We start from the raw sequence: 50,957 nt of genomic DNA on the forward strand, positions 1-50,957 counted from the left end.
TACGATACCGGGGTTTTCGCTTTTTTTCTATGTTCGATTTAAAATCCGATGGATTTTATGTGTCAACCACACCTTATGGTGATGAGCCAAAAACTTACCTACAAAATCCTCAAGTTCAAATATGCAAGTTCAAGCATTCATGGCTAAGGGAGATGACTCTAATTCGATGAAGCTTGCATCCCTTAATAATATTGAAGAAAATAGTGGAACATTAGAGGGGGTCTGCATTTCCAAACGGAATGACTGAAAGTCAATTTTTAGGTCAGCTATCGTTAAAGGAAAGAACAAGTATCATAAAAGAAGCTAAAGAAACGGCTGAAGAAATTTTAGATGACCCAGCTTACGATTCTGAATTAGAAAATCTCGGAATAAAAGATTAATAGCTACCTTTGAAGTAAAAGAGGGACTATCTAGGTAATCTCTTCTCAGAATTTAGATAAACCCTTATTGTGTGATTGAAATTGGTGTTTGTTAGAGATGTAGTCTACTAAAAGGAAAAGATTGTATACGTTTCGATGTCGAAATGCATACAATCTTTTTTTTATTTTCTGATTTATTATCGAACAATCTATTCATTCTTCACGATAAAATGAGAGATTTTTTATTGATCAGCGATTCACTTTACATTCGATTTAAGTATTGTAAGTGGATTTGGTAAACATGATGGGAGTTAGTCGACCTACTATCGTCAAACTGGAACAGGATTCTTCGAAGTTAAATATTGCTCTGGCTTATGCACTATTTGGATCTGTCGCTTACGACATATATAAAAGAATTCAAGAAACAGAAACTCTCGATCCAAATCAGTACAAGGAAACAGGACAAATGGTAGGTTATTTAGAAAAAATCGGGCAATTTTCACGATTAAATGTTAGTAGTTTAAAGCGCTTAACTTCAAATGCTTTTATTGCTCTATCTAAAAAAGTTCCTACAATTAGCATTTCTTCAGTTAGTTTAATTTGGAATGCCTTCAATAGAAGAAAAGTAAAAAAAGAGTCAGTAAGTTCTGCTGAAGAAGTTGGGAAAGAAATGAACTGGAGTTTGGAAGCAGCAAAAACTATGAAAGAAGTGACACTAAATAAGCTGTACAATGATCACGAAACTCTGCTATCGATCTCTAACTTAAAAGAATTTAGTATCATCGCTTTCAACGAAGAGATTGAGAAAGGTGAAGATCCCGATTACGATTTGATGTGATTTTAGAAGAACTTTAAATACAGAAAACCTGCATTGTAACGCCAATGTAGGTTTTCTAATATTATGGGCTGACCTGGTTAAAGTTCTTAGAATGTGACGACTGATGTATTCTTCACAAACTTTCGTTATACTACGTGATTTTATTGCTTCATCCATTTCGCACTTCGACCAAGACCGGATGGGGAAATGATTCCCTCGTCACGTAAGTCGCGCAATACGCGATTGATGGTCGCCTCACTGATGTTGGGACAAGCCTTCCTTACGTCTGCTTTCGTGAACGGTGTAATCCGCCCCTCGACGAAGCGACGAATCCGATTGTTCTTGTTTTGGCTACCCGTCGTCACCAATCCGACGCGATCTTCCAGTTCTTTGTAAGCAGCAAGAATCGTGCTCAGCAGGTAGTTGATCCAAGGGAACGGATCCTGTTGGTTCTGGTGCCATCGCACGGAGGAGAGGCGAAGCGACTCATAATAATCTTCCTTCCGCGATTCGACGATCTTCTCGAGACTAATGTAACGTCCGACTTCGAAGTCATATTGATAGAGTAGCAAGAGCGTCAACAGTCGTGCCATCCGGCCATTCCCGTCGTTAAACGGATGGATCGACAGGAAATCGAGGACGAACAGGCTCGTCAGGATGAGCGGATCGACATCCTCTTGCTGCCGACGTTCACGTAGGCTATCGCATAACGCTTGCATCGCTGCCGGTGTCTCAAATGCAGGGACGGGGGTGAAGCGCGTCCGGCGAGTGCCATCCGGGAACGTCTCACTGATCTCATTGTCGACGTTCTTCCATCGCCCACCTTCGACGGGAACGAACTTATAAAGCTCCTTGTGTAGCTGCAACAAAATGTTGGCATTGACCGGGATGTCTTGAGCTGAAGCGTGGATTAGGTTGAGGACATCGCGGTAACCGGCAATCTCTGCCTCCGAACGATCAGCAGGGTCGGCAGACTTTGACATGATGGTTTGCAGTCGACTCTCTGTGACAATGATTCCTTCGATCGCATTCGAAGCTTTCGTCGACTGGATGACGGCGACATCACGCAGCGTATTAAGGATTTGCGGCGCTTGCTGTTTATAGAGGTCCTGTTTCCCTTTGTACTCGTTGATCCGTCCGATCAATCGGACGGTCTCCATCGGTAGGGCAAAGTCTTTTAGATAGGTATATGTATAGTCGCGCATTCATCGCACTCCTTTCACGAAATAGATCAGGTTAAACTAAACATACTCATTTCCATGTTCGATGACTATGTTTATCCTCATTATAACGTATTTAAAAGCGTTCAAATATAGATAAACATAATCAAATTATAATAGTTTGACTATATTTATCTATTTACTCACTATGATTACTTTTCTTGAATTAGATAGTCGAACACTTAATATTTGCTTGAAAGGGACAATCTCGACGTCGAGATTTCGTTTGACGAGGTGGACCTCCTCCTACACATAGTCGAGTTTTTCGACGAAGGCATCGAATCGATACGTTAACGGACCCTTCATCGCCGTCACCGTGATGATGTCTCCGCTGAAGATGGCGTCGTTCAAAGCGTTCTCAATCGTCCCATCGAGCGGTCCCTCCGCATCCTCGAACCTGAGATGATGCACTTCCTGGTAATAGAGTTTCAGCAATCCTTTGTGTTCAGGCATCAGGAACGGGATCCATTTCTTGTTGCCACGGTCTTCATAACTCATCTAAAGCACTCCTTCTTATAATAAGAACATTCGTTCTTATTATGTTCCGCGAAACTATGTTCTTCAATCAATTTCTTGGAACAATACATCAATAATGTTTGTTAGTTGAAAAAATAGGAGCTTTAAGTTTTCAAAGCAAAAAACGCCCAACAATCGAATGAGTGATTGTTAGACGTTGAGATAAATGACGTATAGCTTAATTCTTAAAGACAGAACGATCGTTTTTCATCGCAATAACTTTGAAAATAGGAGCAAATTCTTGTTCTGTTACACCAAATGCTGTCATAAATTTATTAAACATAGCTTGTTCTTCTCGCTCTGCTTCTCCATCAGATAGGGAAGAGTCTACTAAATTGGCAAGAATACAGAGTTTTTGCTCATGATTCAGTACTGGTGCAGCCTCTGCCAAGAATGTATCGATAGAGTTACGATCAAAATACTTAAATACTTTTTCCATTAAATCATCATTATTGTCTCCAATACGAATCGTACCTTTTTTGTTCTTACCACCTAATACAGCTAGTAGTTGACCAATTTCTTCATTATCAAACTCTCCATCTGAAGCCATCATGTAGACAAGCGATGTTGCGAATGCAAAATGAGGATGCATGCCTTGTTTATTTTTTGTGCTGTCTCCTTTAAACATATCAAATAATCCCATTTTAAATTGCCTCCTTAGTTATTTTGATTCGCTGCATATCTCAACTGTTCTACAAGTGAATCGAGTCGACTAACAGTAACGTCACGAATCGTAAGTTTTTTACTTCCAAATCCTTTTTTATGTGTCAGATAAATAATTCCTTCGTTTACACCAAACGGATTAATTGGAATTGGAATGATATCGAAGTCTACTTCTTTAATTTTAGCAAACGGAATCTTTTCAATTGTCGCACTTGGCATGATTGAACCTTTATGGATAGAGAGAACGACATCTGTTTCCGTCATCAGAAGAAAGCCATACTTAGTCAGAGAAGGTTGAACACCTTCTAACGCATAAAAAAGTTGATCGGACTTAAATTCTTTTTTCAATGCCTTTAATGTGATTTCGATATAAGACCTTTCGATTTTTGGTAATTTCATCTTTAAGTCTTCTAGCGTACTCAAACTAATTGGAAAAGCACTATTTTCTAACTGATTGTTAATTGCATCTAATTTACCCATCTTAATTCTCCTTAGCATGATTATATTGTAAATTTTATCATGTATTTTGAAGGTAAAATAGATAAAAACTGAATTATTATATAAATAAGTAATACAAAAAGACAAATGAAACATGCACTTGTCCCAAGGATCAATTACTCATTCTCCGACCATGCCGTCATGGTCGTTGTCCCGCATATACTTGTATAGCCAGTGCTTCTCCGTGATTGGCATCGCGAATCCAGCATCTTTCGCCTCCTGTATCGTCACCTGACCATTGCCGTCAGTATCGACGCGTGAGACATCCTCAGTCTTTGCAGTATCGGAAGTCGACGTCGCCGACGGTTCTGTTTTCTTCTCCTTCTTCTTCGTCAAACCGAGTGCAGCATTCGTCTCGTCCGGATTGCCGTTCTTGAACCGGTCGACGACAGTGTTTCCACGGACCGTATAGGTATACTGATACGCGGATGGAATCATCGTCGATGTATCCGGATAGGTAATCTGCGCTTCGAAGTTTGTCGCGCCACCTGCCTTGCGGATGACGTCCTCCATGTATGCCTGGTCGCCATGTCGGTTCAATGTACTGTCCTGCGGTGTGATGTTATAAGCATTCGAAACACCACCGAGCGAATCGGCGATGATATGTCCTTCATCGAGATCCGCGCGTTCGACGCCTGGCACCTTCGCCTCGTCAGAGTAGTAGCGTCCGTCACGTGTGACTTCTTCCGTCGCATCATCCTGGAGGACGATCTTCTTTGCGATGACGCGAACCAACTGTCCGTGCTCATTCGTGAACGCCCAGTATTTCCGGTCACCGAATCCGATGTCGACGACGACGTTCGCCTGCCGACTACCGGACAGGTCTCCGCCATCGACCATGATCTTCTTATATCCTGTGAAAGAATCCTGCGGAGTCGTCGTTTTTGATTCCGTTGATGGATTCGTCTCCTTTGATTGCGTGACTGTACTCGTATCAGCTGTATTTTCTGATTGTTGATCGGTGGAGTTCTCTTTCGTATCGGTCTTTTGTGTAGTCGCGTCGTCCTGCTGCGCTACTTGCTCTGTTTGATCTGATGGAGATGAGCTCGTCTCCATATCTGTACATCCTGCCATCAATAGGACGGCAAGGGGAATCGTTATGTAAGAAATCTTCATAGGTATACTCCTTTTCGTTCAGTCTGTCATTGCGTCCTTCATTATAACGCTACTTAGCCGTTCTTGCTGTCTTAATTGAAATCGGTGGTGCGGTAAATGATCTTTTCAAAGGCATGGAACAGAGCGATCCCGCTCTGTCTGATGGAAAGGGACCGCAAGCCGTCCTGTTTCCGTACTCTAGCTCGCTCCTCGTCGGCGCAAGGGCCATCAAAAAAAGCCGCTGCCGTTCCTCGTCTTCCTCCGCGTTTTGGCTCAAAGCACGCTTTTCGCTCGCGGGCTCCGGAAGCCTTCGTCCCGGTGCGCTGTCCGCTTTTTTTGATCTTTCCCTGCGGTCACCCTTGCCCCGTCTCGCGACGCTCGCTGCGTTCCCGTCAACAGGACGGCACCGTGTCGGACTGCATCCCACTCGCGAAAGGAGCTTTTCCATGAAACTGACTACACTCGTTGAAATCACTCGTATCCGCCAAGAGGTCCGAGAACCGGACCTCGCGCTCGAGACGACGCACATCACGTCACCCGAGGACGCGTTCTGTGTCGCGAAACGCTTCATCCAGGACGATGACCGGGAAGTGTTTCTCGTCATCCTGCTCAACACGAAGAACAGGGTCATCGCCGTCCACCGTGCACACGTCGGAAGCATCAACTCGAGCGTCGTCCATCCCCGAGAAATCTTCAAGTCCGCTATACTCAACAATGCGACGTCGCTCATCGTCAGTCATCAGCACCCGAGCGGTGACCCGCATCCGTCAAGGGAGGACATCGAGGTGACAGAACGGCTCGTCGAGGTCGGACGTATCGTCGGCATTCAGCTTCTCGACCACATCATCGTCGGTGCGGGAGAAGAATACGTCAGTTTGAAAGCGCAAGGTGTCTTGTAAAGGAATGGTATAGCGTAGACGGACGGGACACCCCCCTCCTGTCCGCGCGAGGGCATGGACGAAAAACGGCGTCGTTTTTCTTTGAAGAAAGCACGATCGAATATGGAATGGATTTGTCCCAAATCCAAAGGCAGTGAGATGCCCGCAGTGGATCCGTCCACCGCGGGCAAGAGTCTGTGCATCGTCTTTTCTATAGGGAGGAGCGACATTCGTGAGGTGGTGGTAAGTCTATAGTAGTTATCGAATGGATGAAGGTCTATAGACGGATAGCTGATTTAGATTGATTGATGATGACGTAGATGTTTCTGTCTAGTCTTTTTGTAGTCATGTAGAAAACAAAAGAGCTTTCGGGCTCATGCGTGAGGCATCTCTACGTTCCTGTTCCTTGCGACGGAGGACACGGAGCGTTCTATAGAATGCTAAAAAGAAAAATAAAAGGTTAGGATTTAGTGGAAGGAATGTCATACTAAAGGAAAGAGTCTTGTCCACGTGTTAGATCGTCGTTAGCGCTTCAGTAGTAAATGATGTATCTCGTGCGAGGATGTCTAAAGGAGGAGAAACTACATATGAACTTTGATGGGTCGACCGATGTATTCGGTGCAGCACTTACGAATGTCAATCTACTCTACCTCGTACCGATTGCATTCGGACTTTTCCTATTGATTGATTTCTTATTTACGAAAGAAAAGAAAAGAAAAGCTTTTTAAGCTGGACCGGTAAGGTATTATTGGTGCCGCTCATTCTGATCGTAGGTGTACTTATTTATCTCTATTGATTCGATATGCAAGAGGATCATGTACATTTTTATGTTGGAAACGATGCTAGAAAAGGTTGTTTCTTTTTTTGTCCTTACGTGGAAAATCAATTGTATGTCACTTTGTAACCACTCGGTTATCTCTTATAACATCTTGCTTATTTGATTTAAGGTAATTCGTAAGTATGATCGATTCGTCCTATGCTGTAATCAAGAAAACAGTGAGGAGTGGAGTAGATGAGCGTGCTAGAGATGTTTGATATGCTTGATCAAAATAAAGGGCATAGAGAGGCGGAGCTCTGTAAGGTGACATTAATTGATGCTCAGCTTCGATTCGTGCGAGAAGTGGATGGATCGATTGAGCACGTAACATGGTTCATCGACGTGGATCGATTAACCAACTTCATGCAGGAACACTTTACTAAGCAGACCCGTTGAGGTCTGTTTTTTGTATATCGATTTACATATCGGCTAACCTATCAATAAAAATGGACAGGCGGGAAATATATCCAACCATCTCCTGGAATTCACTGTATACTGAAGATAAATTACAAATCAGGAATGGAGCGATGAAAGATGAAACGAAAATGGATGGGTGCTAGCTTAGCATTCGCAAGTGTTGGGTTACTCGTTGGACCACTACAGGGCGCAGAAGCAGCGACACCGAAAATTAAGGTCCATTATATCGATGTCGGTCAGGGAGACGCGATCTACATCAAGATGCCGAGCGGGGAAGACATCGTCATCGATGGTGGTAACAAGGGAAAAGGCGATGAACTCGTCGCCTATCTGAAGAAACAGAAGGTCGGCGACATCGAGGTGTTAATCTCGACGCATCCGGATGCCGATCATATCGGTGGTCTTGATGAGGTCCTCGACTCGTTCAAGGTCAAGAGCGTCTATGCACCAAAGGTGAAGCATACGACGCAAGCCTACAAGGATTTTTTGTTGGCGGTCAAACGCGAGAAGCTGACGATTAAGATGGCAAAGGCTGGCGTCTCGCTTCCTGTCAAAGGAGGCGTCAAGGCGCAATTCGTCGGACCGGTCAAAGAGTATGCGAAGAGTGACTTGAATAACTGGAGCGCGGTCTTACACGTCGCCTATAAGAAGAATACGTTCTTGTTCACGGGAGACGCGGAACTTAAATCGGAACAGGACATGATCGCGAAGAAGAAGACACTGCGTGCGGATGTTCTCAAGGTCGGACATCATGGAGCGAAGACATCGACGAGCGCGACGTTCCTCAAATACGTCAAACCGAAGTACGCCGTTATCAGTGTTGGGAAGAATGCTTACGGACATCCGACGAAGGAAGTCGTGACAAACCTAAAACGTGCGAAGGCGACGATGTTACGGACGGATAAGAGCGGCACGATCGTCTTCGAAGGGAACGGATCGTCCTACACGATCAAGAAGTCGAAATGACAAAGCGAAAAGGAATCATCGACCGAATTGAAGGGAAGTGGGTCGTCGTCGAGTTCGACGACGGGATGCGCGACATTCTGATTTCTCGCTTCCCGATGACGGTGGAGTCGGGCGATGTCATCTGGATGGACGAGTATGGTCATATCGAGAAGGATGACCAAGAACGGCAGCGACTCTCCGGTGAAATTGATAAGTTGATGGAAGAACTATGGGAAGACTAAAAAAGAAATGAGCTGAAGCAGATGAATAAGTTAGGAAAAGCGGTCGTCATCGTCGGGTTAGGATTATCACTCGTCGGATGCGGCACACAAGAAACGGTTGAAGATCCACCTAAAAAAGCAGCGAATCCGACTGAAAAGGTCGATGTAGCGGAAACGAAAAAAGAAGATGTCTATTTCAAGGATGACACGTTAAAAATTGAAATGGCGACCGTCAAGATTCTTTCGACAGAAGTGCTTGAGCCAAGTAAAGAGTATTTCCGTGAGAAACCGCAACTCGTCTTCACGTACGAGACAACGAATGATAGCACGAAACCACTTAACGGGATGAATGTCTGGATTGCCTGCTTTGAAGCGACACAGGAAGGAACGGATACGATCAATAAGTTAGAGGTAGGCATGACGCCACAAGAAGAGAAGTATGCCTCTTATTTAGAGCATCAACTCGATGATATCAAACCGGGTGGTACGGCGAAGGGTGTCATGGCTTACGATATCGAGGATCCGAAGGCGGTCGTCACCTTGAAAGCGACCCAAGGATTAGCAGGGAAAGAACTAGGTGAAAAGAAAATTGAATTGAAATAAATCACTATTTTTAGTGATGAGAGAGAAGCAACGTGAAGTTGTTTCTTTTTGTTTTTTTTGTATTTTTGTTGCAAATGCAATAAAAAATACTTAAAGTAAAGGTAATTACTTAATGACGCATATAGAAGCGAGGTTCTTTATGAAAGAGATTCTAAGAGAAATCGGAATGATAGCAAGAGCCCTAGATTCAATCAGTAATCTGGAATTTAAAGAACTCAACCTATCCAAAGGTCAGTACGTATACATCGTGCGTATCTGTGAGAATCCTGGCATTATTCAAGAACAATTGATTGATTTGATTAAAGTGGATCGTTCCACAGCAACAAGAGTATTACAAAAGTTAGAAGCTGGCGGTTTCATCGAAAAAAGACCGGATGCCCTGAATAAAAAAATCAAAAAAATCTTTCCGACAGCTAAAGGGAAATCAATTTATCCATCGATCATCAGGGAGCATGAACACTCGAATGACGTTGCATTGACAGGTTTTTCTGAATCTGAAAAAGATGAAGTCTTCGAATATCTTCATCGTATACGAAAGAACATTGAAAAGGACTGGGAGTACGTGAAAAAAGGAAACAAACGAGACTATTAAGAAAAGAGGATGCGACATGATTAGACCTTGTACTGAACATGATGTGAATACGTTACGAGAGATCAGTATTCAGACCTTTTCAGAGACGTTCGAGCATGATAATGAAGAGGAGCATCTCCAAGCCTATTTAAAAAAAGCATATAACAGCGAAAAATTACGCAAAGAATTATCGAATCCAAATTCATTTTTTTACTTCATTGAGCATCAAGAGAAGGTTGCTGGTTATTTGAAGGTAAACGTAAAGGACGCACAAACGGAGGCAATGGGAAAGAATGCCTTAGAGATTGAACGAATTTACATTCGAAAAGAGTTTCAGAAGCTAGGACTTGGTAAAGAGCTGTTAAGTCATGCGGTTGGCGTTGCACATGAGCATCAGGTGAGCACGATTTGGTTAGGCGTATGGGAAGAAAATAAAAATGCGCTAGCCTTTTATAAAAAGAGTGGTTTCGTCAAACGTGGTCAACATTCCTTTTTCATGGGAGAAGATGAACAAATCGATTGGATTATGGAAAAGCAGCTCTCGAAATAAATCATAAGGAGAACAGGTAGATGTATATTCCTAAATATTTCAAAGTGAATGACTATGAAGAAGTCTTAGCGTTTATGAAAGAGCACGTGTTCATTACATTAGTGACGATTCAAGACGGTACGCCAATCGCTTCACACATTCCAGTTCATTTATCGGAACAGAACGATACCATCATGATTACAGGTCACTTAGCCTACGGAAATCCCCAATGGAAAACACTGGATCAAGAAACGAACGTATTGATGATATTCCAAGGTCCTCACGCTTATATTTCTTCTTCTTGGTATCAAGAAGAGAATGTTCCGACATGGAACTATCAATCTGTACATGTTTACGGAAATACCAAGCTATTGAATGAAGATGAGTTACGACAGGACTTAAGTTCCATGATGTTGCGATACGAAACAGGACGAGAGAATGAATCTGTATCCGAAGAAACAATGAAGATGTTGATTGAAAAAGAATTGCCCGGTGTTAAGGGATTTCAGTTTGAGGTGACGGACATCCAAGCTAAATACAAATTGAGTCAGAACCGCAAAGCAGAAGATTATATGAATATCATCGAACAATTGCCTAAAGAAAAAAAGACCCATTCGATAGAAATAGCGCATCAAATGAGTCGACTTAAGCAAGGCGATACCAAGTGACATGATACTACTTAAAAGGACGTATCTAGAAATCAGATGTGTCCTTTCTGGTTATCCTCTTAAAAGGGTTTCGGCTTTTTTCTCTGCCGTTTTCTCATCTGTCCAGTCCATCTCGGATAACATACTTGCTTGAACCTTTTCAATCTGTTCACGCGTATAGCCAAGTTGCTCCATTGCGATGGCAGCATAAGCAGTTGCTTGGTTGTTAGTCATGGTCAATCCTCCGTCTTGTTTGTATTGTCAGTCTTATCCTACTTTTTATAGTACTTGATTTTAAAAGAGGAGCGAACATATTTTTAACGACTACGGAAATCTTGTTCGGGTACATTGAAGTGACGCGTTATGATTTGCCGTACCTTTTCCAAATCACGGTCTTCCGTCGAAATCATCTCATCGTACCATGCCTTTTCGAGGACTTGTTCGGTCTCTTTACTGACGACTTCTGTGTTCAGGATATGATGAAGCGGTCCTGAAGCGTCATCGAGGATACGGAAGTGTTGGCTGATTGGTTCTTCTCCTGGAATGACCAACGTATAAGCAACTGTCTCGTGTTCGTCGAAGTCACGGTCGTTGGCTTTCGCGAACGGTTCGAAGAAGTCTGTTGCACCATGAACGAGCATCATCGGTTCGTTGAACGATGATAGATCTTGTTGCGTATCCTGTTTAGCGATACTCGTGAGGTAAGCACCGACGTCCTCTGGTGAATGTTGCATGATCCGTTCCAGCCGTTCGGCTAACGGTAACTCGGGGTTAGTGATCTGCGCATGCTGTTCGATATACTCAATCATCTTAAGCGGCGATGCTTCGCGTTCCAGGACTTGTTCCTGCTCGAGCAAAGTATGGATCTCACGGATGAAGTGACCGGATGTCTGATGGACTTCATGCAACAGATCTTCTTTGTCGCATAAGTCCCTGCCTTGCGTCCAGTTAGCGAGATACGACAATGAAAACTCATCCGTCGGAAAACCAAAGTGCGCTGCGACCGTATAGGCGACCATCTCTGCTTGGAATTCTTTCTCATATGGATTCAACTCGATTCCACGTTCTTCGTTCCGGTCCATATTATGCAGATTGGCATGGGCGAGTTCATGGATCAGGACAGTGATGTTTTCAATATCCGAGTTCCGCGGGTTCAAGGCGATCGCGTTCAGTTCTGGATAAAAACATCCTTTCGCGGTACCGAGTTCGTTCAACGGTTGATCGAGTAACGTCACGTCTTGTTCCTCAGCAATCCCGTTCAACGCGCGGCGAAATGATTCCGCCTCACGGATTGATCCGTTCCGGTGGTAGGAGGCGAACAATTCTGAGACCTCGAATCCCTTCTCCCGGGCATCGGTCTGCGTGTACTCGAAGACATGACCAATCTTATAATACATCGCTTTACGGGTCGGAAGCGCACCTTCCATGGCACGCTTTTGCTCCGTTTTTGTCGCGTCCTTCCATGCGACCCAATCCGCCTCTCGTTTGATGAACGTAACAGGGGAGGGAACAAAAATCTTGATGCCTTTTTCTCCTTTTTGCACCTGTATGCCTTGCTTCTCCCAGTACGCATAGGAACCGACGGCACGTGCACCTTGGAACTGCTCTTCGATCAATAGCATGTTCCGAGTTGAGTAGCGATGGAACCGGCTCATGAAGTCGAGATGTTCTTTGATACTCTCCTGACTGACGAAGTGAGAAGCGAGCTGTGTCTCCATCTTGTCGGTCAAGGCTTGTACTTCCTTCTGATAATCCTCACGTGTTTTCTTCTTGTATGCCATGTATCTCACGCTCCTTCAGACGAGAAAGACGAATCGGCAGCACCTTTGAAATCTTCTAGTTCCTGCAGAACAATCGGGTCGGTAGCGAGTCGGTTCAGTAGTAGATGACGACGATCACGTGATACCGGTAGCAACAACAAAGGTTCTTCCTGTAAGAGCTGAAGGAACGCTCGTTCATCCTGAGAAACCGGAATATCATAATGCGCTTGATGAATCATGACGGTGACGTGGGTCGGATGTAATTCGAGAAATGTCACGAGTGTGAAGGCTTCTGGTCGTCTCATTTGTGAATCATCCTTTCTTCATCCGAGTGCTTATATTGCTTTCGCTGGTCGATTCGTTTTTTGACAGCCGTTTCTGCCGTCTCAAGAAACGAAGGACGATATTCGGTCGTCGGGATGATGTCCTCGATGCTTTCCGTCTGCATCAAGGCTTGTACGAGTTCGATCAACACCTGTGTTTGAAGGTCAGTTTGTTGAATGCTTAATCGTAACGGAGAGAGACTTTTGGTGATCTGTTCTTCCCAGAAGGGTGTTAACTCTTGCTCGATCTGTTTCGAGACAGAACGACTGACATAGTTCAAATCCCATTGCTTTTTGATCATCTCTTGATAATCGCGGACGATGTGATCGATTGCCGGACCGATACCGGATAACCGTTCTCTCTCCCGGTATTCCTCTAAAAATTCAGCAGTTACAGTACTCATCCGAATCCGAACTTGTTTGGTTTCCTCCATTTGTATGCTCCTTTCATTTACTAATCAACTCGTTCAATAGTTAAATACTTCCTGATTAAATAAACCATGAATGATACAATGAACATCTAAAAAAGATTGAGTGAGGTAATATCCATGTCAACATTACACATTTATAAAAAAGTAAAAGTCATTGATGCACCTATCGATAAAGTATTTGATTATATTTCTAAAATGGAACATATGCGTAGTTGGAGCAGTACAATTGAAAACTATACATTTGCTGAAGGAGATCCGGCTGAATATAATTACGCTGGTCAAACGTTTCATGTCATACAAAAACTAAAAGATAAAACATTTTCTGCTGATGCTTGGGTGGAAGAGATTCGTCCACCTTATTTTATTGATGTCCGAAATAAAGATGAGTTAGGTATATCGATTGGTCAATATGAATTGCATGCGAGACAAAATCAAACAGAGATGCGAATCACTGTATCAGCAGAAATATTCCACTGGTATCATTCATTCCTTTATAGACTCGCTAAACCAGGTTTGAAAAGGCTCTACAATAAAGAGTTTCGTCAATTAAATGACTACGCTATTAAAATGAGTCATCGATAACACTAGACATTGTCCGTCATCCTGATGTTGAGAGGGTGACTTTTCCTTTTATCGATCGTGATCGATTTCTTGCTGAAGAAGTTCAAACGCTTTTTGATTTTGTATGTGTTCCCATTCATCGTTCATGTGTCGTCCGATTCGATAAAGCATCTCTTGCATAATCCGTTCGCGTCGAAACGCTGATCGGATTTTTTGTTTAGGTGAGGATGTAGCGTTCTTCGCACGCTTCGGGGATGACTTATCCGACTCACGCATCTCGGACAGGATGGCGTTTCCCATTCGTGTATAGAGATCCTGTTCTTTCGTCTTCCGATAAGTCGATGCTTGCGATGCCGATCCGTAACTTCGCTCGTAGAATGCGACCTCGTTATCCAGTCGTTGCTTGAACGAGGCGTGTTCTTTCTCGAAGTGCGTCGCAAGGTATGTGTCAGTGAGTTGATTGAGTGAAGGACGCAGTTCTTGCATGCCGTTCATGTTGTAGTACCATTGCCGTTTATCGTCCGGTAGTTGTTTTTGAATCGCTTTATACTGTCGTACGAGTTCAGGATGCAAGATTCGATTTGAAAGAGATTCTGTTGAATGATTTCGTTTGTGCGCTAGGACTTCATCACGGATGAAGTCATTTAGTTTCTCTTGTTCACGTGTCCGGACGGCAAGCATATGGACGACTTGTGCCTTCATCTTCTCAATCGTTTTCGGTTTGCGTTTGCCACGCTCGCGTGGATGAATTGTCTCGACCGTCGCAATATGAACATGGATATTGTCCGTGTTGTAGTGGATTGCAGCAGTCCATGTCGCGTGTAGCATCTGTTCCTTTTCGATCATCAGCGCGATCGCGTTCCGTGTCGCCTGCATCAATCGTTGTTCATCGATGTAACGATTTTCTTTGACACCGACTTCCTGTAACCATGCTTCATCGAACGAGATGACGTCTTGCCAAAGGATGCTACCGTTCTCTTGTGCCCGACGGAAGATATCGCGTAACTGCTCTCGTTCAGTCGCATTCAATCGGTCTTGTGTCTCTGTGAACAGACCGCTTGATTTCAGTTCATCTTCCATATAGTCGTGGTAGTTCTCGAATTGATGCGACCGCGCTTTCGTCTCCGGACGATCGATGTAGCTGAGGTAGGTCGTATAAAGACGCGCACGTCGAGTTGCTTGTGGCAACTTGAACTTCGACTTGATGATGACGCCGGGAATGTTACTCATCCTGCATCACCTCACGAAAGAGTGTAATCAATAGTTCGAGTTCGGTTGCGCTCCGCTTGAGATGCAAGGTGTTCGCTTCGAGCTGTCGTTCAAGACGCGCAATTTGTGTAGACTGGACACCGTCTGCACACCAGGTGATCACCAATCCTTTCAGTAATTCTTGACGGGAACACGACTGTTTCTCCGCTTGTTCGTCAAGTTGTTTGATGAGGATTGGATCGATATCACGAATTAAGAGATCCATCTGCTTTCCTCCTTCCATTACGAAAGTGAGTCTCAATGTTCTAAAAAAATAAAAAGTTTTCCGAACAATTCTTTTGTTCCTCCTGTCATTAAAAGTGAGAAAGCTAATATCAATCAGATAGGAAAAGGAGGGAACAACATGCAGTCAGTGATTGAACAGAGTTACGCGCTTGGAGAAACTGTGAGCGTCTCTTTGATCGTCGAACTTTTAAAGTGCATGTATGCACACGTGAATCTGTCTCACTAGATATGAGCGACGCTTCTCGTTCAAAGAAAGATTCGATTAAAGTGAATTAAGAATTTTTTCCATTTGTTGAAACCTCACTCTTTATAATGCTGTATAAGGATGAGAGGAGGGATGGAAAATGTCAGTTTGGGTGCTCACGTTGTTCGGATTAGCTTTTAGTTTTGGTTCGTTTTATGTCATGTTAAAAGTATTTGAGTCGTTAAAAAGATAATCTGAGAACACATTCAACGAGCCGCGATGCTCGTTTTTTTATTGGACTAGATAAAAGAACAATCAAGTTCTTCAGATAAAAATCAGAAGCAGTAAAAAGCAAATTGGATCTAAAATCGTGAAAAAGAGCATAAGGGGAAACTGCTATCACTCACCGTGCTAGCCTAGGCGGAGCCTAGTGTTTCCCTGATATCATCAAAATCGCCAAAAGGTCACACCGCGTGCCACTAAAAACGACATTTTGGCACGGCGTTTGCCACCTTACCATTTCAGTTCACGTGCTTTAATGCGCAGCTGATCCTGCTTTTTTTCTTCTTGTGTGAGTTGTTTTTTCAATTCCGTTTGTCGTAACAGTGCGTCTTCTTTATCTTGCTTCAGATTGAAAATCTCGTCCTCGCGTTCGACTTGTTCATCGAGTGTCAGGTCAGGTAGGGTGGCTTGTTTCGTCTCGACATCCTGTTCAATTTGCTGGACGAGAGAAGCGTGTGCTAGCTGTTCGCGTTTCATTTTCTTGATCCGTTTTTGACTTTGTACGTGCTCGTCAGAGAGAAAAAGTTGCGCATAGTCGTCTGCTTGTTGAATAGAAAGTGATGTCCTTAAGACGCGTCGCTGATCCATATAGAGTGATTCGACGAGTGCCTCTTCTCGATTCGTAGTCGTCAGCTTCTCGAGTGATTGTTGAGGTTTAATGACATACAAGCGAAGGGCTAGCTGATCAAAGTCACGCGGTACATCTTCGATTTCGAAGACATAGTGCTCGTCCTGGTGATAGACGACGCGGACGCGCAACTCATCCGTCGGTCGTTCCTTATAAGCGATGCGCGTGACAAGTTTCGTCGCGTAGTCTTGGGGTTGGTCGAATTGGAGGCGGACACGCATCTGTTTCCGCTCTTCATCATGAGACCAGTCAAGAAGCATGACGGTCTGTCCATTCGTCAACCGTTGTTCTTCACCGATCGGTGTCGCATTGATGGGTTGTTCCTCAGCAAAGAAGAGGGAGGAGAAACCGAAAAACAGAAAGCCGATTAAGAAAAACATCCCTGTTCCGAGATACAAGCGCGACCAGTCACGGGTCAACGTTTTTCGTTTTCCTGTCTGCATTTAAACACCCCCTGATGACTTGAGACTTTTCATTTGGTCGACGATGAAGCGACCGTCTTGATGTGTAAACGTCAGTTCGACCAGCTCATCGGATGTCTCTTCATAGCCGTTTGAATCAATTGTCAACGTGCGTTTGAAGCGGACGAGACAATGTTCTGGATCGTCGTGACGCGGAAAGACTTCGATGTCAGCGACGGAGGCGGTAAACTTGTCATCACTTCCGCTACTTGCGAACAACGTCCGTTTGAGGGACTCCGACATATACTGATCAGCTTGTCGTTTGCGCGTCGGATAGGTGCCGTCCTCCCATGTGAAAGCGAACGTGATGAAGCGTTCCGCGGTCTTAGAAATGGTCGAGTGCTGTTCTTGCTCTTGTTCGTCAGTCGAGATGGGCGGATTCGACACCGTCGTTTTGGGTAACGAATTCTTCTCGGCTTTCTCTGTGATTCGATGTGGTTCATCTGATGCGATTGAGCGATATTGATAGACATTGGCACTGATTGATAGCACCAGACAGAACAACACGAGCCACAGGAGATGACGGCTCGTCAATGCCATAGTGCATCCCTCCTTATAGCGAAAACAACGGTGCCGGATCGATGTGTCCGGACCAGTCACTGGTCTTAAATTCGATGTGCAGATGATTACCCGTCGACCGTCCGGTCGACCCACACATCCCGATAGATTGCCCGGCTTCAATCTTTTGTCCCGTCTTAACCTGGCGTGCAGAAAGATGTGCGTAGGCGGTAATCCACTCGCCCTGTTTGATCTGAATCAACTGCCCATACGGTCCGCGTAAGCCACTATAGGTGACGGTACCGGAGCGGACGGCGTGGACGGTATCCGAGTTGTGGCAACTGAAATCGATGCCCGTATGCACGTCCGTCTTTCCAAAAACGATCCGTGATCCGAATCCTGAAGTCATTTGAAGCGGGATGTCGAGTGGGGCATGGAGTTTCCCTTTGATCGGTCCTGTCTTGCCTTCCGCTAGCACTGTCGGTGTCAGATAACGGAGGACGGCATCAACATATTCGATGTCGCCATAACAGGCTTGATGCTCGATCGCGCTCGGTCGATGACACTGATAGATGCCAGTCTTCTTGACGCGTTGGTACATCATCTGTGAAAAGGAGATCGCAAGTTGTTTCGTATAGCGTCCCCCATTTTCTTGGACGTAATCGATGAAGCCTCCGCCGAAGTTGTAACTCTGGAGCGTCAGCTTGACGTCCTTGTTCGCTTGCCGGAAGACAGATGCGAAGTGCTTCACACCGTAACGAATGCTCTCGTCAGGCGAGGTGATGCAACCAATCCTTCCACACTTCGATTCACTCGCTTGCATCGGATCGTTCCCGCGTCCGCCGCTCTCCTGCATCATCAAGGCGAGGACGACGTTCGTCTGTCCCTCGAGTTGTTCCTTTTTCAATTCACGCGCGATCGCTTCCCGATATTGTAGAACGTCATCACTGACTTGCAGACTCGCGTCCGAGTAAGCGATGGGTGTCTCAGTCGCCTGTTCGTTCTCGATCCCGGTCAACGTATCGATAATACCCGCGACGATAATGATCAGAAGCAATAGTAGTAGCGCGATACCGAGGGCGATCAGACGATACTTTAAGGTCAGGAGTCGCCATTTCATCCGGACGGCGACACGTGCCGACTGCCGGACCGTACTCCACATCAGGCACCACCTCCGAACAAGGTCAGCTCTTCGGGTGAGACGTCAACATCGAAGATCAGCGTCTTCACACCGGAGATGCTGAGGACAATGCGTCCCGTCTCGAGTGATGGAATCAACCGCGTCTCACTTTCGGTCAACTGACCATCGAAGACAGTCTGGATCGTCGGGATGCTCTCGGCATCCTGTTCGCCGATAAACTTATACTGCGTCAGCTGGAACAACGTCTTGACGTTCTCTGCGTTCTCCGACTTCGAACCGGTCGGTACAAAGTCCGTGATCAGGTGGGAAGCGAAGAAAATACCGCCGAAGTATTTCCGCGCTTCGCGCATGAACTGTTGCAGGTATAGAATCGCGGGTTGGGCGATATCGCGCGTATTGATCAGGTGATGCGCCTCATCAATGACAATCAAGTACTTGAAGGCATCCTCGATCAATAGTTCGCCCTGGTTGTAGCTGCGGAGTTGTCCGGCACCGTTGAGGATCATCCCATCCCACAGCATGTTCATCAAATTGAAAACCTGTGCCTGAAAGATCTCGTCTTTCAAATTCGTCAGGTTGCGGAGTGGGAAGGAGACGATCGCTTCCTCATCGAACCGCTCAATCGAAGAGTGTCCATCGAAGATGTTGCCGTAGTTATGGACGAGGTTCGTGATCGCGAGCTCGATGTTCTCGAGCCGTCTGACACGGTTCATACTGATCGTCTCGCGGATTGTCGTACGCGCAGCATCGACATACAATTCAGAACGGACCAGCGCTAAGAAGTCGGAGAAGACAGGGTAGGCGTTCGCAGGATGCGTCGTGATCGGCGCATCACCGTCCTCATTCCAGAGTCCTTTTTCAAGGTAGAGCTGTCGCAATAGAATCTCGAACTCGTTTGCCTCTTCTTGCGTCGCAGCCGGATTAATGTAGTGATAAAAGACAGCAATCTTTGACAGGTGTTGCATAAACGAGAGTGCTTCATCCGCCGAGCCATCAGCGTGCGTCACCGTCTTATAGACATGCAGCGGATTGATTCGCCCGGCGGAACCGTCGAGTGCGATCTCTTTCCCACCAAGCTGTCGGACGAGGTCGGAGAACTCGCCTGTTACGTCCAAGATGCGGACGTGATTGCCTTTGATAGCTTGATCGAGGACCGTTTTCTTGAGCAGTGTCGATTTCCCCGAGCCCATCTTCCCAATCATCAACGCGTTATAGAACTTCCGTTGCTTGTCCTTGTGGAACAGGTCAAAGATGACACTCCCGTTCGTGTCGGTCGTTCCGTAATAGGTACCGGTTGGATCCTGCAACGACGTGAAGTGGAACGGATAACCACCGGCGATTGAGAGCGATGGAATCTCTTTCCCACGACGCCGGTTCGGTAGCTTTTGCTGTTGCTCGTAGCTGAGGAAGAGACTCTGCCACTCCCATTCCTGTTCATTCAGGAAGACGGTTGCACGAAAGTTCCGTGCTTCGAGTTCTTCCATCACGTCCTGTACCTGGCGTTCGAGTACGTCGAGTGTCTTCGCTTTGACGTAGAGTCGGAGATGCAAGTACTTCATCGTCTCGCCCTGTGTAATCTGTTCGTAGAGCTCATTCAGTTCTTTGTACGTCTCCCGTGCATCGATCCGGTCGACATTATCCTTTGCATTCTCGAAGCGCGTATTCTGCTCGGCCATCGATTTGTTGATGGTCCGGATCATCTCCCGTTTGTCCGCCGTCCCGATGTCGAGCGTCGTCAGGACACCCGGGAGATTGAGGATCGGTTCGAGCCAGAAGTCGTAGACGGTCGATTGATACTTATAGACGTGGAGGCAAGCGAGATAACCGTCACCGGTCCGGACATAGTTCGGCTCGAAGCGGAGTCCGCCTTGCGGTTGGATGACTTGGACGAATGTCGGATTGTAGCCGTCCTGTTGTTTGACCGTCTCAGGGTCCTGCTTCCGTAAAAAACGCGTACGCCACATGCCATCATCACTCCTTTCCATCCTGTGTCGGTTTCGTATTCGGATTGTGCAGTTGGAACAGGATGTGGATTTTCTGTTCGAGCGTCAGTTCGACCATCGGATTGCTGCGTCGGAGCAGTTTCGTCAATTGATGCTTCCGTTCTCGAAGCATTGCTTCGTCCGGAGCATAAAAAAAGAGGAGATAATCGCGATTCGTGCGATGCTCCTCGAGGTAGACCAATTCCTGTTTCTTCTTTTGAAGGAAGGGACGGTAGGCAGCGTTTTGATTCTGCCGTAACTGTCGTTCAATCCGTTGTTTCTGTTTCTCCAGATTGAGCGGTGTATTAAGCGGGATCACCTTCAACGGATGGATGTACGCCTGCAAAAGGTAGGCGAGGGAGAAGATGTCATGATCCTTCTCCGTCTCAGATAGTCCGTAAATATCCTTTGAAGTCAGCTGGATGATGTCGCAAAACGTTCCATCCTGCATTTCGAACATGTCGAATGCTGTCGAATCAACGATCGGTAGAAGCGAGGCGACGGATGGCGGGATCCGGACGCGTTTCTCCTTGCTTGCTTTCGGTGTCGTCAACTGTACCTCGTCGAGCCAAGTGATATCGGTCGTAGCACTCGTTTTTAATCGTGTGTCTTCTGATAAACTCATCTGATCACGCTCCTTTCGAAGATTCATTCCGGTCGGTCAACGCGATATAGGTGTCCTTCTTCTTGATCAGCGCGTAATAGAGCACGTGGACCATCCGCTTTTCCGGATTCGTCGTCGGTCGGATGACAAGGAAAAGTCCAAACCCGACGAGGAAACACGTGAACGGTAGATGCAAGACGTCCGGGATGAACGGTAGGGCAATCAAACGGACGATGATCAAGGCGACGAGAAATAGTAAATCATAGAGGTAGAGCATCTTGTTGATCTTGAGTTCGGTCGTGACTTCGTTCGGAATCCGGTATTGGCGCTGTTGCATATTCTCACTCCTTTTTCGGGTCTAGACGCGGAACATCCGTCGAGTACATGCGAGACGATTCTGACGTCACGCGTGTCTGCGTTTGTTCGACATGCTTGAGTTCTTTTTGTGTCGTAGTCTCGAGTGTCTGATAGATCGACTTTCGTTGCCGCTGTGTTCCGGATGATGTCTCCTGCGACTCAGTGATAGAAGGCGAAGAACTGCTCGCTCCTGAAGAGGAGACGGTAGGTGGTGCCTCTTCAGATGTCACGTCAGATGTTGAGCCTGAGTGAACAGAAGTTGGACGAGGTGCACGTGATCCAATGGGTTGCTCCGACGATGAAGTAGGCTGTGATGCGATAGTTGTTTCAGAAGTATTGAACGCATCAGGTGAAGTAGCTTGTTGTTCCTTCATCGATCCATCGTGCACTTTCGATTGCGCAACAGGTGTTTGCGATGATGGCGAAGTAGTCGCAGATGTTGATGGTGAGACGGAGTCCGGACGACGTGACGTGGACTCCTCTGATGTTGTTGCAGTCGAACTCTCCGGATTCGCGTCATGCGTTGATAGATCAGCTGATTCGATACGTTGGTTCTCTTGTCCGGTTAATCGTGAAGTGCGCTCTTGTGCTTGTGAACGAACTGGCACACTATCAGACGAACGATCCGAACGATTCGTCGGTGTGCCACCACCTGATGGCGGATTCGGTGGTAACTTCGTACTGGCAGCTTCTGAGGCAGATGGAGTAGTTGGTCGTGATGTGTTCTTCATCGTCTGCCCGGCGACACGAGCCCCAACTTTCGCAGTACCTTTCCCAACAGCATACGCCCCGAGTGCGACACCCCACCCGCGTTTCAGACCCGCATCAATCCCGAAGAGACGTTCGACCATGTTTGGTCCGTCAATCAAGGCAGCGGAGAAAGCAATCAACGCGATCAAATAGGCGAGACCGTCGAGTGTATCAGCAAGATAAGCTGTCCCGATCGTATATAGCTTGATTGAGACAAAAATCAAGATGATGACGAGGAACGTATTCAGGATGCTTTGAATGACTTTCTTCGTCTTTTGTCCGCTATGCAGGTCGGCGGGAGCGACTAAAATCGCCAAGACATAATTAAAAGCCAATTCGAACGAAAGTCGAGCCAACTTGTAGGTGATCGAGAAAAGGGTGAAACCCATCACACCAAGTGTGACGAGAATCGTCAGCCAGTTCGGATGATAACGATAGTAGTACTGGTTATTCCAATCAAGCCCGCTTTGATCGAGTTCACCTAGTATTTCTTCGCTACCGTCCCAAAGGATAAATGATTTTGAAAGTTTTGATCCAGTAGTGGAGACGTCTAATTTATTGCTATCGAATACCTCATTAATCTGTAATCCTTTGATCAATTTAGTGGGAACATTATTTTTTACGTCATTTTCTGTATAGTTTTCAAAGCCATTTTTATCGTATGCTACTAAATCATTTAAATTTTCTTTGAGTATTGTTTCAGATATAGTTTCCTTTTCGGAACCAAATATACTACCACTCTTAACTTGATTGACTGCCTGATCTGTGAACTCATTTAGTTGTTTCATCGTAGGTGAGAGTAGTCCTAAAATCATCAGTGATATGAAGATATTGATAAGAAGCCCTTCTCGATCGAATTTCTTTTGAAAAATAATGAGATAGCCTGTAAAAACAAAGCTTGCGGCTAATAGTACATACAAAAAAGGTTGAATCGTCTGAACGAATTCAACCACTTGAGGATTATTAAAGAATGTTTTGATCAGCAAAATATCATCTGTAAGACTTTCGAGTGAATCAATCAACAAAGAAAGTCCTCTGACGAAAATCCACCCTACAGTTCGTAAAGCGTCGTTGACTAGATTACTTAAATTGAAAAGACGTTCGAATTCGGTAAGTTTCTGGATAACCTGAGCATCAGACATATCTATCCAGACCTCCGTTTCATCCTATTTATTATTAGTTACAAACTCATTGACTGTATCAGTAAAAGTCTCATCAGTCAGGCGATTAATATTTAGTTTGTCTTGAATCTTTCCTTTCGACACATAATATAAACGCTCACCTTGTAGAGTAGATGTGTATTCAAAGTTTGCTCGATCCACTATTTTTTTAGCATCAGGTTGAAAAGTATTATAGATGTTGATAGGGACTTCATTTTTTTTCGCTATGGAATCAAGTCTGCTTTGATATGAATCAATATCCCCATCTTCTGCTTTTAAGATCAGTAGAAATCCTTCCTGTTTTCCATCCATTAGATTTTCAACTTTGGATAGCTTTATTTGTTTCGCATGACTAGAGTCTTCCGTTTCACTACAACCGACTAAAAGTAACGCAGAGGAAATCAATAGTCCGGAGAGTGCTCGTTTCGCTTGCATGCCTCCACCCCTTTTCCTATGATGACACCTGTTCCGGATCCGTTAAATCGCCATTACTGACGTGGACCCGAAAATCGAATGTGTCTATAAGCGTAACAGTTTTTCGGTCGCCTGAGTCTGGGTCTTCTTCCTCAAATACGACGAGGAAGCCGTCCTGGGTCTGGATATTCAATACTTCACCGCGACGGAGACGCTTTTTGTTCTCCTTGATGATGGTCGCGATGACGCGGAGTTCACGCTGGATGCGTTCCGTTCGTGTCAGTTCTGTCATATGATGCCCTCCTTAGACGCCATGAAGGAGTTTTTCGAGTCGTTTACTGATAATTGTCTTCAAAAAGTGACGCTGGTTGTCCGTTACAGGGATTATCCTATCTTCGATGCCTTGTTCGAACACCGTGATGGGTAACGTATCGTATTCCGTCGTTTCAAATATGGATCGCAGAATTTTCGGTTGTAGGACATCACAAACGCGCCATCCTGTTGCGTCAAGCGTCTCCTCATCCGTCTCAACTGTCTTCGACGCAACTGAGGCGCCGAGATGGAAGGGGACACGAAGCGTATTCAGGTCGAGATGTGCATGTGCGCAGGGAATGACGAGGTCGTTGACGGAACGGTCCGTGTTGAAGTCATCCGCCAAGTATTCATAGCGGTATTTCATTGCCGTCCGTCCGGTCAAGAAGAGGGGATAGGACTGGATCCGGTTCTTTTGCTTGTCTTGGCGCTTGATCACACGGATGATCAACATCTCACCTTCCTTTAGCCCCATCACCTCGGTTGCCGTCAACAAGCGACGACCATCGACACTCTCCGTCTTCGACTTCGAAAGCGAGAAGGTCTGTCCGGAACGTGACTTCGTGACGATCGTCTGCTCGCCGAGCTTCTTCGAAATCAGTTCTGCCGTCGATTCGTCCGCCGTCAATAAATAGTGCGTGTTCCCGCAGTTGCCGTCGATGGTCTTCCAATCGTCTCCGTAAAGGTTCTCGAGTTGCGCGTAGGATTGGATGACGAGATTGAAACGAATGTTTCGACCGAGACATACAGTGATGATGTTCGCCATCCCTTCGATTGCTGGCATGTTTCCGAATTCGTCGAGCAGGAAGATGACTTGTCGCTCACAACGTCCGCTCGTCGCTTGTGAGGCGACACGAGCGAGTGAAGTGTAGACTTGTTTGACGTACAGTGAGGCGATGACATTCAATGTCGGATCGTAGTCCGGGACGATCAGGAAGACGGCAACGGGACGCGGGTGCTGGCGAACCTCCCGGATGTCGATCGGGGCATCCGTCGTCCAGTGGAAGATCCCGTCTGCCTCGTCCGTCCAACCCGTAAGTGTCACGGTGTAACGTTGTCGCTCAATCTCTACGATGATATCGGTATCCACTTCGAGGATCTCTTCGTGATGGAGTACGAAACTCCCATCATCGTCCGTCGTCAAGGCGAGCTGCTTCCCACTTGGAAAGTAGAACGTCAACCGGGACAAGGGAAGGGCACGTCCTCGGATCCAGCGGTTGAAGCCAATCAGTTTCATATCAAGGGAGTTCTGTGCCGTCAAACGTGCCGTCGCATCAAGCGTAAAGATCCCGAGCTTGGCATTCGTATTGGCGAGGATACTCGCGCGCGTCTGCCCCCCGGAGAAATGAAGCGTCGCATATTGCATACGTGCTGGATGATTCTCCGGGAACGACGCGAAAAAGGCATCGAGTGCCGATTGTTCCTGTCCCATGTCATCGGTGACCGTGCGTGAGCCGAGATCGGATAACATCAAAGCGACGTTATACATCGTGATCTTCTCTGGTTCATGTTTGGCTTGTTCGCATAACCCGAGAATCAAGGCGGTGCAGAGGTCTGTCGAAGAGTTACTCCAGAACGGATCCTTCGCCTTCGGGTCATGATAGAGCATGTAGGCGACCGAACGGGCATATTGCTGGGCGAGGGAGTAATTCTCGTCCAGATACGCGTCGATCGTCAGTTGTAGCAGGTTATAGGACATCGATTGCGACGGGTTCATCAGGTTCAGGACCTCGACCTGATACCCGCGTGCTTCGAGTGTTTCTTTGGAAGCGGCGAACAGTTCACCTTTTGGATCATTGATAATCAAGCTCGCTTGACGTTCCGCACGACTGTAGAGGTCGATTGTCGAGAAGACGAACGTCTCGCCTTTCCCGGAACGAGTCGTCCCGATGACCAGATTATTGACAGCACTGTCATCGATGTAGAGGCGGTTACGGTAGCGACCGACCGGGACACCACCAGATCCGCTGTAGGTCTCCTTACGATCCGGCACATCACGATACTGTTGCTTCAGCTCTTGGAACGTCGTGAAGCGGGCGCTTCCTTTTTGAGCTGCTTTAAGATCGCGGAAGTTGAGCCAATACTTCAATAAGAGAACACCACCAAGCAGGAAGCAGACACCAAATATCATGAAAGCGAGAGAAGATGACCAAGCGAGCGTCGTCCACCAACTCGACTCGTACTGTAGCGGAGATCCAGTGGTCAACTTCCCGTCCTGAAAGAGATTTTGGACTGTCTGCTGCAGGAACTGAAACACGACATTGAGTACTAAGAACAAGAGAAGTGGTAAAGCGATCAAAAAGGTAAGACATCGCCACAGCCAAGCGGATGTAACGAGGGAACGAAGTGAGAAATTCATCATTATTTCAGTCACCACACTTTCATTAAAGAAGTGAAGACGCTTGTCGTTGCTTCGCTTCGAGCAACTCGTTCAGCTTTTCGAGTTCCTCCTTATCTTTCTTCTCCGATAACAGTCGCTTTTGATTCTCGAGTGCTTGAATCTCGTCATCCAGCTGGACGAGTGTTGCTACTTGCTCCTTCAATTCTTCGTTGGGAACCGTCTTGACGCTTTCTTGTGCTTTCGTCACATCTTTCAATGCGATGTAGGCGCGTGTCTTCGCTTCCTGACGTGCTGTCGTCATCTCGACGTCCTGAAGCGAGACGGCGCGTTTATAGTCTTTCTGTAATATAGCAAGATCGAATGTCCCTTCGTCCGTCGGGTGAACCGCTTGGAAGGCTTGTAACGTCTCCTGACGATTTTTTGCGAACGACTTTGACTGCACGATGATCGTCTCGACATCGATTGGATCATTCGTTACGGCGACGGCTTGATCATAGTCCTGTTTTTCGACGTACTGTGTAATCAAGAATTGCTGTTGTTCGTCGTTTAACGACTTTCGCTTTTCCAGTCGTTCGACGAGTGGATACGGCTCTCCCGTCAACGCTGCTTCATATAGCGGTTGCCACTCTGACGTTGCTGCTTGGACACCGCTCGGTGGATCCGGCTGCACGAGTTGCACAACGGATAACGCACCGAGGAGCAACAGACTCACACCACTGACACCGTAAATGATGCGCCGTTGTCCGCGACGTAAGCGGGAGACGTGTGTCGTATCCGGCTGTTGCTGAATCGCTGACGTCGTCATTGTCTTATAGGATTCTGGTGTCAGACGTTCCAAGTTCTCGAGTAACAGGATTTTCTTCGTCGCATCCTCCTTTCGGATCCGGATACGCGGAATCCGATCCTTCAGCTGCAGATAAAGATTCGGATAGGTCGGATCACCAAACTGGAATGTTCCTTTGTAGACGAGCTGATCGACATCATCAAAGATTCGGAACTCGCCCGCAAACCGTTCGTTCACTTGCTGGGCTTCCTGATGGACTTGAGTCGATAATAAAAGCGCCTCCTCATATGGGAGACGCTCATAGTTCGGAAAAGCATCTTTCGGTACATCCGTGAAACGGACGAAGAGCATACATTTTCCTCCTTTGAAACGAGACATCGTAACACAAGCAATAAAAAAAGCCATCCATTTTGGAATGACAGTCTGTGCGATCACTATATAATTAGAATTTGATTTTTTCGTTAACGATTTCAGAGAGCGCGAAGGCACCCGTGATGATGATCAGACCGACGGCACCACCGACGAGCCAACTTACTGCTTTCGAGCGCCCTCGGTCTCCCCCAAAGATAAAATAGAAGCCAGCAATTGCGAAGGCGATTGCTGCCGAAACGACGGCGAGCCCTTGGAAGAACTCGAGTAAGCTAAGTCCTGTCTCATTCAATCCCATCTGTTTTCCTCCTCTCAATCCCGAGACGCGAATGTAGACGATGTAAAGTTCAGTTTCGAGTCGAGCGCTTCTAAGATCAGTTCCTGGTTCTCCTGAATGACGAGTTGATGTTGGGCATCGAGCCACTCCTCATAGTCTTTCCCTTGGATCCGGAGCAACTTCTCGGCAAAGGTCTTGTTCTGCTTCTGTTCACGTGTCGGCATAACGTACACTCCTTCCTTGAGGTCGATGCGCAGCAGCACATCCTTAAGGACAGTCGAAGTGAAGCAAGGCGGTGGGATTAGAGCACGTTCCCCCACAAACTCTGATGTTCGGTACCGAACATCTGTCTAGGGTTTTTCGATGACCCTCAACGAATACGTGACCTGTGGGCGAGTTTTAGGCGACTCTCGCCGAACCATTTTCTGCGTATATCCCGCTCATTCGGTCACACATGAGGGACACGCCGGTATGTGATTGGAAGGACTGTCCTTAGCGATATGCTGCTACGGTCCTCATTTCCTCGATGATTGTTCATTTTACTTCATAAGTAGATACATATTCATTCGTCGTCAGTAGTGAATCAATCTGCGACGCGAGACGTGGATCAACTCGTCATCCGGATGCTTCCGTTTAGCGATGACTTGGTTCTCACCGACGACTGTACGAATCCGGTAATAGAGTTGTGCGATTTCTTGAGTATCCTTGCTTCCTTGTTCGATCGCGATTCGCCCATGCAGTTGGTATGTCTTGCCATCGAACGTGCGGACAGAATCCGCGAGCGGGAGTTCTGCTAAATCGAAACGTTCCTGCTTCATGTGCGACCAATTTCGTTTCTTTACCATCCTCAAGTCGAATTCATCCCAAGGGATGGATCCAAGTGTCTGTTCACAGGCTGTAGCAAGAATCTGGACATCAAGTATGGAAGGAAGTGAACGATTCCGCTCGTAGGCACTAATCGCAGCCTGCGAGATTTCTCCGTACGTTTTCTCTGCTAACTCTACCTGACTCCAACCATGTTCCAGACGTTCACGTCGTAACCACTCTCCGAATCGGTACATAAACATGCTCCTTTCCTTTGAGAACTACTTTATGACAATGTCTTCCTGGTGATAGTTAGAATATAGCAGATTATTCTGTCAATTCAATTACTATTTCGATGTGTCAAACATGTTACGGATGTCGAATTTTGACGATACTGGCGATAGCAACAGCTTCGTGCGTGTAGTGTATCGATGAAAAGGGATTGTGTCTTCAAACTGTAAACTATCTCTTTCAGAAGGTCTTGAAAGGATTTGGATTCAAGATAAGCCATATAATTGATTTTTTGCATGCCATGAAATCCATATGTTAAATTTTATATATTAACATAATTAACTTTCGATATAAGTCTGTCTGTATGCGCTATGACTGATAGACTATTCAACCTTTTTCATCAAGGAGGAATTCCCATGCAAACATTTAAATATTACGCGGTCATCACCCCCGACTTGGAGGATGGTGGATATTTGGTTCAATTTCCTGATTTAGAGAATGTTTACACTGAAGGAGAGACACTATTAGAAGCTATCAAACATGCCGAGGAAGTACTCGAGAGCATGCTGGAGGTGATGATTGACTACAATGACAAGTTTAATCCACCTAGCCTTGTCTCCGACATTAAGATTGAAGAAGGTGAGAGTCTGGTTGCTGTCGAGGTACATGTTACACCTCAGGGTACGGACGGTGATTTTAAGCAGGATCTCATCGATGATATTCTATGCCGATGAGGATTAAGTACCGTTACTTTCTGATCGAATATATCGATAGATTCTAGAGGATACAAATCAATAAAAATCAAGGAAGGAGAAGGATATATAAAATGAATAAATTATATCTATGCTCAGTTTGTGGGTTTGAAGGATTGGAAGAAGCTATATTTGTAAATGGAGAGTATTTAAACACATTCGAAATATGTTCTTGTTGTGGATTTGAATTTGGTTTTAGCGAAGATAATGAAGTAGACCATGGTTTTATAACAATACCTGAAGATTTTTTAGAAGTTGCTTTTCATTTGTATAGAAAAAAATGGATAGAAGATGGGATAAAAATCTTCGCTCCAGAATCAATTCCTGAGAATAAAAGAAATAAAGAATTTTTAAAATTTGATATTTTGGTAAAACAACTAAAAGATTTAAAATTAGATTTATCCAATTTTGCCATTAAAGGTTTTGAAGATTTTTAATGGATACGAAAGAATGGGGTGCATATCAGAACACATGCACCCCATTCTTGACTTCAACACATAAGTGTCTAAATAGAATTTTAACTAACGGAATCAATTAGCTCGTTGTTGAACAGTTCTTATGTTCGAGTAACATTCGAATGCATATAGAGTCGAAGTACTTCATTTTTTAATAGAGAATCAAAACTTTCATAATCCATGAAATACTCTAATTGCCACTTCTGCGTTGCTATAGCTTGTTTACTTGTTGGATTATCCCAGCTCGGGTAGACACGCATTGCCATCTTTCCTTTAATCGTTCCTGTCTTAAAAATGTTATGTTGCTTTAGGACTATCTTCGGAAAAACAAATTGCCCAAATCGATTCGAATCAGTAAACGTATTAACGACTAACAGATCTGTCGCTGTGTCTTCTGAAAATGGTTGATTTTGATTCTGTTCATCCTTTTCCCAAATCACTACGAATTGACCTAGTTTGGTGGGAGTCACTTTAGCAACTCGAAAGCGAATGGATGTTTCTCCAAAACAAAATCGACCTGCTCCATAAGTAGCATTTTGAACCTCTTCGTAAATAGCATGTGGCGTTAATTGACACGGCATATAGAGTTGTTCATTGATGTATGTGAAGGCTGTCCAAAAATCATTCATGCTTCTCTACCATCCTTTATCCTCTTAATTAATGAACGCCCTATATCAAGTCTCGAACAGTTGTTAGTAACAAACTTATCGATGAGAGCTCAATGGCGTTGACGGAATTCATTCTTGAAATGGAGAACCTTCATTTGTTTCAAGCGATGACATCAGTTGAAAAAAGTAGGTAGCATCGTATGTTTTATTCAACTGGTACCAAGCTTCAAGCGTATCCGCGTGAAAGACATCCATTGCGCCGATGGTTTCTTTCGCAAACTCGAGCGGAGCCATACCGGAAGCTGTGATCAATCGACCGTCCCTGACGACAGGACCATTTTGATGGAAAGGACTTCCCTTATACGCTGGGCAAATCATTTCAAGGTAAGACTGATCATTACTCGTATGACGAAGGTGATCCAAATAACCACTATTCGCAAGACCCTGGACTGCACCACAAATCGCTGCGATGAATGCTCCTCGTTCGAAGACACCTCCAACTTTTTCAAGTATAGGCTCGTGTATTGGCTGCCCCCAGCTTTCTCCACCGGGAAGTACTAAGAGGTCCCGTCCACCCACATTCATTTCTGCAACAGTAATATCAGGCTTGACGCGAAGCCCGCCCATCGTCGTTATCGTTGCTCGACTTACACCGACAGTGATGACGGATAGCGAGGACTCATTCGTTTTAAAATATCGACCGGTCTTCAATTCAGCCATTAAGTAACCATATTCCCAATCCGAAACCGAATCGAATACATAAAGATATACTTGTCTTGTCATTTTGTCACTCTCCTAAGTATGTCATAGGCTTATTTTAGAGTGGTCTCCCTGACAACTACTGTCAGTAAAAATCAAATTTAGGAATGAAATGCTGCTAGTTCTAACAGACGCTCGACAATCAGTTGTTTAGCATCCGGAGGGGAGATAACTTGTACTGCTGTTCCATACGTAATGAGTAAACCAGGTATGTATGTCTCTAAGACGGAGGAGTCAATGAGAAAGCCAATCTCTCGCCAATCTTGTTGCTTGATGCAGTTCTTCAAGTACCAGTGCCGGCTCAGCTCTTCAATGGCCGTTTCACTCCCTCTGATGACAAGATCCATTTTCTTCGATTCCTTCGTTTCACTGCTAGGTAAGAGTTCGGTCAAAAAGAGGTCTGATTCTCTGAATGATTCGGGTAGGAGGAAGGGATCGTCAGTCACAGTTAGTTGTTCAATTCGGTTTACTCGAAAGTTACGTATGGCGTTTCTTAGATGACAATGTCCTGTCACATACCAGGCACTTTTCCAATACACAATCTTGTAAGGATCTACCCTGCGCTTCTCAGCTTTTTCAGCGTTAGGGCGTCTATAGGTAATCTCGATAATGAAACGCTTTAAAATCGCACTCTCGATGCGGGAGAGGTTACGTGCTGCCAAAGCAGTTAGCGGCACGTGTTCATGCGCCACTTCAAGTGCATTAATCGGAAGCTGCAATACATCCGTCTCCTTTACTTTTGAATGCCGATTAATTTTTAAAATGGCATTCTGTAAGCTTGTACTTCCGTAATATCCTGCTTTTTCAGCAAAGACCGCTGCATGGTATAGCGCACTCTGTTCCTGCTGATCAAAGTACAGAGGAGCGTCAACAAAATGGTTCAAGAGGGTGTATCCGCCATTCACACCGGTCTCAGCCACGATAGGTACTCCACTCATAGAGAGCGTCTCCATGTAGCGATAGACGGTCCGCACATTCATTTCAAGCTGTTCAGCGATTTGCTTCGCCGTAATTTTATTCCCTTCTCGTAGTAACCACAAGATAGCTAGTAAATTATCACTTTTCGCCAAAATCCTCACTTCTCTTCCATTGTGTTATTTTTGCCTACATTTGTATTTTATTACGTCGGGTAGGTTATATTTTTTATCAATCCCGTAAACATGTAATTTTGAATTACGTTCCTGTTTATTAGATCCTACTTTAATCGATTTACCTCGACTATTTTTTCACTAAAAAAGGTTTTCATGATTTAATTTAGAAGTACTTTAGAACTAGGCGTAAAAAAGAAATAGATGGGTATTTATTACTTAATATAAATCATTTTCGAAAATTGATGACAGGAATAGGGAGGTTTTAGGGAGAGGGGAGACTTTATTATGATCCATCTGCTAAACGATTTAGTGGTTAATTTATCCCTTATTACATTGTTTGTACTTATCTCTCTTTTTAGCTATAAACGTCTTACGATTGAGTCTCCTTCTACCAGTATCGTAAAGAAATACTTATTCGTAACGATCTTAGCTTTGATTGCCTGTTATTGGGTAACCATTAACGATATATCGTTTCGTGGTTTCACATTCGATTTCTCGATTGTTCTACTGATTATTGCTATTTACTATGGTGGTACAAGTTACGGCATTATCACTTGGTTCATCTTATTGATGTGGCAAGTGATTACATTAACCAATGATGAGTTTTTCCTCTTCCCCTGGATCTTAATTACTTATACGTTCATTTTAAGTATCGTCTTACTGCTGAAGCACTTATTGAGAGACGAGTTCAAGACACTTCCCCTCATCATCACCTGCTGTTTACTCATCCATCTGCCACTTGTCTATATTAGTGAAAATGACATGAAGTCTTTCATGGAAAATGCGATTTTATTCAGTTTTTATATTGCTTTAGTAGCGGTCCTTATTCATTCGTTCCTTTATTACGTCAAACAACACTACGGGCAAGTCAGACTTCATCAAGAACTCGCACTGACAGACTCCTTAACTGGGCTTCATAATCGTCGCGCCCTTGAGGATCAAGGAGACTACTTCATGATTGCTCATCCTTCGTTTACGGTTATGATGATTGACGTTGATCACTTTAAGTTCGTCAACGATAAATATGGACACGATCAAGGAGATGCGATTCTATCGCAGATTAGTAACTTGCTTGGAGAACACACCCCACACAATGGTGTCGTTGGACGATATGGAGGAGAGGAATTCATGCTCCTTATTCCGGAAACCAATGTATCCTACGTTGAACAATTGGCAGAAGACATCCGCTTCTCTTGTGCGACGACTCGCTTTCTTATCCATCATGAAGACTATATCCATGTGACGCTATCAATTGGTATCTCTTCTTGCGAATCACGGACATCCATTAGCTTCATGGAAGTGACGAAAAGTGCTGATGCTGCTCTCTACGAGGCAAAGCGTCGCGGACGAAATCAGGTCTTTAAAGCCACACAAACTCATTTTTCCGCTCAATGATCATTCCTATCTACACCTTTCATACTTCTAAAAGAAATGACATATTGCAGATTGTGGTCACGGCTTAAGCCATCTTAATCGTTGTCGTCGTTTTGTCTCCCGTTGTCTTACCAAGATTACAACCATAGTTTTAGAAGAGTGTTCAATAAAACAATCATAGGTGGGCTTCTCTACCTTGGAGTCATCTCCACATCATTAGCCATTTTATTATGGAACCGAGGACTACACTATTGAATATGTCGAGTGGAGGAGTCTTTTTCTTTTTTCAATCATTAGTCAAAGCTTATTGGGATGGTTGCTCTTCAGAGAAACGCTAAGTGTCATGTTTTGGGGCGAAGCAGTCTTAATTCTGATAGGTGTCTTTATTGTCATCACTGAGAAGATGATTTTAAAAAAATTGATATGCGAGTAGGGACGATAACGCATGCTGAACCATTCCCTGAAGCAAGGAAGCCAGCGTACAAGCTATGGGTGGATTTGGGTGATGAGATCGGATTCAAGAAAAGTAGCGCTCAAATAACGGATTGTTACACATTGGATGAATTGATCGGGAGACAGGTAGTAGGGGTACTAAATTTTCCACCTATGAGGGTAGCCAGGTTCAAGTCGGAGGTTTTAATAATGGGAGCATACTCTGAACAAGGGGTTGTTCTAATCGAGCCACAACAAAAAGTAAAGAATGGAGACCGATTAGGTTGAATGGTGAAAATTAGATAATCACTCAGATGATAGTATGGGGATGTCAGCTCCCAGACTATCATTTTTTTAACTATAGCTTTATATAAAACGGTGATTTGTGGACATGTGCTAGAGAAAATAATAAAGTGTACTATTTATAACTCACTGGAATAATGCTAATTCGTATATCCTCTTGAATTTTTCATATGATAAAGTTGACATACATGTAGTAAGAGGAAGTATTCGATTATGCATTAGAAATCCTATTCAATTACGAGGAGGGATGTTATGGAGACTCCATTGATGGAATTACAGAGATATAAAAACTTTGATGAGTTAGCTAATGATCTTCTCGATCTTGCTAAACAAGTCTTACCTGAACAACTGTTCTATCTGTCGGTTTTCAGCAATACCCAACAATTCATATTAAAGCTTTCAAATGAAAGAGAGAACATTTATATTACTGAAGGAATGGTGGTAGATTTAAATCAATCGGTATGCAAAAGGATCGATTTCGAAAATAATCATGCTTTGGTCTATGAGGATATCAATGAAGATTGCTCGATTGATGAAGTGAAGACACTACTTAGAGAAGTCAATATTCAGTCTTATTTAGGGATTCCAATATCTCTTACCAATGGTAAGAAGTTTGGAACCTTGTGTGCGGTAAATGATGAGGCGAGCATTTTAGATGAAAAAAGTATCAATGTACTGCAACGGATTGTAAGATTGTTCTCTTATTACTTAGAGTTGGAGCGATTCGCATGGAAGGATATGTTGACGGACCTCTATAATAGACGCTATTTAAGTAAGTATTTTGAAGACCATCAGGTTCAAAACGGTGCTCTCTTTTTCCTTGATTTAGATGGATTTAAGAAAGTGAATGATAGATACGGACATGACACAGGGGATATCGTCTTAAGAAAAGTAGCCTCTAGGCTAAGCGCTATTGTGGACGAACAGAAAGATGCGTTTGCCGTACGTTTAGGAGGAGATGAGTTCATCCTCCACTTTTCTCAAACTTCTAATAAGAAGATGTGGGGTGAAATGGCAAATCGAGTCATAAGCGCTCTGAACACCTGGGATACACCGTATAAAGTATCGGCAAGCATAGGAATCGTAACGTATGAAAAGGACAAAGTTGAAAATTTAGACATCCTTCTTCGACATGCAGATGCTGCACTATACGATGCCAAATCTGCTGGTAAGGATACGTTCAAATTTTATGAGTAAATAATGTGAATAGACTTTAACTAGCCGTAGCAGATTAATCTGCTACGGCTTTTCATGATAATCTACTTTTTGAATATCACCTATTACTGTTCTATATAGAATAGTGGGTTTTCATACTACATAAAATAAATCCTATATAGAGCAGTATGAGAAGTTTTAGTTGGAATAGTCTTCATGTGGTATCTGTAGGATATAACTAAACTACTGAAAGGAGAGTGATTCTTTTGATGAAAAAGATGAGTGTTTTCAAACGGATGATGAAGGTGTTCTCGGTATTACTTACTGGACTAGTAGCCTTAGTGGCATTTCTTCATCATTTTTTAGGGGCAGTATACTATGCTATAAACATTGTTCATTGACAATAAAAGGGCTATTTTGCCCTTCTACATATTATTGCTAGACTACAAATCTGTACTTGTAAAGTTGTATAGATTTGTATATCTACAGATTACGAAGTTTGATTCAGTACTTTTAAAAGTCTTTTAAAAGCCTTTTAAAAGGTGTATGATGGAGTAAATAGAAGGAGGGAACGAAATGGGGATGAGAACACTCGATATTCCAACCACCTCAATATCTGATGTGAAACGTTCGCCGATGGAAGCGTTCCAAAGAGCAGATCGTGAAGCAGCCGGCGTTTATGTCTTTAATCGTGAAAAAGTTGCGGGTGTCATGCTCACTCAGAAACAATACGAGTCACTCAACAAAGAAATTGAAGAATTGTACAGTCGATTGGACGATTTGACAGTTGAGATGCGATTATCCAATAAAAATGTCCGCACTTATACTGATTCAGAAGTCCGTGGAGAACAAGGAACTCATCCGACGACTATTGATGAAATGGATGGGTGGGAGTAATCATTGTATCAGCTTGAGTGGACTCAGTATTCCAAAGAAGATTACGATAACCTCGACGGTAGCCAAAAGATATTCGTAGACAAAGCATTGAACCGAATCATTTCTGTAGGGATGGCAGCAGGACAGCCGCTCAGTGGAAACTTGTCTCATTGTAATAAGTTGAAAAACAGAAAAATGGGGTTACGTGTTGTCTTTAGAGAAGCAGAAGGTAAGCTCCAAATCATTCAGATTGTTGCGATTGGTAAAAGGGATAAAGATGAGATTTACAAAATCGCCGAAAAACGTCTAGATTAAATTTTTGAAGAGGATCAACGCATCGTTACTTTTAAAGTATCAAAACGTTGATCCTTTTTTACCGAGTAAAAAATAGGTTGGACAGTGCTAATTAGAAAAAATGAGAGGTAATAACTCAAAGAATCAATGGAGGACATCACTTGAATGCATTAAAAAAACTAAACAAAGAAGATTTAACGCAACGGTTAGACAGGCATTTAGACTGGATTAAAAGTTGCGATACAAAAGCATCCATCGTAATTGCAGGTGCAGGAGTATTTCTAAGTATATTTACCGCAGAGCATTCCATATCTATATTAAATCAAATTCTTTCTAAAACACTACAGAACATAAACTTTAGCAATTTTATATATTTGGCTGCTTTTTTGTATTGTTGGGGAAGGTTTGCCTACGGTGCATATTGTTTAATAAGAGTTTTAATACCAATGATGAAAAATGACTTATTGTTATTTAAAGAAGGAACTCGTGAAGACTCATTGTACTATTTTGAGTCGGCAGACGATAAAAAGTATTTTGAATTTAAGGAAAAAATGCTTGGAGAAACTGAAGAAGAAGAAATTGAGGATCTTTTATCTCAAATTTATATAAATGCGAAGATATGTTCTTCAAAATACAAATTTTATAAAAAAGGAATTAGTCATACGTTCGTTGGCATTGCTGGAATACTCATACTCTATGTAATCGGGATAATAGTGTTAAAGCTAGGAGGAATATAATGTTGAACTTTACGGACTATGATTATAAAAATAGAAAAAAAGAAGTTGAAGACATTTTAGATAATACAGATGAAGTAAAGGAAGTAACGAGATTTCCAAGAAATGAAGACTTCACCTATACAAATGGGTACAAAGCCTGGGCATCCGCTATTTTTGTGGATTTAAGAGATTCTACAACTCTATTTTCTGAACACGATGATGTAGAAATTTCTAAAGTGATTAGAGGATTCACTTCGGAAATCATTGAAATCTTAAAAAAAGGCACAGATAAAGAGGATTTAAAGGAAATTGGGATCAGGGGGGACTGTGTATATGCAATTTACTCAACACCCTTTCGCCAAGATACAATCGATATAGCTGAAAGAGCTTTTTATATCAACACATACCTTAAAATGTTGAACAAGTTGCTAAGTGAAAGAGAACTCCCAACAATTAGAGCGGGTATTGGTTTAAATATAGGTTATACTCTTACTGTTAAAGCAGGTCGGAAAAATTCTGGGGTTAATAATATGGTTTGGATTGGGAAATCTGTGTCAGTTGCCTCAAAACTCGCAGACTTAGGCAACAAAAATGGTGTCAATCCAATTGTTTTATCTTCTATTTTTTATTCTAATTACATAAAAGAAATGGGAAGCACTGAAGAAGCAAACTGGAAGAGCGGATACGACTCAAATCATGGTACATATTATCACGCTAACCTAGTAAAGAGTGATTTCAATACTTGGATTGATAGTGGAATGAAAGAATAACGAAAAAAGCGGAAAAGGGAGGAAACGCTTAAAGAGCGTTTCCTCCCTTTTTTATGAGCCAATCATTCTCGAACAGAAGAATCGTATGGAAGATTTCAGCTTTATGAATAGTTAAATAACTTCTTATAGAAGCTTTGTGATGGAAGTGTAACTACTTCTTTTGTAATAGGTAATTTAATTAGATCTTCGATTCTTACTAGATGTATTTGATGATTCAGATCATTTAGATTAGCATGAGCGTCTTTAGAACAAATACATGTTTCATGATTTAACATTTTGAGGATGTATACATACCCTAGACCTTCTATAGATACTTTATACATAGTTTTATTCTTAACTAAAAGATTCGTTAAAAATTTGCTATACAATATTAAAAGGATCCAACTACTAAAAAAGATACTCATGGCTATAAGGAAGGTATTCGTCTTATCTATAGATCCATAATTTGATTTAGATACAAATACCATCCATAGTATATAAATAAAAGTTACTATGTATGTTATATAAAAAGCCATTTCTCCCATACTTAAATAACGCTTCTTTAATAGCTGATCATGAGTTAAAAAAATACTTTCAAAGTTAGTTTTTGATAAAAGAGATATTCCAGAAATGATTACTGCCGGTAATGAAATAATTAATGCAATTATTGCTGATAATTTCATATAAGTTCTTCCTTTCAAATTTTATACATTAATTTACGCAGATAAAAAGACTAAGTTTCTTTAAGATCGAGAAATTAAAGGGTTATATAAAACGGTGGTTATAAATTTAATCAAAAGTGATTAATACTTACATCTCCTAAATGAATTAAAATTAAAGATAGGATTTTTAAGAAAGGTGGCAATACTCGAGTCGAAACTATTTGTAAGTGTTTAGTGTAATGAAATATAATGTTCTTTCAACAGATAAAGAGTAAACTTAAATCAACTTATATAGAAAGGAGATCATTCTCATGAATCACGAGCTCTTATGTGAAAAAAGAACCTATAATCGAGATTTCGATACCCATCATCATAACTTCGGTCAATTCCTTTTTCCATTGCAAGGTTCTTTGGACATTAAGACGAACGATCAAAAAATCAAGCTTGAGTCTGATCATCTATTCTTTCTACCTCCAGGACTGGAACATCATTATCGCTCATTGGACCGAAATGAATTCTTAATTTTAGATGTGCCTACAGACTATTTATCAGACCGGACGAACGAACTATATGTCCCCTTAGATCAGCAATGGTCTGCTATCAGGTATCTATTGTTAGAAGAGGCTAATAAGAGACATAATTCCTCACTGAACGAATTGACTCGCTATATCGTCAGTAAACTCCAAACTTCTCACCCCGTGTCGATCGACTACATCCATCGTCATTTCAAAGAGTCTATAAGGCTAGAGGAACTAGCGGAATTGGAGCACTATCATCCCGCTTATTACTCTTCCTGGTTCAAGAAACAGACGGGTAAAAACTTGAAAAACTATATATCCGACTTACGGTTGAAAGAAGCGAAGCTGCTACTAGAAACAACCGGATGGTCTATGATGCAGATCAGTGGAGAATTAGGATTCGAGAACTCCTCTTCGTTTACGAGATGGTTCAATAATTGCACGGGTATTGCTCCTCTCAACTATCGAATGCTTAATCAAAGATAAGAAGGACACTAAACTTGGTAAAGAAAATTCTTATGGGATTTTCTATCATGAGTCTAGTGTCCTTTTCTATTGAGAACAATTTGAGTTCTTAAGAATCCTAGTTAAGCGTACGTAAATGTAAAACTTTTTTCAGGAACATCATTTGAGGCAATAGAGCATGGGGCTTCTATAGATTTATGAGAAATGAGGAGAAGTAATGAAACAGACGTTAATCGGATCCTTCTATTTGATGTTAGCTTCGAGCATATGGGGAGGCATGTATGTAGTCGTGAAGGTTTTGGTAGAGGTTATCCCTCCTTTAGAACTAGTATGGATACGATATTTAATCGCTTTGATTGCGCTTGTCACAATAGGATTAATAACTAGGCAGAAATGGCAGATAAGAAGACAGCACTATCTACTCCTTCTTCTTATTTCCCTCGTCGGCTATGTCATTTCGATAGTGGCTCAAGAGACAGGCACGATGCTATCGACGGCACAAATGGGTGCGATAATTACCGCGACTACGCCATCGTTCATGGTGGTATTTGCTAGTCTGATTCTCAAGGAACGGTTGACGAAAAGAAAGATGCTTTCGGTAAGTCTAGCAACGATAGGCGTTCTGGCCATCATAGGAATCGATGACTTGAATGTCTCTAGCATGTTGGGAGGGATGTCCCTTTTGATTGCAGCCTTGACGTGGGCGTTGATGTCAGTTCTAGTCAAAAAGATGCCTGGAGAATATTCGCCGATTGTGGTCACGGCTTATGCCACCTTAATTGCCGTCGTCGTGCTGTCCCCCGTTGTCTTACCAAGATTACAGCACATAGACTTAGAAAGAGTGTTCAATCCAACGACCCTAGGTGGGCTACTCTACCTTGGAGTCATCTCCACATCATTAGCCTTTTTATTATGGAGCCGAGGGCTACAACTACTGAATGCATCGAGTGGAGGAGTCTTTTTCTTTTTTCAACCACTAGTCGGAGCACTGCTGGGGTGGTTGCTCTTAGGGGAAACACTAAGTGTCTTGTTTTGGATCGGAGCAGCCTTAATTCTAGTAGGTGTCTTTATTATCATCACTGAGAAGCCGAAAGAGGAAAGTCAGACTATACTTTCAGCTTCTCGAAAAAACGCTTGAGAAAACTACAAGGAGGAATAAGTATGATCACGTTCGATGATTTTCAAAAAATTGATATGCGAGTAGGGACGATAACGCATGCTGAGACATTCCCGGAAGCGAGAAAACCAGCGTACAAGCTATGGGTGGATTTTGGTGATAGAATTGGATCCAAGAAAAGTAGTGCTCAAATAACAGATTGTTACACATTAGATGAACTAATCGGGAGACAGGTAGTAGGAGTACTAAATTTTCCCCCCATGAGAGTAGCTGGTTTCAAGTCGGAGGTTTTAATAATGGGAGCATACTCTGAACAAGGAGTTGTTTTAATCGAGCCACAACAAAAAGTGAAAAATGGGGACCAATTAGGTTGAATGGTAAAAGTTAAATAATCACTCAGATGATAGTATGGAATTGTCAGTTCCCGTACTATCATTTTTTGAATTGTAGCTTTATATAAAACGGTCGTTTAATATAAGATTGGTGCGTGTATGAAAATCAAAAAATCCTCTCGGTTTTAACCGAAGAGGATCTTCAAGAAATTTATCACTGAATGTGTACAGTATCTTTTTCTTCTTTTTCAAGGATTGTTACTAATTTGTAGAAACTTGTTTTTTTGACTCCAGCTTCTTGCATGGCTTTGACAGCCGTTATTTCTTTGCGCTTCCATTTCCGATACACTTCTCTGAACTCGTCTGACACTAAAACCTTTGGTCTTCCAAACTGGACACCATTCTGTAGAGCCAAGTCGATGCCTTCCCGTTGCCGTTTACGAATACGCTGTCTTTCCTCCTCAGCCATCCAAGAAAGGATTTGCAATACTAAATCTGCAATGAACGTCCCCATATTGTCTTTATATTGAGTAGTATCGAGTAACGGCATATCTAATACGATGATGTCGGCTTCGATATTTTTAGTTAGATCGTTCCACTCTTGAAGGATTTCTTCTTTGTTGCGACCGAATCGATCGAGTGAATGAATGCACAACACATCTCCTTTTCGGATGATCCGTTTGAGTAACTGATAATTTGCTCGCTCAAAATTTTTACCACTCTGTTTATCGAGATAAATGTCTCGTTCGTTGATGCCGATTTTTTTCATGGCCTCTAGTTGGCGACCTTCATTTTGATCTTTACTGCTGACCCGTATGTATCCAAATTTACGATTTTCCATAATTCACCTCGAAAACGATTTTCTTCACTCATTATACCTGAAATTCGTTCGTAAAAGTATATGCAAATAGGTGAACGTCCGTAAAGTGATTCAATACTTTTTCGGACGTTATTTTGATGTGTCAGAAGTTATTTTTCGTATGTTCGTAAAAGTGTACTTTTACGAACGATTCTATATACTATCGAGAATAATTAAAAAGATTCCTTGTTTATTATTTGGAAATTTGAGACAATTATTTTATTGTTTAATTTAAAGAAATTTACAGTTTATAAGAATGGGGTGAGTATCGTGGTAGATTTTAAAAAACTTAAATCAAAGAAAGCAAAACCTAAATCAATAGATCCATTAGAGATATTTAGGAGATTGCCGAAACCTGAAGGAATTAATGATTTATATACTAGTCAGACCGAAATTCTTCAGAAGTGGTTTGAACGCAGGAACGAGCAGGATATAATAATCAAATTACATACGGGAGGCGGCAAGACTTTAACCGGATTACTTATGGCTCAATCCACACAAAATGAAACCGGTGAACCAGTTCTTTATCTAGCTGCCACTACACAATTGGTTCAGCAAACTCTTGAAAAAGCAGATAACTTAGGAATCTCTGCTGTACCATATATTTCAGGAAAACCACTTGACGAAGATTTTGTTAACGGGAAAGCCATAATGGTGGCGACTTACAAAGCGTTATTTCACGGGAAAAGTAAGTTTGGTATTAGGGGGGAAGCAAATCCTCAAAACGTGGCTGCTATCATTCTTGATGATGCCCATGCAGCTTTTTCGGTGATTCGTGATTCTTTTACCCTTGAAGTAAAAAAGAAAGAAAATCCTTCTCGTTACTTGGAACTTATTAATCTTTTCAGAAAGTCATTTAAGGACATTGATAGACTTGGAACATTGGAAGATATAGTGGCGGGCTCTGATTTTTCAATCTTAGAGGTACCCTATTGGGCGTGGCACGATCAACTAGATGCAGTTAGAGAACAACTAAAAGCTGAATCAGATAACTTTGGTTTGGTGTGGCCGTTACTAAGGGACCAACTTCATCTATGTCATGCTCTTATCAGCAAAGATTCTTTTACAATTACACCTATTTTGCCTTTGGTTAATGCATTTCCAACTTTTTACGAAGCCCCTAGAAAAATTTACATGTCAGCGACGATCGCAGATGATAGTGAAATTATACGAACTTTTGATGCAAATCCCGAAAGTGTTAAAGGAGCTCTTCAATCTCGTTCATTGGCAGGTATTAGTGAGAGAATGATACTCATTCCTGAGTTAATGGACTTTGATTTCAAGAAAGAACAGAGCGAACGAATTATTGAATGGGCAACTAGTGAAAGAGGTGTGGGAGCGGTTGTGTTAGTCCCATCTGACACAGCGGCAAAGGAATGGTCTAATGTAGCTTCTGTAGCAAAAGGTTCGACAGAAGTTGAGAGCTTAGTTACCCAACTACAGCAAGAAAAAATTAAAGGTCCTGTTGTATTTGCGAATCGCTACGATGGAATTGATTTGCCTGGTGACTCTTGTAGGATACTTCTTATGAACGGTTTACCAATAGGAACCTCAAGTTATGAGCTGTTTAGAGCAAGTGCTTTATACGGCGGGACTACTATTACGCGTATGATAGCGCAAAGAATTGAACAAGGTATTGGCAGAGGAGCTCGTGGAGCAGGGGATCATTGTGTAATCCTATTGATGGGGAGAGACATTTCATCGTGGGTAGCAAAAGACGCAAATTTCCGGTTCCTTACCAGTGCAACTAGAGCTCAGTTAGATATGGGCATAGAAGTGAGTAAAGAAATAGAAAGCGCTAGAGACTTAGGTCAAACTATCGTAAGAAGTATTGATCGAGACAAAGATTGGATTGAATATCACGCTGAAACTTTAGCTGAGCAAGTTGATGCGGACGAGACAAATGATCTATATATTACTCTAGCTAAAGTAGAACGAAAGGTAATAAACCTTTGGAATGATGGTTATCATGATAAAGCGATCTCTAAGCTCGAACAATTAATCAATGATGACAAATACAACCTGGATATACAAATGATTGGATGGTTCCAGCAATTAGCTGCTCGTATAGCAGATAGGTGGGGGAATAGGGATAGGGCTTTGGATTTGCAACGTCAAGCCTTTTCCAATAACAGAAACTTAATCCGGCCGAGAGTTCTCCCTCCGTATCGTCCTTTGTCAGTTTCACAACCACAAGCTAAAGCCATTGCTCGTAAAATAGGAGATTACCGCCTTCGTCAAGGATTTCTACAAAATTTTGAAGAGGTTGTAGCGAATCTCCACAAGGACGCATCAGCTAATCAATTTGAACAAGCTCTTTGCGACCTTGCTTCTATGTTAGGATTTATATCAGAGCGACATGATTTTAGTGGCGAAGGTCCAGATGTCCTCTGGCTGTTGCCAAATCAAGTAGGACTTGTAATAGAAGCGAAAAGCCGGAAAAAGGAAAAAAATGCTTTAACAAAGAGTGAGCACGGACAGCTTTTAGTAGCTGCTGAGTGGTTTACAACCGAATATCCAAGTTATGAGTGTGTAAGAGTTAGCGTACATCCTAAAAATCAAGCTTCTCGTTCTGCTGTAGCAGGAGCTTCTCATGCACTTACCTATGAGAACCTTATGTCTTTGGTTTCGGATGCTCGTTTATTTTTAACTACGCTTAGTGAATCGCAACTTAGCAATGAAATGCTGGAAGCGGAATGTAATCGGCTCTTAGAAGGATCGAATCTCCATTCCGATCGTATTGCAAATAAGTACTTGGTTCCTTTTGAAGTTAAATCTTGAGTATGAGCACTAATTAATGCACTGGTTCTGGAAAGAAAATTAAATTGAAGTAAAAAGGAAGAGGAAATGCTTTTTTTAGCATTTCCTCTTCCTTTTGGTTTATAACAGTGCCCTTCTACAAACGCTCCATTTAAGGAGAACAAGATAGTTTCAAAATCAACCTGTTTCACAAAAGTGCAACTCGCTTTTAATCAGTTGAAAAGTTTCTGGTAAATGCTGCGAGTCGACACAGGGACCACCTCTTTTAATATGGGCAACTTCATTAAATCGTCCATTTTGACTAAAAAAGTCTCTTCACTCAGATCGTCTAAGTCCAGATGCGCGTCTGAAGAAAAAATGCATGTCTCTCGGTCTAGCATCTTGACTAGGTACAGCTCGCCCAAGCCCTCGATATTCACTTTGTACATGGTTTTCTCTTTGGTGATGAAATTCCCTACCTTTTTCATGCCGATGCCCAATATGGCGGCACTGATCACCAGTGTGTTGACAGCAATGCCTGTCGCCAGTTCCCAATTGATCGACGCAAGCTCCAAATCATTCACGACGATTCCCCATGCGACATACAAAAAAGGAAACAGAACCGTAAAATAAAGCACAGCCGCAAGTAAGCCGAACAATCGCTGTTTTATTTTTTGCTCTGTTGTCATAAAAACTTCTTCAAAAGCTGTTTTGGACAGAAGGGAAAAACCAGCAAACCCTATACCGCCTATCGAAATCACTAATGCTATTATCCCTTGAATGCTCATTTTCTAATTCCTCATTTCCAAATAGATAACATAATTTACGGATTCTATAACGATTGGTTTCAAGGAAATAGCTGAAATTTAAACGAATAAACATCACAGGTTGAAAAGTGAAGAGGTGAAATGTTAACATACAATAACTTTACATATCATAAGTTTATCGGAAGAAGACTGATAAGGAGGAAAATTTATTTCTCGAAAAAAGGAAGGCCAAAAGCGAAATGTTTTCGCTGTTTGGTCTTCCTTTTTGAAGTGGTTACTACTTCAATCGGTTCAGTTCGCTGTTAATTCCTCTTCGGTCACCCACTTGTGATTCGTCACCGGTTCCCCACCAGTCGTAGATGTGAAATCTACATTATAGACGGTTGTTTCCTCGGCTGAATCAATCGTAGCCGTTGCACCGTCCATTCCCTCCATATGAGCAGCAGCTAGTGTTGCTTCATCGCCTTGTTTCAACGATTCATCTCCCGGATTTTCAAGTTCTTCGTGGATGACCCATTTGTGGTTTTCCACCGGTTCGCCGTCAGTGGTCGGTGTATAGGTCAAGGCATAGGCGATTGTATCATAGGCTCGTGTCATCGCGGGGGTGGGAATTAAAGTACTTCCCGAAATGGCAGTCGAAGCAGATATTAAATCCGAAATAATGAAAGAATTGGCATGGGTAAATACCTTAACACCTATTTTTACCCAGGTTAGTTGTCGAAGCAATAAAATTGTTGGTGGAGAATTTCAAATTAAAACAGAGAATATTAAAATCTTTAATGAAAACAAAAAAGAACTCTTACTTGATAAACTAGTCGATATTCGCCATCAGTATAGTAAATAGTTATTTCTTTCATATCTAATATTCAATGCAGCAACTTTTTAAACCGTCAAAAAGGTTTTAGCTATACTTGTAAAGAAAATGTTGCACATCACTTTAAATACCTAACTAGGGTATGGTAGAATGAAATCAAGTTAGGAGGTTGACACGATGGAAAACGCAGCAAAAGAAGTAGTTTGCCATACAGAGGAAGGTACGTCTTGTCGTAAAAGCCACCATCCAGAACGTGTAAAGAAGGATTTAAACACTCGATTAAATCGTATCGAAGGTCAAATTCGAGGCATCAAAGGGATGATTGACAAAGATGTTTATTGTGATGATGTGATTACACAACTTTCAGCCACACAAGCGGCATTAAATAGTGTAGCAAAAATTCTTTTAGAAGGTCACTTAAAAGGTTGTGTCGTCGATCGTCTTTCAGAAGGTGATGAAGAAATTTTAGATGAATTAGTTGTGACGATTCATAAGCTAATGAAAAAATAATTTTTCGATTTATATGTACCCCTATCCTGTATATGGTAAACAATACTTTAATCACAGGAGAAGAAAAACATGGAGAATATAACAGTAAACGTACAAGGTATGTCATGTGGACACTGTGTAAATTCAATCGAAGGAAGCGTTGGTCAATTAGAAGGTGTTAACAATGTCAAAGTAAATTTAGATGATGCTCAAGTCGACGTAACATTTAATGAAACGCAAGTATCCCTTGATAAAATTAAAGAAACGATTGAAGATCAAGGATACGAGGTAGAATAAGAGTGCTATCGTAGCACTCTCTCACTTTCAAAAAAATATACCATACATAGGTAAGGTATGGGTGAAAAATCGTGAGTACAATAGAAAAAAGTACAGCTTCTAAAGAAGCGAGTATTGGAATTACCGGAATGACTTGTGCCGCATATGCGACACGTATTGAAAAAGGGCTAAATAAAATGGAGGGTGTCGAACAGGCAACCGTTAACTTAGCAATTGAAAAGTCATCGATTAAATATGATTCATCCAAACTAAGTGAGGAAGATTTTGAAAAGAAAATCGCGGCACTTGGCTACGGTGTTGTAAAGCAAAAGGCTGAATTTAAGTTTGAAGAACAAGTGAATGCTTATCCCTTTGTTATCCTTGTGAAATAAACCTTTATAAAATTATCATTGCAACCAAGGGAAAAACATGGACGCTTGGTTCCAATTAAATTTCCGTATAGATGAAAAGTTAAAAACAACATGTTAACAGTTATCCATGGATTAATAAGGAAGGTATGCATAATGAAGAAAAGAGATTTTGGCTTATTATTAATTTTAGGTGGACTATGGGGGGCATCATTTCTTTTTATTCGAATAGCCTCACCAATTTTGGGCCCATTTTTATTAGTGGATCTGAGAGTGATCATTTCTTTTGTGGCATTGATTATATATGCTCTTTTGATAGGAAAACGTCCTCAGCTACGAAGGTATTGGAAGGAATACTTACTATTAGGGACATATAATGCAGCGATTCCTTTCACTTTAATTTCAACAGCTGGAATCTATTTGCCTGCTTCTATGTCAGCCATTATTAATTCAACAACTCCATTATTTACAGCATTGGTTGCATGGATCTGGATTAAGGAACCGTTGACAAAAAGAAAAATTGTTGGATTTATTTTAGGAATTATTGGGGTGTCCATTTTAATAGGATTTAGACCTGTTTCAATAGATGATAACGTTATTTTATCTTCTTTGCTTATTATATTGGCAACTATCTCCTATGGTGTTGGTGGAGTTTATGCATCCAAAAAGCTTCAAGAAGTAACAGCACTTGATTTAGCAATTGGACAGCAATTAGGGGCAGGTATACTACTTTTCCCTGTAGCCATGTTTAATTTACCAACACAGATGCCATCATTGGAAGTAATTTATTCTGTTATGGGGTTGGCATTGCTTTCGACAGCTTTAGGATATCTAATCTATTTTAAGCTTATGAAAGAAATTGGCCCTGTAAATACATCGAATGTAACCTTACTAGTCCCAGTTTTTAGTATAATTTGGGGAGTGTTATTCCTTAATGAGGTTATAACAATTGGGACTATCATAGGTTTGTTACTTATCTTGTTAAGTATTGCGATTGCTACAAAAAGGATTTCCCTGAAGCGACGGAAAGGTAAGTTGGTTTAATTAGTATTGTCGTAAATATGAAATTAAGTCAAAGTAGATGACAAGGATAATAAAGACTCTATTTACCCTATTTCCTAAAGTAAAGTGTTAATTTAAGGAGGTGGCGCAATTAAGATTGCTGAGTATAAATTTTACAACTGCTATAGCAAACATTAGATAATTTTTTTAAGAATAATATACCCTACACGGGTTAGGTAATTCGTGTTAAGGAATTCAAATTTTAGGAGGAATTTAAATGCAAACAGTAACACTTAATGTACAAGGAATGACATGTGGATCTTGCGTTAATAAAATCGAGGGAAATGTAGGTAAGCTAAATGGAGTTGAATCTGTACACGTTCTACGTTCTGAAGGAAAAGTGGATGTAACATTTAATGAAAGTACAGTTAATTTAGTAGAAATTAAAGGTGCTATTAAAGATTCAGGATATGAGGTTACGGAAGAATTGGCTAAAGAGGATAGCTATGGTAGCTCATGCTGCAGTTAATTTTGAAAAAGGGCCGTGCTGATTTTTAGCACGACCTTTTTCATAAGTTAAATAATTGTGAAACGTTTTTCAAATTACTTCGCAAGAAAAATGAAAGTGAGGAAAGTATTTTGACCATTTATGAAAATTTTGGCGGTGCCATTATTATTTCATTATTAATATTATCTGTTCTAGTCTTAGCTATTCATTACATAAAGAGAGGGACTAAAGGTGTTCAATTAGACGATTCAAACAATGTCATCGAAAGATTTACCCGTTTTGAGAGAACACTTCATAATATTAGAGCGCTTACCTTTACGATCGCGGCAATTAGCGGTCTAGTCTTTTTATTTATTGAAGGTACAGTTGCAGCAGGGATGATGCATAACATTAGCGGTATACTATTTTTTACAACATCGGTTATCACTTTTTTCTTATGGCATAAGTCTTTTTGGTTTAAACCTTATGACAAATCGTGGCTCCAGCATTTAGGAGGTTATTTAACCAAGCAGTCGCTCTCTTTACCTGCTGGAAAATTTAACGCTGGGCAAAAAATATTCTTTTGGATAACTATTTTACTACCTATATTTCTTTTGGCTACAGGGATAAACCTATTCATTAGCAGAATAACTGAAACTGAAGCGGATGGTACAATTTTAATCATACATGCTGGCACGGCAACATTGGCAACTATTCTTGTAGTTGGTCATATATATCTTTCTTTATGGGCCAATAAAGGCACTTGGAGAGTATTAAAGAATGGAAAAGTATCGGTAAAATGGGCGCAAAGCAATCATCCGAATTGGGAAATAGAAAATCCTAAATCAAAACCATCTATAAAAGCTAACTCAAAATCAAAACCAAAACCTTCTAAGAATAGAGTTAGTATATGAATTCGGATAAGGTGTAACCGTCAAGTAGAATTGAACACTTTTGCTAATTAATTTTGAACACTTTCTCCACTGAAGATTGTGCTGCGGTGTTTGATTCGATAACTATCACCTGAAAGTTGAATGACTTCTACTCGATGAAGTAAACGATCTAGAATAGCCGTTGTTATGCCTTCATCACCCATTAATTCGCCCCATTGCGCCTAAAAAAAGCATTGAAGTGAAGGGCCTCTTTTGGGACGAAGACCGGTTCGAACTCAGCTATCAAAAGCAATTCATCAAGCTGACACCGAAAGAGTTCCTCATGCTGGGTCAACTGTTGCAAAATCCAAGCAAAGTTTTCAGCAGGGACCAGCTGATCCAATTGGTCTGGGGATTCGATTCGGAAACGGAAGGACGGACAATCGATTCGCACGTGCGGAATATGCGCGAAAAGATCCGGCAGTCTGGATTTCCCATCGATGACCATTTCCTTACCGTTTGGGGCATCGGCTACAAATGGATTAATGAAACAGAATAACGCTTGAGAAAAGAAAAAACCCACCGGAAATAGGTGAACTGAACCAAAAAAGTTAGACAATAAATAATTTGTCAGGCGACCTTGAGGACCTGAGTCCGGTATTCCACCGGGCTCAGGTTTTTT

61 protein-coding genes and 4 pseudogenes are annotated in these 50,957 nt (G+C 42.5%); 32 read left to right on the plus strand and 33 right to left on the minus strand.

Going from position 1 to position 50,957, the window contains the following annotated elements:
• The first annotated feature begins 660 nt into the window (after positions 1-660).
• Positions 661-1,197: a hypothetical protein gene (locus KNQ15_RS13070; protein ID WP_047392395.1), complete on the plus strand. Its 537-nt coding sequence runs from the start codon at positions 661-663 to the stop codon at positions 1,195-1,197.
• 140 nt (positions 1,198-1,337) lie between these two features.
• On the opposite strand, the gene KNQ15_RS13075 is transcribed toward KNQ15_RS13070, so the two are convergent.
• The 5 genes from KNQ15_RS13075 to KNQ15_RS13095 all read right to left on the minus strand — a co-directional run bounded on the left by KNQ15_RS13075 (position 1,338) and on the right by KNQ15_RS13095 (position 5,189).
• A complete protein-coding gene (locus KNQ15_RS13075; RefSeq protein WP_047392398.1) occupies positions 1,338-2,381 on the minus strand; it encodes a Fic family protein in 1,044 nt (347 codons plus the stop codon).
• A gap of 261 nt (positions 2,382-2,642) precedes the next feature.
• Positions 2,643-2,894: a hypothetical protein gene (locus KNQ15_RS13080; protein WP_047392401.1), complete on the minus strand. Its 252-nt coding sequence runs from the start codon at positions 2,892-2,894 to the stop codon at positions 2,643-2,645.
• Positions 2,895-3,090: 196 nt separating this feature from the next.
• Positions 3,091-3,555: a tellurite resistance TerB family protein gene (locus tag KNQ15_RS13085; protein ID WP_047392405.1), complete on the minus strand. Its 465-nt coding sequence runs from the start codon at positions 3,553-3,555 to the stop codon at positions 3,091-3,093.
• Between the two features lie 14 nt (positions 3,556-3,569).
• Positions 3,570-4,055, minus strand: coding sequence for a hypothetical protein (locus tag KNQ15_RS13090; protein ID WP_052169427.1), 486 nt, complete (start codon positions 4,053-4,055; stop codon positions 3,570-3,572).
• Positions 4,056-4,193: 138 nt separating this feature from the next.
• Positions 4,194-5,189, minus strand: a complete 996-nt coding sequence (locus KNQ15_RS13095; RefSeq protein WP_047392408.1) for a DNA/RNA non-specific endonuclease — start codon at positions 5,187-5,189, stop codon at positions 4,194-4,196.
• A 425-nt stretch (positions 5,190-5,614) separates the two neighbouring features.
• Between KNQ15_RS13095 and KNQ15_RS13100 the strand changes: the two genes are divergently transcribed.
• From KNQ15_RS13100 to KNQ15_RS13140, 9 genes are all read left to right on the plus strand, one after another.
• On the plus strand, positions 5,615-6,067 hold the full coding sequence (locus KNQ15_RS13100) for a JAB domain-containing protein (protein ID WP_047392416.1): 453 nt from the start codon (positions 5,615-5,617) through the stop codon (positions 6,065-6,067).
• 566 nt (positions 6,068-6,633) lie between these two features.
• Entirely contained in the window at positions 6,634-6,774 is a 141-nt protein-coding gene (locus tag KNQ15_RS13105) for a hypothetical protein (RefSeq protein WP_214729765.1), read from the plus strand.
• A 284-nt stretch (positions 6,775-7,058) separates the two neighbouring features.
• The gene (locus tag KNQ15_RS13110; RefSeq protein WP_047392419.1) at positions 7,059-7,259 is read left to right on the plus strand and encodes a hypothetical protein; all 201 of its coding nucleotides are present in this window, start codon (positions 7,059-7,061) and stop codon (positions 7,257-7,259) included.
• A gap of 153 nt (positions 7,260-7,412) precedes the next feature.
• Positions 7,413-8,246, plus strand: coding sequence for a ComEC/Rec2 family competence protein (locus tag KNQ15_RS13115; RefSeq protein ID WP_483299357.1), 834 nt, complete (start codon positions 7,413-7,415; stop codon positions 8,244-8,246).
• A complete protein-coding gene (locus tag KNQ15_RS13120; RefSeq protein ID WP_047392426.1) occupies positions 8,243-8,467 on the plus strand; it encodes a DUF3006 domain-containing protein in 225 nt (74 codons plus the stop codon). The genes KNQ15_RS13115 and KNQ15_RS13120 overlap by 4 nt, the downstream gene beginning before the upstream one ends.
• A gap of 21 nt (positions 8,468-8,488) precedes the next feature.
• The gene (locus KNQ15_RS13125) at positions 8,489-9,049 is read left to right on the plus strand and encodes a DUF5067 domain-containing protein (RefSeq protein WP_047392430.1); all 561 of its coding nucleotides are present in this window, start codon (positions 8,489-8,491) and stop codon (positions 9,047-9,049) included.
• 139 nt (positions 9,050-9,188) lie between these two features.
• A complete protein-coding gene (locus KNQ15_RS13130; protein WP_047392619.1) occupies positions 9,189-9,641 on the plus strand; it encodes a MarR family winged helix-turn-helix transcriptional regulator in 453 nt (150 codons plus the stop codon).
• Between the two features lie 16 nt (positions 9,642-9,657).
• The gene (locus tag KNQ15_RS13135) at positions 9,658-10,170 is read left to right on the plus strand and encodes a GNAT family N-acetyltransferase (protein WP_047392433.1); all 513 of its coding nucleotides are present in this window, start codon (positions 9,658-9,660) and stop codon (positions 10,168-10,170) included.
• Between the two features lie 20 nt (positions 10,171-10,190).
• Complete coding sequence (locus tag KNQ15_RS13140) at positions 10,191-10,817, plus strand: FMN-binding negative transcriptional regulator (RefSeq protein ID WP_047392435.1); 627 nt, start codon at positions 10,191-10,193, stop codon at positions 10,815-10,817.
• Positions 10,818-10,868: 51 nt separating this feature from the next.
• Here KNQ15_RS13140 and KNQ15_RS13145 read toward each other — a convergent pair whose 3' ends face one another.
• The 4 genes from KNQ15_RS13145 to KNQ15_RS13160 form a co-directional block, all read right to left on the minus strand.
• Positions 10,869-11,030 (minus strand): hypothetical protein, encoded by a 162-nt coding sequence (locus KNQ15_RS13145; RefSeq protein WP_214729766.1) that lies wholly within the window; start codon positions 11,028-11,030, stop codon positions 10,869-10,871.
• Positions 11,031-11,113: 83 nt separating this feature from the next.
• Positions 11,114-12,577 carry an ArdC-like ssDNA-binding domain-containing protein gene (locus KNQ15_RS13150; RefSeq protein WP_052169428.1) on the minus strand — a complete coding sequence of 488 codons (1,464 nt, stop codon included), beginning with the start codon at positions 12,575-12,577 and terminating at the stop codon, positions 11,114-11,116.
• 5 nt (positions 12,578-12,582) lie between these two features.
• The gene (locus KNQ15_RS13155) at positions 12,583-12,861 is read right to left on the minus strand and encodes a hypothetical protein (protein ID WP_047392438.1); all 279 of its coding nucleotides are present in this window, start codon (positions 12,859-12,861) and stop codon (positions 12,583-12,585) included.
• Positions 12,858-13,313, minus strand: a complete 456-nt coding sequence (locus KNQ15_RS13160; RefSeq protein WP_047392441.1) for a hypothetical protein — start codon at positions 13,311-13,313, stop codon at positions 12,858-12,860. Before KNQ15_RS13160 ends, KNQ15_RS13155 begins: the two co-directional genes overlap by 4 nt.
• A gap of 114 nt (positions 13,314-13,427) precedes the next feature.
• On the opposite strand from KNQ15_RS13160, the gene KNQ15_RS13165 reads away from it, so the two are divergent.
• Positions 13,428-13,892, plus strand: coding sequence for an SRPBCC family protein (locus tag KNQ15_RS13165; protein WP_047392444.1), 465 nt, complete (start codon positions 13,428-13,430; stop codon positions 13,890-13,892).
• Positions 13,893-13,940: 48 nt separating this feature from the next.
• Here the strand turns inward: KNQ15_RS13165 and mobP2 are convergent, their stop codons facing one another.
• From mobP2 to KNQ15_RS13245, 16 genes are all read right to left on the minus strand, one after another.
• A complete protein-coding gene (mobP2, locus tag KNQ15_RS13170; protein WP_047392448.1) occupies positions 13,941-15,101 on the minus strand; it encodes a MobP2 family relaxase in 1,161 nt (386 codons plus the stop codon).
• Positions 15,094-15,345, minus strand: coding sequence for a hypothetical protein (locus KNQ15_RS13175; RefSeq protein ID WP_052169429.1), 252 nt, complete (start codon positions 15,343-15,345; stop codon positions 15,094-15,096). The genes mobP2 and KNQ15_RS13175 overlap by 8 nt, the downstream gene beginning before the upstream one ends.
• Before the next feature lie 717 nt (positions 15,346-16,062).
• Positions 16,063-16,902 (minus strand): hypothetical protein, encoded by an 840-nt coding sequence (locus KNQ15_RS13180; protein WP_214729767.1) that lies wholly within the window; start codon positions 16,900-16,902, stop codon positions 16,063-16,065.
• Positions 16,903-17,460 carry a hypothetical protein gene (locus tag KNQ15_RS13185; RefSeq protein ID WP_047392459.1) on the minus strand — a complete coding sequence of 186 codons (558 nt, stop codon included), beginning with the start codon at positions 17,458-17,460 and terminating at the stop codon, positions 16,903-16,905.
• A gap of 13 nt (positions 17,461-17,473) precedes the next feature.
• Complete coding sequence (locus tag KNQ15_RS13190; RefSeq protein WP_052169430.1) at positions 17,474-18,580, minus strand: lysozyme family protein; 1,107 nt, start codon at positions 18,578-18,580, stop codon at positions 17,474-17,476.
• A complete protein-coding gene (locus tag KNQ15_RS13195; protein ID WP_047392463.1) occupies positions 18,580-20,523 on the minus strand; it encodes a VirB4 family type IV secretion system protein in 1,944 nt (647 codons plus the stop codon). The genes KNQ15_RS13190 and KNQ15_RS13195 overlap by 1 nt, the downstream gene beginning before the upstream one ends.
• 7 nt (positions 20,524-20,530) lie before the next feature.
• On the minus strand, positions 20,531-21,166 hold the full coding sequence (locus KNQ15_RS13200) for a hypothetical protein (protein WP_052169431.1): 636 nt from the start codon (positions 21,164-21,166) through the stop codon (positions 20,531-20,533).
• 4 nt (positions 21,167-21,170) lie between these two features.
• Entirely contained in the window at positions 21,171-21,482 is a 312-nt protein-coding gene (locus KNQ15_RS13205; RefSeq protein WP_047392465.1) for a DUF5592 family protein, read from the minus strand.
• A 4-nt stretch (positions 21,483-21,486) separates the two neighbouring features.
• A complete protein-coding gene (locus KNQ15_RS13210; RefSeq protein ID WP_052169432.1) occupies positions 21,487-23,394 on the minus strand; it encodes a pLS20_p028 family conjugation system transmembrane protein in 1,908 nt (635 codons plus the stop codon).
• A 24-nt stretch (positions 23,395-23,418) separates the two neighbouring features.
• Positions 23,419-23,847, minus strand: a complete 429-nt coding sequence (locus tag KNQ15_RS13215; RefSeq protein ID WP_047392468.1) for a hypothetical protein — start codon at positions 23,845-23,847, stop codon at positions 23,419-23,421.
• A 16-nt stretch (positions 23,848-23,863) separates the two neighbouring features.
• On the minus strand, positions 23,864-24,118 hold the full coding sequence (locus KNQ15_RS13220) for a hypothetical protein (protein WP_047392469.1): 255 nt from the start codon (positions 24,116-24,118) through the stop codon (positions 23,864-23,866).
• A gap of 12 nt (positions 24,119-24,130) precedes the next feature.
• Positions 24,131-26,500, minus strand: a complete 2,370-nt coding sequence (locus tag KNQ15_RS13225) for a VirD4-like conjugal transfer protein, CD1115 family (RefSeq protein ID WP_214729769.1) — start codon at positions 26,498-26,500, stop codon at positions 24,131-24,133.
• A gap of 22 nt (positions 26,501-26,522) precedes the next feature.
• The gene (locus KNQ15_RS13230; protein WP_214729770.1) at positions 26,523-27,614 is read right to left on the minus strand and encodes a hypothetical protein; all 1,092 of its coding nucleotides are present in this window, start codon (positions 27,612-27,614) and stop codon (positions 26,523-26,525) included.
• A gap of 91 nt (positions 27,615-27,705) precedes the next feature.
• Positions 27,706-27,930 (minus strand): hypothetical protein, encoded by a 225-nt coding sequence (locus KNQ15_RS13235; protein WP_052169433.1) that lies wholly within the window; start codon positions 27,928-27,930, stop codon positions 27,706-27,708.
• Positions 27,931-27,944: 14 nt separating this feature from the next.
• A complete protein-coding gene (locus KNQ15_RS13240; protein ID WP_047392484.1) occupies positions 27,945-28,133 on the minus strand; it encodes a hypothetical protein in 189 nt (62 codons plus the stop codon).
• A gap of 348 nt (positions 28,134-28,481) precedes the next feature.
• A complete protein-coding gene (locus tag KNQ15_RS13245; RefSeq protein ID WP_052169434.1) occupies positions 28,482-28,970 on the minus strand; it encodes a helix-turn-helix transcriptional regulator in 489 nt (162 codons plus the stop codon).
• 390 nt (positions 28,971-29,360) lie between these two features.
• On the opposite strand from KNQ15_RS13245, the gene KNQ15_RS13250 reads away from it, so the two are divergent.
• Together KNQ15_RS13250 and KNQ15_RS13255 are read left to right on the plus strand one after the other, a co-directional pair.
• Entirely contained in the window at positions 29,361-29,678 is a 318-nt protein-coding gene (locus tag KNQ15_RS13250; RefSeq protein ID WP_047392487.1) for a type II toxin-antitoxin system HicB family antitoxin, read from the plus strand.
• Between the two features lie 92 nt (positions 29,679-29,770).
• Positions 29,771-30,133: a hypothetical protein gene (locus tag KNQ15_RS13255; protein WP_047392491.1), complete on the plus strand. Its 363-nt coding sequence runs from the start codon at positions 29,771-29,773 to the stop codon at positions 30,131-30,133.
• Between the two features lie 119 nt (positions 30,134-30,252).
• On the opposite strand, the gene KNQ15_RS13260 is transcribed toward KNQ15_RS13255, so the two are convergent.
• From KNQ15_RS13260 to KNQ15_RS13270, 3 genes are all read right to left on the minus strand, one after another.
• Positions 30,253-30,780: a MepB family protein gene (locus KNQ15_RS13260; RefSeq protein ID WP_047392494.1), complete on the minus strand. Its 528-nt coding sequence runs from the start codon at positions 30,778-30,780 to the stop codon at positions 30,253-30,255.
• A gap of 108 nt (positions 30,781-30,888) precedes the next feature.
• Positions 30,889-31,542, minus strand: coding sequence for a type 1 glutamine amidotransferase family protein (locus tag KNQ15_RS13265; RefSeq protein ID WP_047392498.1), 654 nt, complete (start codon positions 31,540-31,542; stop codon positions 30,889-30,891).
• Positions 31,543-31,619: 77 nt separating this feature from the next.
• Complete coding sequence (locus tag KNQ15_RS13270) at positions 31,620-32,588, minus strand: helix-turn-helix transcriptional regulator (RefSeq protein ID WP_047392501.1); 969 nt, start codon at positions 32,586-32,588, stop codon at positions 31,620-31,622.
• Between the two features lie 306 nt (positions 32,589-32,894).
• Here KNQ15_RS13270 and KNQ15_RS13275 point away from each other — a divergent pair, with 306 nt between their 5' ends.
• From KNQ15_RS13275 to KNQ15_RS13305, 7 genes are all read left to right on the plus strand, one after another.
• Entirely contained in the window at positions 32,895-34,004 is a 1,110-nt protein-coding gene (locus KNQ15_RS13275; RefSeq protein WP_052169435.1) for a GGDEF domain-containing protein, read from the plus strand.
• Positions 34,005-34,406: 402 nt separating this feature from the next.
• On the plus strand, positions 34,407-34,703 hold the full coding sequence (locus tag KNQ15_RS13280; RefSeq protein ID WP_047392505.1) for a tRNA-binding protein: 297 nt from the start codon (positions 34,407-34,409) through the stop codon (positions 34,701-34,703).
• Between the two features lie 267 nt (positions 34,704-34,970).
• The gene (locus tag KNQ15_RS13285) at positions 34,971-35,915 is read left to right on the plus strand and encodes a sensor domain-containing diguanylate cyclase (RefSeq protein WP_047392508.1); all 945 of its coding nucleotides are present in this window, start codon (positions 34,971-34,973) and stop codon (positions 35,913-35,915) included.
• 534 nt (positions 35,916-36,449) lie between these two features.
• Positions 36,450-36,770, plus strand: coding sequence for a hypothetical protein (locus KNQ15_RS13290; protein ID WP_047392515.1), 321 nt, complete (start codon positions 36,450-36,452; stop codon positions 36,768-36,770).
• A 3-nt stretch (positions 36,771-36,773) separates the two neighbouring features.
• On the plus strand, positions 36,774-37,064 hold the full coding sequence (locus KNQ15_RS13295; RefSeq protein WP_047392518.1) for a type II toxin-antitoxin system RelE family toxin: 291 nt from the start codon (positions 36,774-36,776) through the stop codon (positions 37,062-37,064).
• Between the two features lie 140 nt (positions 37,065-37,204).
• A complete protein-coding gene (locus KNQ15_RS13300; protein WP_047392522.1) occupies positions 37,205-37,780 on the plus strand; it encodes a Pycsar system effector family protein in 576 nt (191 codons plus the stop codon).
• Positions 37,780-38,529, plus strand: a complete 750-nt coding sequence (locus KNQ15_RS13305; RefSeq protein ID WP_047392526.1) for an adenylate/guanylate cyclase domain-containing protein — start codon at positions 37,780-37,782, stop codon at positions 38,527-38,529. Before KNQ15_RS13300 ends, KNQ15_RS13305 begins: the two co-directional genes overlap by 1 nt.
• A gap of 101 nt (positions 38,530-38,630) precedes the next feature.
• On the opposite strand, the gene KNQ15_RS13310 is transcribed toward KNQ15_RS13305, so the two are convergent.
• Positions 38,631-39,191, minus strand: coding sequence for a hypothetical protein (locus tag KNQ15_RS13310; RefSeq protein WP_047392529.1), 561 nt, complete (start codon positions 39,189-39,191; stop codon positions 38,631-38,633).
• Positions 39,192-39,481: 290 nt separating this feature from the next.
• On the opposite strand from KNQ15_RS13310, the gene KNQ15_RS13315 reads away from it, so the two are divergent.
• The 3 genes from KNQ15_RS13315 to KNQ15_RS13325 all read left to right on the plus strand — a co-directional run bounded on the left by KNQ15_RS13315 (position 39,482) and on the right by KNQ15_RS13325 (position 41,644).
• Positions 39,482-40,174, plus strand: a complete 693-nt coding sequence (locus KNQ15_RS13315; RefSeq protein WP_047392533.1) for a helix-turn-helix transcriptional regulator — start codon at positions 39,482-39,484, stop codon at positions 40,172-40,174.
• Positions 40,175-40,370: 196 nt separating this feature from the next.
• The gene (locus KNQ15_RS13320) at positions 40,371-41,291 is read left to right on the plus strand and encodes a DMT family transporter (protein WP_047392538.1); all 921 of its coding nucleotides are present in this window, start codon (positions 40,371-40,373) and stop codon (positions 41,289-41,291) included.
• Positions 41,292-41,314: 23 nt separating this feature from the next.
• Positions 41,315-41,644: a tRNA-binding protein gene (locus KNQ15_RS13325; RefSeq protein WP_047392541.1), complete on the plus strand. Its 330-nt coding sequence runs from the start codon at positions 41,315-41,317 to the stop codon at positions 41,642-41,644.
• Between the two features lie 172 nt (positions 41,645-41,816).
• Here the strand turns inward: KNQ15_RS13325 and KNQ15_RS13330 are convergent, their stop codons facing one another.
• Positions 41,817-42,443, minus strand: coding sequence for a recombinase family protein (locus tag KNQ15_RS13330; RefSeq protein WP_047392546.1), 627 nt, complete (start codon positions 42,441-42,443; stop codon positions 41,817-41,819).
• Positions 42,444-42,731: 288 nt separating this feature from the next.
• Between KNQ15_RS13330 and KNQ15_RS13335 the strand changes: the two genes are divergently transcribed.
• Entirely contained in the window at positions 42,732-45,242 is a 2,511-nt protein-coding gene (locus tag KNQ15_RS13335) for a DEAD/DEAH box helicase family protein (protein WP_214725577.1), read from the plus strand.
• 191 nt (positions 45,243-45,433) lie between these two features.
• Here the strand turns inward: KNQ15_RS13335 and KNQ15_RS13340 are convergent, their stop codons facing one another.
• Both KNQ15_RS13340 and KNQ15_RS13345 read right to left on the minus strand, forming a co-directional pair.
• Positions 45,434-45,988 carry a hypothetical protein gene (locus KNQ15_RS13340; RefSeq protein WP_214725457.1) on the minus strand — a complete coding sequence of 185 codons (555 nt, stop codon included), beginning with the start codon at positions 45,986-45,988 and terminating at the stop codon, positions 45,434-45,436.
• Positions 45,989-46,258: 270 nt separating this feature from the next.
• A pseudogene (locus KNQ15_RS13345) lies at positions 46,259-46,555 on the minus strand (YdhK family protein); the annotation flags it as partial.
• 40 nt (positions 46,556-46,595) lie between these two features.
• Here KNQ15_RS13345 and KNQ15_RS13350 point away from each other — a divergent pair.
• From KNQ15_RS13350 to KNQ15_RS13380, 7 genes and pseudogenes are all read left to right on the plus strand, one after another.
• The gene (locus tag KNQ15_RS13350) at positions 46,596-46,811 is read left to right on the plus strand and encodes a hypothetical protein (RefSeq protein WP_214725460.1); all 216 of its coding nucleotides are present in this window, start codon (positions 46,596-46,598) and stop codon (positions 46,809-46,811) included.
• Positions 46,812-46,958: 147 nt separating this feature from the next.
• On the plus strand, positions 46,959-47,291 hold the full coding sequence (locus tag KNQ15_RS13355) for a metal-sensitive transcriptional regulator (RefSeq protein WP_214725462.1): 333 nt from the start codon (positions 46,959-46,961) through the stop codon (positions 47,289-47,291).
• 69 nt (positions 47,292-47,360) lie between these two features.
• Positions 47,361-47,567: a copper chaperone CopZ gene (copZ, locus tag KNQ15_RS13360; protein WP_214725464.1), complete on the plus strand. Its 207-nt coding sequence runs from the start codon at positions 47,361-47,363 to the stop codon at positions 47,565-47,567.
• 128 nt (positions 47,568-47,695) lie between these two features.
• A pseudogene (locus KNQ15_RS13365) lies at positions 47,696-47,884 on the plus strand (cation transporter); the annotation flags it as partial.
• Between the two features lie 186 nt (positions 47,885-48,070).
• Positions 48,071-48,958 carry a DMT family transporter gene (locus KNQ15_RS13370; protein ID WP_214725466.1) on the plus strand — a complete coding sequence of 296 codons (888 nt, stop codon included), beginning with the start codon at positions 48,071-48,073 and terminating at the stop codon, positions 48,956-48,958.
• Positions 48,959-49,193: 235 nt separating this feature from the next.
• Positions 49,194-49,445, plus strand: coding sequence for a copper ion binding protein (locus tag KNQ15_RS13375; protein ID WP_214725467.1), 252 nt, complete (start codon positions 49,194-49,196; stop codon positions 49,443-49,445).
• A 110-nt stretch (positions 49,446-49,555) separates the two neighbouring features.
• The gene (locus tag KNQ15_RS13380; RefSeq protein WP_214725469.1) at positions 49,556-50,317 is read left to right on the plus strand and encodes a formate dehydrogenase subunit gamma; all 762 of its coding nucleotides are present in this window, start codon (positions 49,556-49,558) and stop codon (positions 50,315-50,317) included.
• Between the two features lie 47 nt (positions 50,318-50,364).
• Here the strand turns inward: KNQ15_RS13380 and KNQ15_RS13385 are convergent.
• Positions 50,365-50,514, minus strand: a pseudogene (locus KNQ15_RS13385) (ATP-binding protein); the annotation flags it as partial.
• On the opposite strand from KNQ15_RS13385, the pseudogene KNQ15_RS13390 reads away from it, so the two are divergent.
• A pseudogene (locus KNQ15_RS13390) lies at positions 50,499-50,834 on the plus strand (winged helix-turn-helix domain-containing protein); the annotation flags it as partial. The pseudogenes KNQ15_RS13385 and KNQ15_RS13390 overlap by 16 nt on opposite strands.
• Positions 50,835-50,957 lie beyond the last annotated feature (123 nt).

It is taken from the genome of Exiguobacterium sp. s168 (assembly GCF_018619035.1).
GTDB lineage: Bacteria > Bacillota > Bacilli > Exiguobacteriales > Exiguobacteriaceae > Exiguobacterium_A > Exiguobacterium_A acetylicum.

What these genes read in the sequence shown, in the direction of transcription:
- KNQ15_RS13070 (WP_047392395.1), top strand. Translation starts at nt 661, where the DNA reads ATGATGGGAGTTAGTCGACCTACTATCGTCAAACTGGAACAGGATTCT.
- KNQ15_RS13075 (WP_047392398.1), bottom strand. Translation starts at nt 2,381, where the DNA reads ATGCGCGACTATACATATACCTATCTAAAAGACTTTGCCCTACCGATG.
- KNQ15_RS13080 (WP_047392401.1), bottom strand. Translation starts at nt 2,894, where the DNA reads ATGAGTTATGAAGACCGTGGCAACAAGAAATGGATCCCGTTCCTGATG.
- KNQ15_RS13085 (WP_047392405.1), bottom strand. Translation starts at nt 3,555, where the DNA reads ATGGGATTATTTGATATGTTTAAAGGAGACAGCACAAAAAATAAACAA.
- KNQ15_RS13090 (WP_052169427.1), bottom strand. Translation starts at nt 4,055, where the DNA reads ATGGGTAAATTAGATGCAATTAACAATCAGTTAGAAAATAGTGCTTTT.
- KNQ15_RS13095 (WP_047392408.1), bottom strand. Translation starts at nt 5,189, where the DNA reads ATGAAGATTTCTTACATAACGATTCCCCTTGCCGTCCTATTGATGGCA.
- KNQ15_RS13100 (WP_047392416.1), top strand. Translation starts at nt 5,615, where the DNA reads ATGAAACTGACTACACTCGTTGAAATCACTCGTATCCGCCAAGAGGTC.
- KNQ15_RS13105 (WP_214729765.1), top strand. Translation starts at nt 6,634, where the DNA reads ATGAACTTTGATGGGTCGACCGATGTATTCGGTGCAGCACTTACGAAT.
- KNQ15_RS13110 (WP_047392419.1), top strand. Translation starts at nt 7,059, where the DNA reads ATGAGCGTGCTAGAGATGTTTGATATGCTTGATCAAAATAAAGGGCAT.
- KNQ15_RS13115 (WP_483299357.1), top strand. Translation starts at nt 7,413, where the DNA reads ATGGGTGCTAGCTTAGCATTCGCAAGTGTTGGGTTACTCGTTGGACCA.
- KNQ15_RS13120 (WP_047392426.1), top strand. Translation starts at nt 8,243, where the DNA reads ATGACAAAGCGAAAAGGAATCATCGACCGAATTGAAGGGAAGTGGGTC.
- KNQ15_RS13125 (WP_047392430.1), top strand. Translation starts at nt 8,489, where the DNA reads ATGAATAAGTTAGGAAAAGCGGTCGTCATCGTCGGGTTAGGATTATCA.
- KNQ15_RS13130 (WP_047392619.1), top strand. Translation starts at nt 9,189, where the DNA reads ATGAAAGAGATTCTAAGAGAAATCGGAATGATAGCAAGAGCCCTAGAT.
- KNQ15_RS13135 (WP_047392433.1), top strand. Translation starts at nt 9,658, where the DNA reads ATGATTAGACCTTGTACTGAACATGATGTGAATACGTTACGAGAGATC.
- KNQ15_RS13140 (WP_047392435.1), top strand. Translation starts at nt 10,191, where the DNA reads ATGTATATTCCTAAATATTTCAAAGTGAATGACTATGAAGAAGTCTTA.
- KNQ15_RS13145 (WP_214729766.1), bottom strand. Translation starts at nt 11,030, where the DNA reads ATGACTAACAACCAAGCAACTGCTTATGCTGCCATCGCAATGGAGCAA.
- KNQ15_RS13150 (WP_052169428.1), bottom strand. Translation starts at nt 12,577, where the DNA reads ATGGCATACAAGAAGAAAACACGTGAGGATTATCAGAAGGAAGTACAA.
- KNQ15_RS13155 (WP_047392438.1), bottom strand. Translation starts at nt 12,861, where the DNA reads ATGAGACGACCAGAAGCCTTCACACTCGTGACATTTCTCGAATTACAT.
- KNQ15_RS13160 (WP_047392441.1), bottom strand. Translation starts at nt 13,313, where the DNA reads ATGGAGGAAACCAAACAAGTTCGGATTCGGATGAGTACTGTAACTGCT.
- KNQ15_RS13165 (WP_047392444.1), top strand. Translation starts at nt 13,428, where the DNA reads ATGTCAACATTACACATTTATAAAAAAGTAAAAGTCATTGATGCACCT.
- mobP2 (WP_047392448.1), bottom strand. Translation starts at nt 15,101, where the DNA reads ATGAGTAACATTCCCGGCGTCATCATCAAGTCGAAGTTCAAGTTGCCA.
- KNQ15_RS13175 (WP_052169429.1), bottom strand. Translation starts at nt 15,345, where the DNA reads ATGGATCTCTTAATTCGTGATATCGATCCAATCCTCATCAAACAACTT.
- KNQ15_RS13180 (WP_214729767.1), bottom strand. Translation starts at nt 16,902, where the DNA reads ATGCAGACAGGAAAACGAAAAACGTTGACCCGTGACTGGTCGCGCTTG.
- KNQ15_RS13185 (WP_047392459.1), bottom strand. Translation starts at nt 17,460, where the DNA reads ATGGCATTGACGAGCCGTCATCTCCTGTGGCTCGTGTTGTTCTGTCTG.
- KNQ15_RS13190 (WP_052169430.1), bottom strand. Translation starts at nt 18,580, where the DNA reads ATGTGGAGTACGGTCCGGCAGTCGGCACGTGTCGCCGTCCGGATGAAA.
- KNQ15_RS13195 (WP_047392463.1), bottom strand. Translation starts at nt 20,523, where the DNA reads ATGTGGCGTACGCGTTTTTTACGGAAGCAGGACCCTGAGACGGTCAAA.
- KNQ15_RS13200 (WP_052169431.1), bottom strand. Translation starts at nt 21,166, where the DNA reads ATGAGTTTATCAGAAGACACACGATTAAAAACGAGTGCTACGACCGAT.
- KNQ15_RS13205 (WP_047392465.1), bottom strand. Translation starts at nt 21,482, where the DNA reads ATGCAACAGCGCCAATACCGGATTCCGAACGAAGTCACGACCGAACTC.
- KNQ15_RS13210 (WP_052169432.1), bottom strand. Translation starts at nt 23,394, where the DNA reads ATGTCTGATGCTCAGGTTATCCAGAAACTTACCGAATTCGAACGTCTT.
- KNQ15_RS13215 (WP_047392468.1), bottom strand. Translation starts at nt 23,847, where the DNA reads ATGCAAGCGAAACGAGCACTCTCCGGACTATTGATTTCCTCTGCGTTA.
- KNQ15_RS13220 (WP_047392469.1), bottom strand. Translation starts at nt 24,118, where the DNA reads ATGACAGAACTGACACGAACGGAACGCATCCAGCGTGAACTCCGCGTC.
- KNQ15_RS13225 (WP_214729769.1), bottom strand. Translation starts at nt 26,500, where the DNA reads ATGATGAATTTCTCACTTCGTTCCCTCGTTACATCCGCTTGGCTGTGG.
- KNQ15_RS13230 (WP_214729770.1), bottom strand. Translation starts at nt 27,614, where the DNA reads ATGCTCTTCGTCCGTTTCACGGATGTACCGAAAGATGCTTTTCCGAAC.
- KNQ15_RS13235 (WP_052169433.1), bottom strand. Translation starts at nt 27,930, where the DNA reads ATGGGATTGAATGAGACAGGACTTAGCTTACTCGAGTTCTTCCAAGGG.
- KNQ15_RS13240 (WP_047392484.1), bottom strand. Translation starts at nt 28,133, where the DNA reads ATGCCGACACGTGAACAGAAGCAGAACAAGACCTTTGCCGAGAAGTTG.
- KNQ15_RS13245 (WP_052169434.1), bottom strand. Translation starts at nt 28,970, where the DNA reads ATGTACCGATTCGGAGAGTGGTTACGACGTGAACGTCTGGAACATGGT.
- KNQ15_RS13250 (WP_047392487.1), top strand. Translation starts at nt 29,361, where the DNA reads ATGCAAACATTTAAATATTACGCGGTCATCACCCCCGACTTGGAGGAT.
- KNQ15_RS13255 (WP_047392491.1), top strand. Translation starts at nt 29,771, where the DNA reads ATGAATAAATTATATCTATGCTCAGTTTGTGGGTTTGAAGGATTGGAA.
- KNQ15_RS13260 (WP_047392494.1), bottom strand. Translation starts at nt 30,780, where the DNA reads ATGAATGATTTTTGGACAGCCTTCACATACATCAATGAACAACTCTAT.
- KNQ15_RS13265 (WP_047392498.1), bottom strand. Translation starts at nt 31,542, where the DNA reads ATGACAAGACAAGTATATCTTTATGTATTCGATTCGGTTTCGGATTGG.
- KNQ15_RS13275 (WP_052169435.1), top strand. Translation starts at nt 32,895, where the DNA reads ATGATCCATCTGCTAAACGATTTAGTGGTTAATTTATCCCTTATTACA.
- KNQ15_RS13280 (WP_047392505.1), top strand. Translation starts at nt 34,407, where the DNA reads ATGCGAGTAGGGACGATAACGCATGCTGAACCATTCCCTGAAGCAAGG.
- KNQ15_RS13285 (WP_047392508.1), top strand. Translation starts at nt 34,971, where the DNA reads ATGGAGACTCCATTGATGGAATTACAGAGATATAAAAACTTTGATGAG.
- KNQ15_RS13290 (WP_047392515.1), top strand. Translation starts at nt 36,450, where the DNA reads ATGGGGATGAGAACACTCGATATTCCAACCACCTCAATATCTGATGTG.
- KNQ15_RS13305 (WP_047392526.1), top strand. Translation starts at nt 37,780, where the DNA reads ATGTTGAACTTTACGGACTATGATTATAAAAATAGAAAAAAAGAAGTT.
- KNQ15_RS13310 (WP_047392529.1), bottom strand. Translation starts at nt 39,191, where the DNA reads ATGAAATTATCAGCAATAATTGCATTAATTATTTCATTACCGGCAGTA.
- KNQ15_RS13315 (WP_047392533.1), top strand. Translation starts at nt 39,482, where the DNA reads ATGAATCACGAGCTCTTATGTGAAAAAAGAACCTATAATCGAGATTTC.
- KNQ15_RS13320 (WP_047392538.1), top strand. Translation starts at nt 40,371, where the DNA reads ATGAAACAGACGTTAATCGGATCCTTCTATTTGATGTTAGCTTCGAGC.
- KNQ15_RS13325 (WP_047392541.1), top strand. Translation starts at nt 41,315, where the DNA reads ATGATCACGTTCGATGATTTTCAAAAAATTGATATGCGAGTAGGGACG.
- KNQ15_RS13330 (WP_047392546.1), bottom strand. Translation starts at nt 42,443, where the DNA reads ATGGAAAATCGTAAATTTGGATACATACGGGTCAGCAGTAAAGATCAA.
- KNQ15_RS13340 (WP_214725457.1), bottom strand. Translation starts at nt 45,988, where the DNA reads ATGAGCATTCAAGGGATAATAGCATTAGTGATTTCGATAGGCGGTATA.
- KNQ15_RS13350 (WP_214725460.1), top strand. Translation starts at nt 46,596, where the DNA reads ATGGCAGTCGAAGCAGATATTAAATCCGAAATAATGAAAGAATTGGCA.
- KNQ15_RS13355 (WP_214725462.1), top strand. Translation starts at nt 46,959, where the DNA reads ATGGAAAACGCAGCAAAAGAAGTAGTTTGCCATACAGAGGAAGGTACG.
- copZ (WP_214725464.1), top strand. Translation starts at nt 47,361, where the DNA reads ATGGAGAATATAACAGTAAACGTACAAGGTATGTCATGTGGACACTGT.
- KNQ15_RS13370 (WP_214725466.1), top strand. Translation starts at nt 48,071, where the DNA reads ATGAAGAAAAGAGATTTTGGCTTATTATTAATTTTAGGTGGACTATGG.
- KNQ15_RS13375 (WP_214725467.1), top strand. Translation starts at nt 49,194, where the DNA reads ATGCAAACAGTAACACTTAATGTACAAGGAATGACATGTGGATCTTGC.